Source organism: Roseococcus sp. SYP-B2431, from assembly GCF_004336745.1.
Taxonomy (GTDB): Bacteria; Pseudomonadota; Alphaproteobacteria; order Acetobacterales; family Acetobacteraceae; genus Roseococcus.
This window is the reverse complement of record NZ_SJXD01000011.1, coordinates 898,363-952,560: the sequence shown is the minus strand read 5'-3', so window position 1 is coordinate 952,560 and position 54,198 is coordinate 898,363. Positions and strand designations below refer to the sequence as shown.

Sequence of the window (54,198 nt, the reverse complement as noted above, 5' to 3'; positions counted from 1 at the left end):
GAGATAAACCCGCGCGATGAGACTGCCATTATGGGAGATGTTCGGGATAAGGCCCCTGGCGGCGCAAGCCAAGCAGCAGCCCTTGTGGGCGTCGCTCCACGCTCGTCATGGACAACTCATCGTCCTCCCAGTCGGTCTTCAGGGCCGACCTGGGCATGGCTCGTCGGCTTCGCCGTCATCGTCCTCGCCACGCTGATCGGCGGCCCCATGGCCATTGAGGAGGCGAAGAATCCCTGCATCGCGGTGGAACTCAGGGCCCTCCGCGTGACGGCGGCCCGAAACCATCCCGGCTCGATGGACGCGCCTTTGACGAGAGCCTTCGCTGAGGCTCTCTGGCGCGAACTCGCCACGGGCAGGGTGGCGACCGCCTTCGCCAAGTCCAAAGCCGAATTTTTGCCGTCCGGCCTGACCTGCGGTGGTCAGTACGTACTGAGCCTCTTCCGGCCGGGCACGCTGGACATCGTGCAGGGCATCGCACGGTCGCCGCGGACGGTGGCGAGAGAGTCAGCACCGCGACCGGCGCCATCTCCACCCTACCAGACGCCACCGGCAGCGCTGCCCGTGGCGCCGGTGGGCGCGTCACCAATGCCACCATCACTGCCCGGGCAGTCAGCGAGGGGGGATACGATGCCGTCTGACCGGCTGCCACAGGAGCGCAGTCAATCCGTGCTCGGAACGCTGGAACGGCTGCGCAAGGCTCAGGCTGAGCAGCAGGCACCGGCGGCCCGAAGCGGCTCATCACCGCAGAGCTCGGCGCCGATCGGCGTCATGAACCTGACCGCAGCCGAGCGCGCTCGCATCGCCGACAGGATCGGCGAATGCTGGGCCATGGATGCCGGAGCGCCCAACATCCAGAGCATCGTGGTTGAGCTTCGCGTGCAGCCGGATGCCGGCGGCGTGGTGCGCCAAGTGCTACCCAACGACTCGGTGCCCGACGATCCGAGGGCGCGGATGGTCTATGAGGCCGCCCGGCGCGCCCTTCTCGATCCGCGATGCAGCCCGCTACCCCTACCCCGCGAGAGGCTTGAGGCGCTACGGAGCACCGTCTTCCGCTTCAATCCACGAGAACTCGGCCTCCGATGACTGGTAATCAGTTCACATAGGAAAATGCGTTGCCCGTTGGGACGGGAAAGCGGTAGGAGGCGCCGTCGAGGTTCTAACCGAGGGAGGCAGAGATGCAGATTTCAATACACAGCACGCTGCCAAGCCAATGGTCCAGACCCGCAACTGGCCGAGGACGATACGGCGCATAGCCGCCGGCTATCGCCTGTGATCCCGGGCGTCCTCCTTCGCTGAAGGCTCCGCCTGCTTCCCAGAATATCTCGACCGAAGTCCCGTCGCGTCCGCGGCGGGCAGGACATTCCCATGGACCTTGATCGCATCGTGGCTGGCGCCTTGGCCGGCCATCGTTCCTCCCTCATCACGCTCGCGGTGCACCGTCTCGGCTGGTCCAGGCCCGACGTGGCCCTGATCGGTCGCGGCGATCCCGCCGCCATCGCACGACTGCAAGAGGAGGCCCGTCGCCTGGTCGCGCCCCGCTGCGCGCCGCCTGTCGAGCCCATCATCATCGGCGACCACAACGAACAGACCGTGGCGCAGCTTCGCCGTTGCCTGGACCATGACGACGCGGTGGCGGGTGCGATCTGCGCGGACGGCCATCTCGGCTACTCCCAGCCGGTCGGCGGCGTGGTGGCTTATCGCGAGCACATCAGCGTCTCCGGCGTCGGCTTCGACATCGCTTGCGGCAACCTCGCCGTCCGGACGGACATGCCCTTTCGCGAGGTGCAGCCGCGAATCGATGCCGTACTCGACGCTGTGAGCGCGCGCATCTCCTTCGGCGTGGGCCGCGTGAACGACGAGCCGGCGGAGCATCCACTCTTCGATGACCGCGACGCCTGGCTCGCCGCCGACGCCATGCCGATGTTCCCGGCCGCCCGGAAGCAGCTCGGCACGGTCGGCGCCGGGAACCATTACGTGGACCTGTTCCGCGAGGTGAAGGAGGGCGTGGACGAGGCCGACAGTCCGGTGTGGATCGGCATCCATTTCGGCTTGCGCGGCCTGGGTCATCGGCTGGCCACGCAATACCTCAAGCGTGGCGGGGGCCGCGACGGCATCGATGTGAAGCCGACGCTGCTGCACCAGGACGGCGACCTCGGCAGGGGCTACCTCGCCGCGATGGAGCTGGCCGGGCGCTATGCCTATGCAGGCCGTGAGTGGGTGGCGGCCACGGTGCTGGACATCCTCGGCGCCGGAGAGCTGGACCGCGTGCACAACCACCACAACTTCGCCTGGCGCGAGGAGGTGGCAGGCGCGCCGGCCTGGGTGGTGAGCAAGGGCTGCACCCCGGCCTTCCCGGGTCAGCGCGGTTTCGTCGGCGGCTCGATGGGCGACGACGCGGTGACCTTGGAGGGCGTCGAAGGGCCGGAGGCCGAGGCGCTGCTGTCCTCGACGGTCCGTGGCGCAGGCCGGGTGATGGGGCGACGGGCGGCGCTGCGCGAGTTCACGCGGGCGCAGATGGAGGAATGGCTGGGCGGCCTGGGTGTGCGGCTGTGTGGCGGCGATCTGGACGAGAGTCCGATGGCCTACCGCCGGCTGCCGGAGGTGCTGAAGCTGCACGCGGCGAGCATTCGTATCCTGCACCAGCTCAGGCCCTTCGGCGTCGTCATGGCGGGCTCAGAGGTCTTCGATCCGTTCAAAGACTGACGGCCGACTTATTGGGCGGCGGGATTTTGCGAAATGGGTCCGCATAGGGTCCGCACATCCGAAGAGTGAGAGTTCTGAGGTCTCGTTTGGTGATTCCGAAAACGCCGAATTGTTCAATGAAATCAAAATGGTGCCCAGGGGCGGAATCGAACCACCGACACTGCGATTTTCAGTCGCATGCTCTACCAACTGAGCTACCTGGGCGCCGTTGGGTGGGCGGGTGATAACGGAGTGGCGAGGGAGTGTCCAGCCACCCTCAGCGCCCTTCCTCCTGATCCTCCGGATCGACCGCCGGCACCGTGTAGGTCTCGCTGAGCCAGCGCCCCAGATCTACCTGGCGGCAGCGTTCCGAGCAGAAGGGATGGGCGGTTTTCCGACCCTTCTCGCGCGGCGCCGCGGGCTTGCCGCAGATCGGGCAGCGCGGTTCAGGCATCGGCGATCTCCTCCTGCGCCGCCGCCCGCAGCGCGATCGGCCGCCCCGCCCCCGCGGCGAACTCCGCCAGCGACTCGGGCATCGCCTCCAGGGCCGCGAGCACCGCCGGGGAAGCGCACAGGGCCAGGTGCCGCGCCGGCGCCAGCGCGGCCTCGCGCGCCGCCCGGCGCAGCAGTCTCAGCCCACGCGCCAGAGCGCGATCCTCCAGCACCTCGTGCAGGGGAGGGTGGATTCGCGCCCGCCGCAACTCGAACAGCCCGAGCGGCCCCATCCCGAGCAACTGCGTCAGCCCATCCGGCCCCAGCGCGGCCTTCAGCGCTGGCTCCAGTGCCGTCCGCTGCTTCACGGACAGCCCCGCGAGGTCCAGCAGGATCGGCCCCGCCAGGTCGCGCAGCCGGAGCTGCCGCACGAACTCCACGATGGCGATGCGGTTCACCTCGCGCGGATCGCCGCCGCCCGAATCGACGTCGACGGCCGTCAGCGCGGCGACGGGCGAGAAGATCAGCCGGCCGCCCCCCGGCAGCGCCCAGTCCGGCGCATGCAGGCGCTCGACCTCGTCCTCGATCGCGCCATCAAAGGCCTCGCCCTGGCGAATCCGGGAGGAGCCCGCCAGCGCCCGCCGCAGCCGCGCGACCTCGGCGGCGTCGTCGGCGATCACCACGGCCTGCGGATGCGCCAGCGCCCAGCGCAGCGCGGCATCCGGCCCCGCCTCGATGACGCTGTCCTGCGGCAGGCGCGCGGTCACGCGCTTGCCCTTGCCGCCCTGGGCGGCCCGGGTGACGCGCAGGGTGAGGGTAGTGCCCTCCGGCGGGATGCGGCGGCCCTCGGTGTCCCCTTCCGGGAGGAAGCCGGTCTCGCCGTCGGGCAGGGCCACGAAGGCGCCGGAAAGGGCCGGCATCGCCGCGACAATCCGTCCGCGCAGCACGTCGCCCACGCCGTCGGGCCGGCAGGGCCGCTCCAGCCGATAGCCGTCCAGCTCGCCGTCGCGCAGCAGTGCCACGCGCCGCTCGCCGGGCGAGCGCGAAAGCCGGATCTCGATCATGGCCTTAGCCACCCGCAGCCCCGCAGCAGCTGGGCCGTCTCGAAGAGCGGCAGGCCGACCACGTTGGAATGGCTCCCGGACAGGAAGCGCACGAACATCTCGGCCGAACCTTGCAGCGCATAGCCGCCCGCCTTGCCGCGCCATTCGCCGCCGGCGACATAGGCCGCGACCTGCTGGTCCGTCAGCCGCTGGAAGGCGAGCACCGTCGTCACCAGCCGCTTCGCCAGGCGCCCGTCCGGCCGGCGCAGCACGACGCCGGTATGCACCTGGTGCCGCCGGCCCGAGAGCAGATGGAGAAAGCGCGCGGCCTCGGCCTCGTCCGCCGGCTTGCCGAGGATACGGCGTCCCACGCCCACCACGGTGTCGGCCGCCAGCACCAGCCCCTCCGGACCGGCGGCGGCTTCGGCCTTGGCAGCGGCGAGGCGCGCGGCCAGCTGGCGCGGCAGCTCGTCGCGGCGGGGCGTCTCGTAGATGTCGGTGGGGGCCACGCGATCCGGCGTCACGCCGATACGGGCCAGCAATTCGATCCGGCGCGGACTTGCCGAGGCCAGGACCAGGGGCAGGCGCTCCCCGCCGCCGGGGGTCACTTGGATCGGCCCAATTACTTGAAGCGGAAGGTGATACGGCCCTTGGTCAGGTCGTAGGGCGTCATCTCGACGTTCACGCGGTCGCCGGCGAGCACCCGAATGCGGTTCTTGCGCATCTTCCCCGAGGTGTGGGCGAGGACCATGTGCTCGTTGTCGAGCTTCACGCGGAACATGGCATTGGGCAGGAGTTCAACGACCTGGCCGCTGAACTCGATCATATCCTCTTTCGACATTCTTATCCTTATCAGGGCTTAGAAGGCTTCGCGGCGTGCGGGATCGCGCCGCGGGCAGGCCCCGGCACGGGCGAGCGTGAAATGCGCCCTCCACCCCGCAAGGTCAAGTTTGCGCATCCGCTCGCGAATGGCAGGCGATGCCGGTCGATGCGGAAAGCGTGAGCCCCGTGCGAGTTCCGCTACGGTCGGAGCTGGCAGGATGGGCGAGAGTATTTACTTTTACGGTAGAAATTCGATTTAAGATCAATTATTCTGTATATATTTGCTGAATTGGAACGACATATTTCTACGCGATGCTGAATGTTGGATGTTTCAACTATGCAATTATTAAGATCGCAAAATACTTGAATGCATAATTTTCAATTGAAATAATTGCGAAAGGTTGGAGAGAAGAAAGAAGCCGAAATGTCGGGTCATGGATCTCGTCCGCCCCTTCGAAAAGAAGTGCGCGAGGGCTTTCAGCGGAGTGGCGCCAGGAAATTCCCGGTCGGCCGCTTCGGCCGCATGTTTCCCCTGGAGCTCGAAAAGCCGCCGCCGGCATCGGAGGATGCGCTCAAGAAGCTCGCCGATTCGATGATCGATCAGCGGCCTGCGGGCGAGAACAACAACAGGAACATTCCGGCCGGCTACACCTATCTCGGCCAGTTCATCGACCATGACATCACCTTGGACCTCACCTCGCTGACCGAGGCCGACCGCGATCCGGTCGGCGAACTCAATTTCCGCACGCCTCAGCTCGAGCTGGACAGCGTCTATGCGACCGGCCCGAACGGCGATGCCTCGCCCCATCTCTTCGAGAGGATGACGCCAGGCGCGCTGCTGATCGGCCGCACTGGGCCGGGAGGGCCGATCGGCGATCCCTCCGTGAAGGGAGGGCTGCCCTTCGACCTGCCGCGCAACACGCAGGGGCTCCCCCTCATCGGCGATGCGCGCAACGACGAAAACCTCCTGGTCTCGCAGACCCATCTGGCCTTCCTCAAGTTCCACAACGCCGTCCTGGCGCATGAGGGCAGGGGCGACTTCGACGAGACGCGCAGGCTGGTGCGCTGGCACTACCAATGGATCGTGCTGAACGACTTCCTCGACCGCATAATCGACTACAACGACGTCCACGACGTGCTGACGAACGGCCGCCGCTTCTACCTGCCGGAAACCCAGAGCGACTACGGCCAGGCCTATATTCCGGTCGAATTCTCCGGCGCCGCCTACCGGCTGGGCCATTCGATGGTGCGCTCCACCTACAACCACAACCGCGCCTTCAACGACGCCAACCCGCAGTTCAAGGCCGACTTCACGGCGCTCTTCCACTTCACCGGGAAGTCCGGCGGGATCATCGGGAACCTGCACGAGGGCCCGGCCATGACGCCGGAGGCGATGAAGGCCGTCGCCGACAAGCTGGGCCTCCTGCTGCCCTTCGTCTTCCCCGACCTGCCCGGCGACTGGATCATCGACTGGCATCGCTTCTACGAGCTCGGTGCGCCCAAGGCCGTGCCGCCTGGCGCCACGCCCCAGGACAACAAGTTCTTCCTCAACCATGCCCGCCTCTTCGATCCGTTCCTGGTCCGCGAGCTTCACGCCCTGCCGCGCGGCGGCGGCTCCCTGCCGCTGCGCAACCTCCAGCGCGGCTATCGCCTGGAATTGCCGAGCGGGCAGGCCGCGGCCCGCCACATGTCCGTCCGGGTCATGACCGAGGCGGAGATCACCAGCGGCCCGGACGGGGCGGCGCTGAAGGCGATCGGCCTGCACAAGGCCACGCCGCTCTGGTACTACATCCTCAAGGAGGCCCAGATTCACGGGAACGGCGGCAATCGCCTCGGGCCGGTGGGCAGCCGCATCCTGGCCGAGGTCTTCTTGGGCCTGCTGCAGACCGATCCGCAGTCCTTCTTCTCCAGCCCGGGCTGGAAGCCGAGCCTTCCCTCGGCATCCCCGGGCACCTTCACGATGCCGGACCTGCTGCGCTACGTAGCCTCGAAGGAGCCGGGCTTCCTGGACCCGATCAACGAGCCTGCGAACCACGGCTGAGGCAGGGCAAGGCCGCCCGCGCGTTCCTGTTGCCTTCCTGTGCCGCGCGGGGCTCATATGGGCGCGACAACAGCGCCGAAGGGCGCCAGGGAGGATAGGATGAGCCAGAACCTGGCCATGACCGTGAACGGCCGCAATGTCACCGTCACGGTGGACGATCCCGAGATGCCGCTGCTCTACGCGCTCCGCAACGAGCTCGGCCTGACGGGGCCGCATTTCGGCTGCGGCCTCGGCCAATGCGGCGCCTGCACCGTGCATCTCGACGGGGAGGCCGCGCGCAGCTGCGTGACGCCGGTCGCCTCCGCCGCCGGGAAGACGATCGTCACGCTGGAGGGTCTCGGCACGCCCGAGCGCCCCCACAAGCTTCAGCAGGCCTTCATCGCCGAGCAGGCCGTCCAGTGCGGCTACTGCGCCAACGGCATGATCATGCAGTCCGCCGCCTTCCTGGCGAGGACGCCGCGCCCCACGGAGGCGCAGGTCAAGGAGGAGCTGGTCAACAACATCTGCCGCTGCGGCACTCATCCGCGCGTCGTGGCCGCCGTGATGCGCGCCGCGGCGCAGGGCTGAGGGAGGGCAACGATGAACGCCATCAACATGAATCGCCGCTCCTGGCTCAAGGCCAGCGGCGCGCTGGTCGTCGGCTTCGCGGCCGGCGGCCTTCCCAATCCGGCCGCCGCCTGGACGGAAAAACCCGTCGCAGGCGACCAGGTCGCCGCCTTCCTGGCGATCGACCAGGAGGGCAAGGTCACCGTCTATATCGGCAAGGTCGATCTCGGGACCGGGGTTCGCACCGGCTTCATGCAGATCGCCGCCGAGGAGCTGGACGTCCCGCTCTCCCGCGTCCGCGTGATCGAGGGCGACACGGCGCTGACGCCGGACCAGGGCGCCACCTATGGCTCGCTCTCCATCCAGGTGGGGGGCGTGGCCCTGCGCGCCGCCGCGGCCACCGCCCGGCGCGAGCTGCTGTCGCGCGCGGCCGATCGCCTCGGCGTGCCCGTTGCCGGGGTGGGGGTCGAGGATGGCGTGGTGGTCGCGCCCACCGGCCGCGTCTCCTATGCCGAGCTGGTCCGCGCCGGCGGGCTGGAGCTGAAGGTGGATCCGGCCGCGCCGATCAAGCCGCCCAATGCGCGCCGCATCGTCGGCCGCGAGATCCCGCGCGTGGACATCCCCGACAAGGTCTTCGGCCATGCGGGCTACGTCCACGACTTGAAGGTCGAGGGCATGCTGCACGGCCGCCCGGTCCGCCCGCCGCGGATGGGCGCCGTGGCCGAGGCCGTGGACGAAGCCAGCGTCGCGCATATCCCCGGCATCGTCCGCGTGGTGCACCAGGGCGCCTTCGTGGGCGTGGTGGCGGAGAACGAGTGGTCCGCCATCAAGGCTGCGCGCGACCTCAAGGTGCGCTGGTCCGCCTGGGCCGGCCTGCCCGACCAGACGAAGATCTGGGAGCATGTCCGCGCCAGCCAGGTCGCCCAGGTGCAGGTGACGCAGGAGCGCGGCGACCCCGCTGCCACGATGACCGGCGCGGCCAGGCGCATGTCCGCGAGCTACGACTTCGCCATCCACACCCATGGCTCCATGGGCCCGTCCTGCGCCGTCGCGGAGTTCAAGGACGGCCGGCTGACGACCTGGTCCGCCAGCCAGGCCACGCACAACCTGCGCAAGCAGCTCGCGATGATGCTGGCCATGCCGGTGGAGCAGGTGCGCTGCATCTATCTCGAGGGGGCCGGTTGCTATGGCCGCAACGGCCACGAGGACGCCGCCGCCGATGCGGCGCTGCTCGCCAAGGCCGTCGGGCGGCCCGTCCGCGTGCAGTGGATGCGCGCGGACGAACATGGCTGGGATCCCAAGGGCCCGCCGCATCTCGTCGACCTGCGCGCGGGGCTCGATGCCGCCGGCAACATCGTCGGTTGGGAGAGCGAGGCCTTCATCCCCAAGGGGGCGGGCGGCAATGTGGACCTGACCGCCGCCGAGCTTTCCGGCCTGCCGCGTGAATCCCTCCAGAGCCCCGGCAACATCGTCCACAACCTGGCGCTGCCCTATGCGCTGCCGGCGGTGAAGACCACCTGCCATCGCCTGGAGACCACGCCCTTCCGCCCGAGCTGGATCCGCACGCCCGGGCGCATGCAGAACACCTTCGCCAATGAATCCTTCCTCGACGAATGCGCGGCCGAGGCGAAGGTCGATCCGATCGACTACCGCCTGCGGATGCTGCCGCCCGAGGAGACCCGCGGCCGCGAGGTGCTGGAGCGCGTGGCCCGGCTCGCCAATTGGCAGAAGCGCCCCAGCCCGCAACGCGAGCTAGCGGGCGAATGGGTCACCGGCCGCGGCGTCACCTACTGCAAGTACGAGCTGGTCCGCACCTATATCGCCGGCGTGGCCGAGGTCTCCGTGAATCGCGGCACGGGCGAGATCCGCGTCACGCGCTTCTTCTGCACGCATGACTGCGGCCAGATGATCAACCCCGGCGGGGTGCGGACGCAGGTGGAGGGGAACATCATCCACACCCTCAGCCGCACCCTCTTCGAGGAGCTGACCTACGACCGCGGCGCCGTCACCAGCCTCGACTGGGGCAGCTACCGCGTCATCGCCTTCCCGGAGGTGCCGCAGATCACCGTCGAGCTCATCGACCGCCCCGCCGAGGCGCCCTGGGGCGCGGGCGAGCCGGCGGCGGCGATCGTGCCCTCGGCCGTCTCCAATGCGGTCTTCGACGCGACGGGGGTGCGGATGCGCTCGGTGCCCTTCCTCCCCGCCAAATTCAAGGCGGCGGCGCAGAGCACCTGACCATCGCGCCCGGCCCATAGGCCCGCCGGGGCAACCCGAAGGGCCGCTGCGGCATTTTCCATCCGGCAGACCACACCGGATGGAGAATATCGCATGGCACGCAAGACGATCATGGCGCTCGGCGCCCTCTGCGCCCTCTCGGGCGCGGCGCTCGCGCAACAACCCGTCAGCTTCCGCTGGGCCTCGGGCTACGGCCAGGGCGTGCTGCAGGCGATGATCCGCTCGGCCGACGAATCCTATATCGCTTTCAACTGCTCCGTCGGCCAGTTCCAGCAGGGGCCGACCATCTCGGTCCAGGCGCATGGCCGCTCGCTGGACGGTCCCAAGACCCTGCAGCTGGTCGTGGACGGGCGGAGCTATTCCATGCCGCTGCTCAACGGCGTGGTGAACGGCAGCCAGCGGGGCTCGGGCGTGCACGAATCCGCTCGGGCCATCTCCGCCAGCGGCGCCCAGAGCTTCGTGGCCGAGGTTCCGGAGATCAACTGGCGGCAGGAATTCTCGCTGGGCAATGCGCGCAACGTCCTGCTCGAGCCCTCCGGCGGCACGATCGTCGAGCGCTGCGCGCCGGGCTGAGCAAGGCGGGGGGCGCGGCCCCCCGGGCCGCGGGACTACTTGAGGTGGGCGGCGATGTACTTGTTCATCTCGAACATGGTCACCTTGTCCTTGCCGAAGACCTTCTTGAGCTTGTCGTCGGCCAGGATCTCCCGCTTGTTCTCGGGGTTCTGAAGGTTGTTGGACTTGATGTAGGTCCACATCTTCGAGACCACCTCGCCGCGCGCGATCTTCTCGGAGCCCACGACGGCGCCGAGCTCGGCCGAGGGCGTCAGCGGCTGCTGCAAGGCGTTCGGCTTGCCCGACGGCGCGGCCTTGTCGGCCTTGCCGCCCTTGGCGGGCGCCGTCTTCTTGGCGGGGGCGGCGGCCTTCTTGGCCGGGGCCTCCTTGGCCTTCGGGGCCGGCTTCTTCTCTGGCGTCTTGCTGGGCATCGACTCGCTCCGGGTTGGTTGAGATGGCGCCGGGCCGGCGAGGCACCGAATCCCGAGAACCGCTAACGTCCCCGGAATGCCATTGTTTCACGTGCCGCGAGAAGAGGAATCTCCTCGATTCGCAACGGAAATGCTGGCCTGCCCGGCCGGGGCCGGCAATCGAATTCGCCGCGCGGCGCATTTCCGTCCAGGATCACCGGCGATGCTCCTCGCCCTCGCCGTGCTCGCCTCCCAGGTCGCGACCATCATCCGCGTGCTGCTCCGGCCGCATCGCGACCCGGCCTCGCGCATCTCCTGGATCGCCGTGATCCTGGCCGTTCCGGTCGTGGGCGTGCTCGGCTACATCCTGCTGGGAGAGACCAGCATCGGCCGCCGCCGCATCGCCCGCCTGCGCCGCGCGCTGGAGGCGCTGCCCCCGCCGGCCGAGACGCCCGCGCCCGAGATCCCCGCGCGCCACCAGCCGCTGTTCCGGGTGGGCCGCTCCATCAGCGGCTATCCGCCGATCGGCGGCAACACGGCCCGGCTGCTCGCGGATTCCGACGCCGCCATCCAGGCGCTGGTCGCGGACATCCACGCCGCGACGGAGCATGTCCACCTGCTCTTCTACATCTGGCTGCCGGACCGCAACGGCAGGCGCGTGGTCGAGGCGGTCTGCCGGGCGGCGCGGCGTGGTGTCGCCTGCCGCGTGCTGGTGGACGACATCGGCTCGAAGCACCTCGTGCGCAGCCCGCATTGGCTGGCGATGGCGGCAGCGGGCGCCGCGCTCTCGCGGGCGCTGCGCGTGGGCTTTCCGCTGCTGCGGCCGCTCAACGGCCGCATCGACCTGCGCGACCACCGCAAGCTGGCCGTGATCGACAACCGCATCGCCTGGTGCGGCAGCCAGAACTGCGCCGACCCGGAATTCCGGGTGAAGGCGCGATTCGCGCCCTGGGTGGACATGATGATGCGCTTCGAGGGGCCGGTCGCGCTGCAGAACCAGCACCTCTTCGCCAGCGACTGGGCCGCCTGGCGTGGCGAGCATCTGGGCGCGCTGCTGCTGGATCCGCCCGCCTTCGCCCCGGAGGGCTTCGCGGCGCAGGTGATCGCGAGCGGGCCCACGGTGCGGAACTCCGCGATGCCCGAGATTTTCCAGACGCTGATCTACGGCGCGCGGCGCGAGCTCACCGTCACCACGCCCTATTACGTGCCGAACGGCGCGCTGCATGCGGCGCTCTGCGCGGCGGGCTATCGCGGCGTGGCGGTGACGCTGGTGCTGCCCGCGCGCAACGACAACTGGGCGGTCGCGGCCGCGAGCCGGAGCTATTACGCCGACCTGCTGGAGGCCGGCGTGCGGCTGCTGGAATACCGGGACGGGCTGCTGCACGCGAAGACGCTGACCCTGGACGGCGAGGTGACGCTGATCGGCTCGGCCAATATGGACCGGCGCAGCTTCGACCTGAACTATGAGAACAACATCCTGTTCTGCGACGCCGCGACGACCGGCGAGGTGCGGGGGCGGCAGGAGAGCTACATCGCCGCGAGCCGGGCGGTGACGCCCGGCGAGGTGGCGGCCTGGCCGGCCTGGCGGCGGCTGTGGAACAACATGGTCGCGGTGCTCAGCCCGGTGCTTTAGGGAAAGCGAGAAGGACCGCGAAAGCCCGCGGAACCACGGCGTCCATCCTCCACTGGTCGGCGGGCGGCCGAACACCATGTAGAAACCAGGATCCACGGCATCGGGCCGCGCTCCGCCTGCGTCAGTGGACACCCGCTTCCGCGAGGATCTGCAGCGCAAGGGCGATCTGATGAGGGGGCATCATCAGGTCCGCCCGCCCGAGATCGACCGCGGCGCTGGGCATGTCGGGGAAGGCGGCCGAGCGCGGATGCTGGACCAGCGTCGCCCCGCCCGCGCGCCGGAGCGCCGCTATGCCGGCCGCACCATCCCACATCATCCCGCTCAGGATCACGCCGATGGCATGGCGCCCCAGGACGGAGGCCACGCTCGTCAGGAACAGGTCGACCGAGGGCCATCCGAGCCGGGGCTTGGGCCCGGGCACCACCTCCAGCCGGCCATCCATCTGCAGCACGAGGTTGGCGCCGGCCGGCGCGACGAGCACGGTCCCCGAGCGCGGCAGCTCGCCCGATACGACCCAGCGGCAAGGCAGTTGCGAGCGGAAGTTCAGGACCTCCGGGAGACGGCTGCGCAGATCGGCTCCGAGGTGATGCACGACCACGATCGGGATGGGAAAGTCGGCGGGCAATCCGGAAAGGACGTCCCTCAGCGGCGCCAGGCCGCCGGCGGAGGCCCCCAGCACGACCAGGCGGAACGGAACGAGAGCGGCGACTACGACAGGGTCTGCGAGGCCGCTCATCTGTACGGATACTAACATTGGACGGCGACGGGGCGCCATCCCGCTGCAATGCTGCCTTCGGGGGTAGCTCGATGACCGACGGCCATGGGGGCGCAGGCCCTCGCGAGAACGCTCTTCTGGCGGGGCTTCCGGCATCGGAGCGTCAGCTGATCCGGGAAGCGTTGGAGCGGGTTCCGCTGACCCTGAAACTTACGCTCGAGGGGCCGGACCTGCCTGCGTCCCACCTCTGGTTCCCGACGAGCGGCGTCGCCTCCATGGTGAACGACATGGAGGACGGATCCGTGGTCGAGGTGGCGACGATCGGAAGGGAGGGCATGGTCGGCCTGCCGATCGTCTTCGATGCGGAGCAGAACGCCCAGCGGGTCTTCGTCCAGGTGATGGGTGAGGCGGACCGGCTGTCAGCCCTGGACTTTCGCCGCCTTCGCGACCGCCTGCCGGCTCTGGAGCGACTCCTGGCGCGCTACTCCTTGTCGCTGATGAGCCAGATCGCCCAGGGGAGCGCCTGCAACCGGCTCCACCCCATCGAGGCGCGGTGCGCGCGCTGGCTCCTGCAGACCCATGACCGGGTCGACGGCGACAGCTTCCTGCTCACGCACGAGTTCCTGGCGCAGATGCTCGGCGTCACCCGTCCCAGCGTGACCATCGCCGCGGGAATCCTGCAAAGGGCGGGCCTGATCAGCTATGCCCGCGGCGTCGTCGACATTCTCGATCGGGAGAAGCTGGAGGCGGCGTCCTGCGAATGCTACGAAGTCATCAACCGTGAATTCCGCCGGCTGGTCGGCCCGCCGCGTTCGGGCTGAAGAAGCGGCCAGAATGCGATCGGCTCGCCGGATCAGGCAGCGGGAATGCTCGATGGCCTGCCGGGCTCCGGCGATGACGAGGTGATCGTAGGCGCGGTCGGTGTGCCTGATCGGCGGGGGGAATCGGCAAAGTCGGTCCATTCCCCGAAACTGGCGGCAATTGCCGGCGCTGTCGGTTCGCTGGCAGACGGAACCCACGGGATACCGATGAGGACCGGCATGCGGAGCGGACGGGCGAGGCCGATGGCTCGCTCATGCCAGTCTCCCGCGGCCGATCTTGCGTAGAGCCAAGCTCGATCTCTGGTAGAATTGGATCGCCAGCCTGATCTGATCGAGTCTCGCACTCTCGCGGGGCCCGGCCCGCGGAGTGATTGAATTGGCGCAGCATCGCAGCGCCTGTGTCTTCGAGGGCCCCTGATGCGATGCAATCGTGAGTTGCGAGACGCTTTCGACGCGGTGTCCCTATTTCTTACACCGGATCATTCTCTGGCATGTTTAGCGGCATGACAGTCGCATTCGGCCAGCCTGCGGGCCGGTAGGTTGATGCAGGCTCCGCGCGCGCCGAGAGCCGGCTCACCCCCGCACCTGCATCTCCGCCAGCCGCACCGCGACGCTCGCCGCATGCGCGCCCAGACCCTCCGCCTCCGCCAGCTTCACCGCCGCCGGGCCGATCGCCCGCAGCCCATGCGGCTCGGCCTGCACCCAGGTCGTGCGCTTGAGGAAGTCGTAGACGGAAAGCCCCGACGAGAACCGGCTGCTTCGCCCGGTCGGCAGCACGTGGTTCGGCCCGGCCACATAGTCGCCGATCGCCTCGGGCGTGTGCCGCCCCAGGAAGGCCGCGCCCGCATGCCGGATCCTGCCGAAGACCGCGCGCGGATCGTCCAGCATGATCTGCAGATGCTCGGGCGCGAGGCGGTTGGCCAGGGCGCAGGCCTCGTCCCAGTTCCGTACCAGGATCACCGCGCCGTGCCGCGCCCAGCTCTCGCCGGCGATGGCGCGGCGGGGCAGGGTGGCGAGCGCCGTCTCCACCGCGCGGATCACCGCATTCGCGAAATCCGCGTCGTCGGTGATGAGGATGGATTGCGCGGCCTCGTCATGCTCGGCCTGGGCCAGCAGGTCCATGGCGACATGGGCGGGGTCGTTGGTCGCGTCGGCCAGCACCAGCACCTCGGAAGGCCCGGCGATGCTGTCTATGCCGACGCGGCCGAAGACCTGGCGCTTGGCCTCGGCCACATAGGCGTTGCCGGGGCCGACGATGCGGTCCACCGGCGCGATGCTCTCCGTGCCCCAGGCCAGCGCGGCCACGGCCTGCGCCCCGCCGGCGCGCCAGATCTCGGCCACGCCCGATCGGCGGGCCGCGGCCAGCACCAGCGGGTTAAGCACGCCGCCCGGCGTGGGAACGACCATGGCCACGCGCTCCACGCCCGCCACGCGCGCGGGAATGGCGTTCATGAGCACGGAGGAGGGGTAGGCCGCCTTGCCGCCCGGCACGTAGAGGCCGACCGCGTCCAGCGCGTTCCAGCGCATCCCCAGCGCCACGCCGTCCGTGCCGGGAAGCTCGATGTCGGCGGGCAGCTGCGCGCGGTGGAAGGCCTCGATGCGCGTCGCGGCGGTGTCGAGCGCCGCCATCAGCGCCGGCTCGATGCCGGCCGCGGCGGCGTCGATCTCGTCCGGCGTCACGCGCAGCGCGGCGATGCCGGCCGGCGCCCAGCCGTCGAAGCGCGCGGTGAGGCGCAGCAGCGCCGGGTCGCCCCCGGCCTTCACCTCGGCGATGATGGCGGAGACGGCGCCGTCCACGCGCGCGGTGGTCTCGCGGGCGTCGTTCAGCAGGGCTTCAAAGCGCGCCTCGAAGCCGGCCTGGGCGGTGGAGAGGATCTCCATGGTCAGGCGGCGGCCAGCGCGGCGCGGAAGCGCGCGATCCAGGCCGCGATCTCCTCCGGCCGCGTCTTCAGCGCCGTGCGGTTCACGATGAGGCGCGAGGTGACCTTGGCGATCACCTCCGTCTCCACGAGGCCGTTGGCCTTCAGCGTGGAGCCCGTCTGCACCAGGTCTACGATGACGCGGGAGAGTCCGAGCGAGGGCGCCAGCTCCATCGCGCCGTTCAGGTGCACGATCTCGGCCTGCACGCCCCGCGCCGAGAAGTGGCGGCGCGCGATGTTGGGATACTTGGTCGCGACCGCGATGCGCGACCAACGCGAGGGATCGTCCTGCCCCGCCGTCGCCGCCTGCTCGGCCACCGAGACGCGGCAGCGGCCGATGCCGAGGTCGAGCGGCGCGTAGATCTGGTCGGTCTCGTATTCCATCAGCACGTCGGCGCCGCAGACGCCGATATGCGCCGCGCCATGCGCCACGAAGGCGGCCACGTCGAAGGGCCGCACGCGGATGACGTCGAGCGAGGGCTCGTTGGTCTCGAAGCGCAGCCGGCGGCTGTCCTCGTCCTCGAAGTCGGCCGCGGGCGTGATGCCGACGCGGGCGAGGACGGGCCTCAGCTCGGAGAGGATGCGGCCCTTGGGCAGGGCCATGACGAGGCCGGTGGTCGCATCGGCCTCGCTGAGGGGCAGGGGCAGGTCCATCAGCTGGCCAGCCTTTCGATCTTCGCCCCCACGGCGGCGAGCTTCTGCTCGACATGCTCGTAGCCGCGGTCGAGGTGGTAGACGCGGTTGACGATGGTCTCGCCCTCGGCGGCGAGGCCCGCGAGGATGAGGCTCACCGAGGCGCGCAGGTCGGTGGCCATCACGGGCGCGCCGGAGAGCCTCGGCACGCCGCGGACGATGGCTGACGTGCCGTGGAAGTTGATGCGGGCCCCCATGCGCATGAGCTCGGGCACGTGCATGAAGCGGTTCTCGAAGATGGTCTCGGTGATCATCGAGGCGCCCTCGGCGACGGTCATGAGGGCCATGAACTGAGCCTGCATGTCGGTCGCGAAGCCGGGGAAGGGCTCGGTCATCACGTCGGCGCCGCGCAGGCCGTTGAGGCGGCTGACGGTGAGGCCGGTGTTGGTCTCGGCCACGTCCACGCCGCTGTCGCGCAGCACGCGGGCGACGGCGCCCAGGTGCTCCAGCCGCGCGCCGGCCAGGTGCAGGGTCCCGCCGGTGATGGCGGCGGCGCAGGCATAGGTGCCGGCCTCGATGCGGTCGGGCACGATGGGGTGCGTCGCCGGATGCAGCGAGGCGCCGCCCTCGATGCGGAGCGTGCCGGTGCCGATGCCCTCGATCCGCGCGCCCATGCGCATGAGGCACATGGCGAGGTCGGTGATCTCGGGCTCCTGGGCGGCGTTGACCAGCTCGGTCTCGCCCTCGGCCAGGCAGGCGGCCATGAGCAGGTTCTCGGTCGCGCCGACGCTGACCTGCGGGAAGATGATCTTCGCCCCGCGCAGCTTGCCCTGGGGGGCGCGGGCCTCGATGTAGCCCGAGGTGATCTCGACCTCGGCGCCGAGCTGCTCCAGGCCCTTGAGGTGCAGGTCCACCGGGCGCGTGCCGATGGCGCAGCCGCCGGGCAGCGAGACGCGGGCCTGGCCGTAGCGGGCGAGCAGGGGGCCGAGGACGAGCACCGAGGCGCGCATCTTGCGGACGATGTCGTAGGGGGCTTCGAGGCTGGTCGCCGCGCCCGACAGCGTCAGGGTCCGGGCCGTCCTGTCATGCTCGACGGACAGCCCGTGCTGCACCAGCAGTTGGCGCATGGTGGCGATGTCGGCGAGGTCGGGCGCGTTGGTCAGGACCAGCGGCCCGTCGGCCAGCAGGGCGGCGGCCATCAGCGGCAGGGTGGCGTTCTTGGCGCCGGAGATGGGGACCGTGCCGTTGAGCGGCTGGCCGCCCCTGATCCGGATCCGGTCCATCAAAGCTTCGGCAGGGCGACGCCCCGCTGCCCCATGTATTTGCCCGCGCGGTCCGCGTAGCTGACTTCCGGCGCGCTCTCGCCCTTCAGGAAGAGAAACTGGCAGATCCCCTCATTGGCATAGACCTTGGCCGGCAGCGGCGTGGTGTTGCTGATCTCGATGGTCACCTGGCCCTCCCATTCGGGCTCCAGCGGGGTGACGTTCACGATGAGGCCGCAGCGCGCATAGGTGGACTTGCCGAGGCAGATCACCAGCACGTCGCGCGGGATCCTGAAGACCTCGACCGTATGGGTCAGCACGAAGGAATTGGGCGGGATGATGCAGACCGGCCCCTGGCGGGTGACGAACCCCGTCTCGGAGAAGGATTTCGGGTCGACGATGGCGTTGTCGACATTGGTGAAGACCTTGAAGACATCCGCCGAGCGCGCGTCGTAGCCGTAGGAGGACAGGCCGAAGGAGATCACCCCCTCGCGCTTCTGGGCCTCGACGAAGGGCGAGATCATGCCGTGCTCCGTCGCCATGCGGCGGATCCAATGGTCGGGCATGATGGGCATCAGGGGTCCTTCCGGCTCGCGGGGTCCTCGCGGTGGGCCGGTCTAGCCTCTTCGGCCGTGTCGCGTCCATCGGCCGGGCCGGGAAGCTGATCCGCGCGGGCTTCCTGACGGCCGCGCGCCTGCGCCTTGCGCCTGCGGAGATTGACCCGCAGGGCGGCGGCCAGCCGGGCCTCGCGGTCGTCGGTCACATCCATCCCCTCGCGGTTGCGCAGGGTCTTGTTAGGGCATGATCGCTGCCGGCGGAATCGCCGGAAGCGCGGATCATTCGCTCAAAGGCCCTGGCGCCGGACGGCACCGCCACAGCGGAGCTTTCGGAGCAAAGCCCCCCTCACATCCCTCAGTCGGCGTAGTCCGGCTGCGTCTTGTCCAGCACCCGCTTCAGCGCCGCGAAGTGATACTCCGGCCCGCTCATCGCCATGGTCGGATCCTTCCAGCCGGCCTGCTCGCGCATCTTCTCCAGCACCTCCTCCTTCACGAAGCGGCGGCGCTGGCCCGTCCACAGGGTGAACATCTGCGTGCGGCAGGCGCGCTCGAGGTAGTAGAGCCGGTGATAGGCCTGGGCGACGTTCTTGCCCGTCACCACCACGCCGTGATTGGCCAGCATCAGGATCGGCTTGCCGTCCATCAGCGCGGCCATGCGCTCGCCCTCCTCGTGCTCATGGGCGAAGCCGTTGTAGTCGTAGTCGTAGGCGATGCGCCCGTTGAACTGCAGCGCGCTCTGGCCCGTCATCTCGATGGTCATGTCCTCGAGCTGCGAGATGGCGGTGACATAGGGCATGTGGGTGTGCAGCACGCATTCGACGCCGGCGATCTCGTGGATCGGCGTGTGGATGCAGATGGCGCTGCGGTCCGCCGGGCCTTCGCCGTCCACCACCGTTCCGTCGTAGTCGATCTCGATGAGGTTGCTCGCCGTCACCTCCGCCCAGTGCAGGCCGTAGCGGTTGAGGTAGTAGCGCCGGGGCCGGCCCGGCACCGCGAGGGTGAAGTGGTTGTCGATCGCCTCGTGGAAGTCGTGCACCACGGCGATGCGATGCGCGGCCGCCATGTCGATGCGGGCCTGCCGGCGCTCGGCCTCCAGGAGGTCGGCGGGGGCGTGGGTGATCGTGTCCATGGGCAGCTCCATCTGGCGCGCGAGGTCCGGGGGCGCGGCTTCGGGCGGTGGGTGGCGCCCATCAACCCATGCGCGGGCCCGGAACGCAATCCGCAATCCCGCCCGATCGCCGCGATTCCCGGGCCAGTGGGGGGCGGCGGCCTTGCCCATCTATCCGCGCAGGGGCCAGCGCCCCAGCATGTCGTGCCGCCGCTGGCCCACATGGCTGTGGATGAAGGCGAATTCGCGGGCCTCCAGCGGGACGGGGCCGACCTCCAGCTCGCGCCCGAGGTCGCGGTCCCAGCTCATGGTGACATGCGGCGTGCCGAAGCCATGCGGCCGCGCATGGAGCCCGGAGGCGCCCACCGCCAGGCTGATCCGGCGCTGCAGGGCGGCGAAGGGCTCGCTGGCGCCGCGCCCCGCCAGGACAAGCGGCTTGGCGGGCCGGCGATTGCGGAAGCTGAGAACCCGGTCGAGCTCGAGGGTGAACGGCGCGGCGGCGACGCTCGCGGCGGCGCCCCGGGCGCGGTCGACCAGATCCGGCCGCGGCGGCTCGTCGCAGGAGGCGACCGGGAAGAGCGTGAGATGCAGCTGCTCCGGCGTGACCGGCGGCGACCGCAGGCCGAAGGTCCGTCGCAGGTCCGAGGTCATGGCCGCGATGGTGCCCCGTGCCGCCTCGTCCAGCCTGAGCGCGAAGAAGAGGTTGTGGCGGTGCGGGCGCGGCGGCTCGGGCGCGGCTTCGAGGCCGGCGAGCCAGAGTTGCCCGGGAATCCGCAGCTGCCGGCTGGACATGCTCGCTCGCCTCCACTCTTCTGGGGGAACCTTCATGACGAATGTTCATGATATGTTCTGGAGGGGGTATAAGCCGCGCCGGCCGCCGCTGTCCACCCGGCCCCCGGCCGAAGCGCCTTTCAGAAGGCGTAGCGCAGCAGCCTGCCAACCTTCCCTAGCCCCGGGAAGATCCGGACGGCCAGCGCCGCCCAGCGCGCCGGCGCGGACATCCGCGCGAGCTGCGCCGAATCCCAGGCGGCGGGATCATAGGCGCCCAGCTCCTCCGCCAGCCGCAGCCGCGGGATCGCCCGCTCGAGCTCGCGCGGCTCCTCCAGCGCCCAATGCAGCCGCGCCCCCGTTGGGCGGATCGCGGGGTGGTTCCGGATCGCCCAGAGGCCGATCCGGCTATAGGCGTCGAAGGCCAGCTCGCCGCCGGCCAGATGCGCCGTGAGCCGGTCGAGCAGCGGCACCACCTCCTCGGCCGCCACATAGGGCAGCAGCCCCTCGGCGAGGACGAGCGTCGGCCGGTCGGCGGGGATGCCGGCGATCCAGCCCGGATCGGTCACGGCGGCGCCGATCAGCGTGACGCCCTCTCGCGCGGGGTAGAGGCGGCGGCGCAGCGCGATCACCTCCGGATAGTCCAGGTCGAACCAGCGCACGCCCGCACCCGGATCGAGCCGGAACACCCGGCTGTCCAGCCCGCAGCCGAGATGCAGCACCGTCGCCTCGGGATGGCGCGCGAGGAAGCCGCGGGCCCAGCGGTCGAGCAGATGGCCGCGCAGCGCGAGGCCGACCATCAGGTCCCGGTCGACGTCCAGCCGCGCGAAGTCGTAGTCGATCCGGGCGACGGCCTCGGCCGCCCAATGGTCGTGCAGCAGCGAGTCGGGCAGCCGGCTCTCCTCGGCCCGGGCGGCCAGGGTGACGAGGAGGGTCTCCTTCTCGCCGGTCAGGGCGATGCGTTCGGTGTCCATGGTGCGGCCATATGGGGCGGGAGACCAATCCCGAAGGATTTTTCGGCGACTCTGTGGAAGCCGGTGTGCCTTCGTGCGCCAGGGCCCATGACCGGCCTGGAATCGGTGGCCCTGATGCTATATGACCATCTCCATGGTCATGGGGCGCCCGAGATGAATCCCGTCAGCCTAGCCGATGCCAAGACGCATCTGAGCGAGTTGGTCGACCGCGTCGAGGCGGGCGATTCCATCGACATCACCCGCCGCGGCAAGCCGGTCGCGCGGCTGACGGCCGCTGCGGCGGCGCGCAAGCCGGTCGATGCGGCGCGCCTGCGCGCGCTCACCGCCGTGATGCCCTTGCAGGCCCTGGAGGCCGCGGAGCTGGTGCGGTCCATGCGGGACGACGACCGCTACTGATGATTTATCTGGACACGTCGCTGATCGTCGCGGCGCTGTGCCCGGAGGCCGCGACGGCACGGGTGCAGCGGTGGCTGGCCGAGCAGGATCCGCGGGATCTCGCCATCAGCGAATGGACGATCACCGAGCTCTCCTCCGCCCTGGCGATCAAGTTGCGGACCGGACAGCTAACGCTGGAGCAGCGGGCGGCGGCGCTGGCCATGTTCCGGGAGCTGGTGGCGGAGAGCTTCACGATCCTGCCCGTGACGGGGCGGCATCTCCGGATGGCGGCGGGCTTCGTGGACCAGCATGCGCTGGGCCTGCGGGCGGGGGATGCGCTGCATCTGGCCGTCGCGGCCGAGCATGGGGCGGTGGTGTGGACGTTGGATCGGCGGTTGGTTGAGGTGGGACCGGTGTTGGGGGTGCCGACGCGACTGGCCTGATGATAGCATAATTGAGCACGTCGCCCGCGATGGTAACAAACTTAATGTTCGCCCGGATCTGATATTTGTTTTACTATTTCAATATTACATTTTCATTTTTTTGGATTCCTATAATCCGATATTGTCCGGAATGGGTGCTGAAAATATAGGATCATTCTTATTATCTATTGAATAAATGATAATATCTAACAATGCCTTTTTTCCAAAATATACATGGTCGAAGAATTCTGCCGTAAATTCAGCGATTTTTCCATCGCTTTCTTTAATGTGATCGTTATTCGGTATATAACCATCAACTATGTAGAATACCATGTAAAATATTGCATAAGATAATGTTCTTTCGGAGAAAGGTGATGTCTGTCCAACAAAACCTAACGTAAATGGACTTTCGGGATCTCTGTCAATGAGGCCGGGGAGCATAGCCATCTGTGAGGCACCCAAACTGGGATGGATGGCCATTCCCAAAATGCCCTCTTCTTGCTTAAGATATTCCGCAAATTTCCTATAGGAGGCGGTCCAATATCCTGCCTTAACTTGGAGTGAACTTTATCGCGAATTTTGCCCTTTGAAACATATTTATGCCAAAATAAATTCGAAGAATATTCATCAACTGTACGATCAAATTCGAGTAGCGCTTCATCATTTCTTGAAATTAATAAAGCTACATCTAGATTCTCGACAAGAACTCGCAGTAATTGCTTAGCCTGAACGTCAAGGCCGATAGTGACAAGTTGCCTGATGGACATTATCTGAGCAACTATGTTTCCGATTAGGCAGGAAAGTATTTTATGTCGAATAGTATTCTCGTCAGAATCTACTTTCAAAAGAAAAATTAATAAAACCGATAAATTTGCAAACCAAGCCCCGCATTGGTCAAATATAAGAAGCCAATTACTTAAAGTTGACTGAAGTCCTTCTTTATTATTATGTTCGCCAATTTCTAATAGGGCCGACATGTTGAGTCCAGGTGGTTTTTCGCCATCCTTTGCCCCAGCAAGCTTCCATGCTTCCTGAATGGTATGTTTCACATTTAGAGCCATCTCACTCATATTGTGAATGGTATCGGATTTTTACTCCCACTCAATCGTCCCCGGCGGCTTGCTCGTAATATCATAAGTCACCCGGTTCACCCCCCGAACCTCGTTCACGATCCTATTCGCCACCCGCCCCAGGAAGCCCATGTCGAACGGATAAAACTCCGCCGTCATCCCATCCGTGCTGGTGACGGCGCGCAGTGCGCAGGCCATGTCATAGGTCCGCCCATCCCCCATCACGCCCACGGTCCGCACCGGCAGCAGCACCGCAAACGCCTGCCAGATCGCGTCGTAGAGCCCGGCATTACGGATCTCCTCCAGGTAGACCGTGTCCACCTTCCGCAGCAGATCCGCCTTCTCCCGCGTCACCTCGCCGGGGATGCGGATCGCCAATCCAGGCCCGGGGAAGGGGTGCCGCCCCACGATCTCCTCGGGCATGCCGAGCTCGCGTCCCAGCACCCGCACCTCGTCCTTAAACAGCTCGCGCAGCGGCTCCACCAGCTTCATCCGCATGCCTTCCGGCAGCCCGCCCACATTGTGGTGGCTCTTGATCGTCACCGAAGGCCCGCCCGTCGCCGAGACGCTCTCGATCACGTCCGGATACAGCGTCCCCTGCGCCAGGAAGTCCGCCCCGCCGAGCTTGTTCTGCTCCTCCTCGAAGACCTCGATGAACAGCCGCCCGATGATCTTGCGCTTCTGCTCCGGATCCGTGACGCCCGAGAGCTGTCCCAGGAACAGGTCGCTCGCGTCGCGATGCACCAGGGTGATGTTGAAGCGGTCGCGGAAGGTCTTCACCACCTGCTCGCTCTCGCCGGCGCGCATCAGCCCGTGGTCCACGTAGATGCAGGTGAGCTGGTCGCCGACCGCCTCGTGCAGCAGCACCGCCGCCACCGAGGAATCCACGCCGCCCGAGAGCCCGCAGATCACGCGCCCCTGGCCGACCTGGGCGCGGATGCGGGCGATGGCCTCGGCGCGGAAGCCGGCCATGGTCCAGTCGCCCGTGCAGCCGCAGACGCCGTGGGTGAAGTTCTTCAGCAGCGCCGCGCCGTGCGGGGTGTGCACCACCTCGGGGTGGAACATGGTGCCGTAGTAGTGGCGGGATTCGTCGGCGATGAGCGCGAAGGGCGCGCCCTCGGATTCGGCCACGACCCGGAAGCCGGCCGGCAGCACGGTGATGCGGTCGCCATGCGACATCCACACCGTCTCCTTGTTGCCCTTGGCCCATAGCCCCTGGGTCAGCGCACACTCACCGGTGACGGTGACGACCGCGCGGCCGAACTCCGCGGCATGCCCGCCCTCGACCGTGCCGCCGAGCTGCGCGGCCAGGGTCTGCTGCCCGTAGCAGATGCCCAGGATGGGCAGTCCCATGTCGAAGACCTCGGCCGGCGCGCGGGGCGATTCGCCCTCGGTGACGGAGGCGGGGCCGCCGGAGAAGATGATGCCCCGGGGGGAGAAGGCCCGGATGCGCTCGGGGGCGGCGGCGTTGTAGGGCCAGACTTCGCAATAGACGCCGGTCTCGCGGAGGCGGCGCGCGATGAGCTGCGTCACCTGGCTGCCGAAATCGAGGATCAGGATTCGGTCGTGCTGGGTCATGCGCGCTTGAAAAGGCGAATCAGCGCCGGGTCAAGCGCGCGTTGCGCCATCCGACCTTGCGTCCAGCGCTCAGCGGGTGCCCGAGGCGTCGCTGCGCAGGCAGGCGTTCAGGGTCACGAAGGATTTCCGCCGCTCGCTGAGCCGGGCACAGCGCTGCCGGAGGCCGGCGGGCTTGGCGGACCAGAGCGAGGCGGCGATCGCCTTGGCCTGGGTCTCGGCCTCCAGGCATTCGGGGCGGGGCGGGGCCTCGCGGTCGCCGGCGCGGCGGGCGGCCTCGGTGCAGCTGAGGACCGGGTCGTAGGCCGGGATGGCATCGGCGGAGAGCGCGGGCCGCGGCAGCAGGGCGGCGGCGAAAAGGCCGGCGAGCAGGATACGGGCGGTCACTCCAGGGGCTCCTGTCTTCGGGTCTGACGGCGGGGTCCAAGATAGCTGATGCATTCCGGCGAACCAGCTCCGGCAGCGGCAAAGAAATCCCGGACGAGGTGAGCGGCCCATGAGCCTATCGCGGCAGCTTGGTGGTGGCCGTCGCGGTCAGCAGGGTGTGGATGGGGTCCCAGGCATAGGCGAGCTGGGTGGTCTTCTCCCGGGCGAAGAGCATCTCCTCGCGCGCCACCAGCCGGGCGCCGAGCCGCTCGTAGAACCAGCGGGAGGGGTTGTGCTCCAGCACCCAGGCGAAGGCCGATTGCGCGCCGAGCGAGGCGAGGTGCGAGGCCATGGCGCGCATCAGCCGCCGGCCGATGCCGCGCTCGTGGAAGTCGTCGAGCAGATAGAGCGTCTCCACCTCGCCCTCGGCGATGGAGGGACGGCGCGAGAGCCCGCCGGTGATGAAGCCCACCACGCCGCCGCCGGGGATCTCCAGGTTGTCGGCCACGGCCACGAAGGCCGCGTGGCCGCCGCGGCGCTCGGTCATGCCGCGCTCATAGCCCAGCGTCTCGCGCGCGGCGGAGAGCGAGCTCAGATAGTCGTCGGGCAGGACGCCGGCATAGGTGCTGCGCCAGCAGGCCACATGGACCCGGCCCAAGGCGGGGGCATCGCCCGATCTGGCGCGTCGGATGGTGACCATCGCACCCGGGCCTCAGGCCTGCCGTTCCAGGACGGCGCAGAAGAAGCCGTCCGTGCCATGGGCGGCGGGGGAGAGCAGCAGATGGGCGCCGTCCATGGGGGGCGGGTCGGCCAGGCCGGCCGCCGGCCACGCCGTGCCGAGCCGGATCGCCCGGAACTCCGGATGGGCCTCCAGGAACTGCTCAACCTGCAATTCGTCCTCCTCGGGCAGCAGCGAACACGTCGCGTAAACGAGCCTACCGCCAGGACGAACGAGATGGGAAGAAGTTACGAGAATTTCACTTTGCTTCTTCCGCAGTTCGGCGAGGTCCTCGGGCCCGGTGCGCGAGCGGGCATCGGGGTTGCGGCGCCAGGTGCCGGTGCCGGTGCAGGGGGCGTCCACCAGCACGCGGTCGAACTGGCCGGCGCGGCGCTTCACCCAGCGGTCGCCCGCCTCGAGCAGATGCGTCTCGGCATTGTGGACGCCGGCCCGGCGCAGGCGCTTGGTGGCGCCTTCCAGCCGCGGCGCCGAGACGTCGCAGGCGGTGACGCGGCCCTGGTTGTTCATGGTGGCCGCCATGGCCAGCGTCTTGCCCGCCGCCCCCGCGCAGTAGTCGGCCACCCGCATGCCCGGGGCGGCGCCGACGAGCGCGGCGATGAGCTGGCTGCCCTCGTCCTGCACCTCGATCAGGCCCGACTTGTAGGCCGCGGTCCCGGTGATGGGCGTGCGGCCCGCCAGCCGCAGGCCCCAGGGGGAGTGGGGCGTCGTCTCGGAGGCCAGGCCCTCGCTCCGCAGCTGGCGCTGCGCCTCCTCGCGCGTGCCCTTGAGGAGGTTCACGCGCAGGTCGAGCGGGGCATTGGCCTCCATCGCGGCCGCCTCGGCCTCCAGCCGGTCGCCGAAGCGCGCGGCGAGGCCGGGCAGGGCCCATCCGGGCAGGTTGAGCCGGGCGGAATCCGGCATCTCCTTGCCCATCAGCGGCTTGCCCACGAGCCGGTCGGCCACGCCCATCTCGCCCGCGTCCAGCGGGCCGGCAGAATAGCGGCCGGCGTCGAACAGCTTCTGCGCCTCGCCCGGCTTCCGCTTCTCGACGAGAAGGAGGTAGGCCAGCGCCAGCAGCCGCGGCGTCAGCCGCGCGCCGGTCTGCGCGACCCACCATTCCAGCCGCAGCCGCTGCCGCACGATGCCCCAGACGAGGTCCGACACCGCGCGCCGGTCGCTGCCGCCGATATAGCGGCGGGCGCGGAAGAACTCGGCGCCGATCGCGTCGGCGGGGCGGCGCGGCTGGTCGAAGACCGCATGCAGCAGGTCGATCGCGGCGGCGAGCCGCCCTTCGGGGGTCAATTCAGCAGCTCCGGGAGGCTTGTGAGATCGGGCAGGCTGGGCACGCCCAGATCCGCCAGCCCGTATTCGTCGGGCGCCGCCATGCGGTTCACCCGGACGCAGCGGAAGCCGGCGGCATGGGCGGCCTGGCTGTCCCAGGGATTGGCCGAGACGAACATCATCCGCCGCGCCGGCAGGCCCAGCCGCCGCTCGGCCAGGGCATAGACGCGGGCATCCGGCTTGAAGACGCCGACCGCCTCGACCGAGAGCAGCGCATCGATCTGGGTGGAGAGCCCGGCATTCCCGAAGGCATCGGCCAGCATCATCGGGGAGCCGTTGGAGAGGACCGCCGTCTGCACGCCCCTGGCGCGGACGGCGCGCAGCATCGCGGGCACCTCGGGATAGGGGGAGAGCAGTCGATAGGCGTCCAGCAGATCGGCGAAGAGGCCCTCGTCCGCGATGCCGTGGCGCGCGCAGACGAAGCGCAGCGCATCCGCCGTGCAGGTCCAGAAGTCGCGGTGCCTGGAGGGGCCGGTGAGGCTGCGCACCCAGGCGTATTCGAGCTGCTTCTGCCGCCATTCCCGCGAGACGGCCTCGGCGGCCTCGCCCAGCCGGGCGGCATGGCGCGCGACCGCGGAATGCACGTCGAGCAGCGTGCCATAGGCATCGAAGACCACCACCTCGACCTCGCGCCCCGGCTTTTGCCGCAGACGCCAGGGTTCAGAGGCTGTCTGGGAACTCATACGGGTCGGCTCAGCGGGTCTTTTCCGCGCCCGGTGCGTTGCCGGACTTGCCGATGCAACCGGCATCGGCGGCGCCCGGCGCCTTCCAGACACAAAAAATGCCTCGCTGAGCCTTTGCCGTAAGAGCTCCCAGACAGCCTCTCCAGGTCGTCAGCCATCGTGGCGGTAGTTCGGCGCCTCGCGCGTCACGGCGACGTCGTGCACATGGCTCTCGCGCAGGCCGGCCCCAGTAATGCGGCGGAAGCGGGCGTTCTTCTGCAGGTCCGTGATGGTGGCGCTGCCCGTGTAGCCCATGGCGGCTTTGAGCCCGCCCACCAGCTGGTGGATTACATTGCCCACCGGGCCCTTGTAGCCGACGCGGCCCTCCACGCCCTCGGGCACCAGCTTGAGCTGGTCGCGCACCTCGGCCTGGAAGTAGCGGTCGGCCGAGCCGCGCGCCATGGCGCCGAGCGAGCCCATGCCGCGATACGACTTGTAGGAGCGGCCCTGGTAGAGGAAGACCTCGCCCGGCGCCTCGTCGGTGCCGGCGAAGAGGCTGCCCATCATCACGCATTCGGCGCCGGCCGCGATGGCCTTGGCGATGTCGCCCGAGCTGCGGATGCCGCCATCGGCGATCGCCGGCACGCCGGCCTCGCGCGAGGCGGCGGCGCATTCCATCACCGCGGTCAGCTGCGGCACGCCCACGCCGGCCACGATGCGCGTGGTGCAGATGGAGCCCGGCCCGATGCCGATCTTCACCGCATCCGCACCCGCCTGGATCAGCGCCAGCGCGCCCTCGGGCGTCGCCACGTTGCCGGCGATGATCTGCACCGTGTTGGACAGCCGCTTGATGCGCTCGATCGCCGCCAGCACGCCGCCGGAATGGCCATGCGCGGTGTCGACCACGATCACGTCGGCCTCGGCCTCGACCAGCGCCTCGGCGCGCTTGAGCCCGTCCTCGCCGACGCCCGTGGCGCCCGCCGCGCGCAGCCGGCCCAGCGGGTCCTTCACGGCATGAGGATGCGCCTCGGACTTGTCCATGTCCTTGACAGTGATGAGACCGACGCAGCGGCCCTGCTCGTCCACCACCAGCAGCTTCTCCAGCCGGCGCTTGTGCAGCAGCGTGCGCGCCTGCTCGGCGGTGACGTTCTGCGGCGCGGTGACGAGGTTCTCGCGCGTCATGAGCTCGTAGACGCGCTGGTTCGGGTCGGTCGCGAAGCGCATGTCGCGGTTGGTGATGATGCCCACCAGCCGGCCCGAGCCGGGCTCCACCACGGGGAAGCCGCTGATGCGGTGGCGCGCCTTGAGCTCCAGGATCTCGGCCAGCGTCTGGTCCGGATTCACCATCACCGGATTGACCACCATGCCGCTCTCGAAGCGCTTCACCTGGCGGATCTGCTCGGCCTGCTCGGCGGCGGTCATGTTCTTGTGGACGACGCCGATGCCGCCCCGCTGGGCCATGGCGATGGCCATCGGCGCCTCGGTCACGGTGTCCATCGCGGCGGCGATGAGCGGGATGTGGAGCGAGATCTCGCGGGTGAGGCGCGAGCGCGTGTCCGTCTGGCCTGGCAGCACGGTCGAATAGGCCGGCAGCAGCAGGACATCGTCGAAGGCATAGGCCTCGGCGATGCGAATCGGTTCAGCGAAATCGAGGGCTGCCATGGGCGGGGACCTTTCGGGCGGTCAAACGACCTTGGCGTGCGTCCTTAACCTCGCAAGGGGATGCCGTCCAGCGAGGAGATGGTGAAGACGGCGCGTTCCTCCCCTGCGTCAGGCGCGCGACCCGTGCGGAAGCCCCATCAGGCAGGGCTTCTCACGGCCAGACAGGCAGGCCATCCAGCCCCGCGGTCTCCGGCAGGCCGCAGATCAGGTTCGCATTCTGCACGGCCTGGCCGGCCGCTCCCTTGCCGAGATTGTCGACCACGCCCATCGCGATCACCAGGTTGCGCTCCGGGTCGGCCGCATAGCTGACGAAGGCGAGGTTCGAGCCGGTGGCCCATTTGGTCTGCGGCGGCGTGTCGGTCACGCGGACGAAGGCCCGCCCGGCGTAGAAGTTCCGCGCCGCGTCCAGGCACTGGCCCGTGGTGACGCGGCCACGGCAGTAGATCGTGGCGAGCACGCCACGGGTCATCGGCACCAGGTGCGGCGTGAACACCAGCCCGGCCGCGCTGCCGCCGCTCAGCCGCTCGATGGTCCTGGCCATCTCGGGCATGTGGGTGTGCTGGAGCAGGCCGTAGGGCACCAGGTTCTCGTTGCTCTCGGCGTAGCCGAACCGGCTGTCGGCGCCGCCCCGGCCGGCGCCGGAGATGCCGGTCTTGGCGTCGATCACGATGTGGCCGGGCTCGATCAGCTGATGGACCAGCAGCGGCGCCAGCGCGGTCAGCGTCGCCGCGGGGAAGCAGCCTGGGTTGGCCACGCGGGTATGGCCCTCGATCTGCTCTGGCCAGACGTCGGCCAGGCCGTAGGCCCAACCCTCGACGTAGCGATGGTCGCCGCCGATATCGACGATCTTCACCTGCTGGGGGACGCGCGCCAGCGCCTCGGCCGAGGCGCCCGTGGGCAGCGACGCGAAGAGCACGTCGAGCTTCGGCAGGGTCGCAGGGTCCCACTTCTCGATCACCAGCCCGGCCAGCCTGGCCGGCACACCGGGGAAGCGGTCCCCCAACCGGCTGCCGGCGCTGCCCTCGCCTGCGGCGTAGACGAGTTCGAAGGACGGGTGGCCCGTGATCAGGCGCATCGCCTCGCCGCCGCCAAAACCGCTGATTCCGACAATGCCGACGCGAATGCTCATGGGGGTGTCCTGCGGCTGGAGTGAGGGCAAAGAAAAACCCCCGAAGCCAGGGGCTGCGGGGGTTCGGAGATGCGGGCTGATGCCGCCTCGGGGGTGGACCGCTAGGGGGCGGATCTCACCGGGGGAGGGGCTTGTCTGCACGCAGCCACGAAAGCCGCCGCTGAGAAGCAGCGACGGCGTCGGTTCGCGGTGCGGAGGCGAAGGTCACCCATCGGCCAAACGGTACTGGCCCGCCCGAAGGTCGTCAACGAGGTTTGCAGCTGTGCTCCACCACCCCGTTGGTGCCGGAACCTAGGGGCGGAAGCCCTGGGCCACCACGTAGAGCTCGCTGCTCTCCTTGCGGCTGGCGGGCGGCTTGGCGTGCTGCACCTTGGTGAAGTGCTGCCGCAGGCGCTCCAGCATCTCCTTCTCCGAGCCGCCCTGGAACACCTTGGCCACGAATCCGCCGCCCGGCGCCAGCACCTTCACCGCGAAGTCGAGCGCGAGCGCCGCGAGGTCCATGATGCGCAGATGGTCGGTCGGCCCGTGGCCCGTGGTGTTGGGCGCCATGTCGGAGAGCACGAGATCCGCAGGCCCCCCCAGCGCCGCGAGGACCGCGGCCTCCGTCGCGTCGTCCTGGAAGTCGCCCTGCAGGATGGTGGCGCCGGGCAGCCCGTCCATCGGCAGCAGGTCCAGCGCGACGACCTGGCCCCGCTCGTCCAGCGCCCGCAGCACGACCTGCGTCCAGCCGCCCGGCGCGGCGCCGAGGTCGACCACGCGCTGCCCGGGCTTGAGCAGCTTGAAGCGCTCGTTCAGCTCGGTGAGCTTGAAGGCGGCGCGGCTGCGATAGCCGGCCTGCTGCGCGGCCTTCACATAGGGATCGTTGAGCTGCCGCGAGAGCCAGCGCTGGCTCGCATTGCTGCGGCCGCGCGCGGTCTTGAGATTGGAATGGGTGCTGCGCGGCCCGCCGACGGGGCCGCCGCCGCCGGATCGGCTGGGTGATTTGGCCATGGGCGCCGGTTTACGCGCGCCAGGCGCCCCGGTCACCCCGCATCAGGCGCATGAGCATCCCCTCGCGCAGGCCGCGATCGGCCACCGTCAGCTCGCCCACCGGCCAGAGCTTGCGGATTGCCGCATAGACCGCGCAGCCCGGCAGCACGAAATCGGCCCGCTCCGGCCCGATGCAGGGATGCGCGGAAAGCCCGACGCGGCCCATGGCGAAGAGCTGCGTCATGGCGTCGTCGGCCGCCTCGGAGGCGAGGCGGGTGCCGTCCACCAGCTGCCGACGGTATTTGGGCAGGTCCATCACGACGCCAGCCAGGGTCGTGACCGTGCCGGAGGTGCCGATGAGGCGCACGCCGCCGCGTCGGATCTCCTGGCCGATGCAGTGCAGCCGGTCGAAGCTCATCAGGCGGGCGTGGATGTCGTCCACCACCTCGCGGAAGCCGTGCGCGGAGAAGCAGTCGCCACCCTCGCGCTCGGCCAGGGTCACGACGCCGCAGGGGATGGAGAGATAGCCAATCAGCTCGGGGCGGGGGCCATTCTGGGTGGAGGCGGCGCGGATCCAGGCGATCTCGGTGCTGCCGCCGCCGATGTCGAAGAGGATGGCGCGGCGGTCCCCGGGCTCGAGGAGGGGGGCGCAGCTCTCCATCGCGAGCTCGGCCTCCTCGCGCGGGGAGATGATGCGCGGACGCAGCCCCGTCTCCTGCGCGGCGCGGGCCAGGAAAATGGGTCCGTTGGCGGCGCGGCGGCAGGCCTCGGTGGCGACGGCGGCCAGCCGGCGGACCGGGCGGCGGTGCAGCCGCTCGGCGCAGGCGGAGAGGGCGGAGATGGTGCGGTCCATGGCCGCGTCGGAGAGCGCGCCCGAGCCGGCCAGGCCCTCGCCGAGACGGACGATTCGCGAAAAGCTGTCGACCACGCGGAAGCCCTGGCGGGTGGGCGCGCCGATCAGCAGGCGGCAGTTGTTGGTGCCGAGATCCAACGCGGCGAAGAGCGCCGGCGGAGAGCCCTGATGGCCGTGGGAGGAGTGCAGAGCGGTCATCGGGGGCTGACTCGTTCGTGGTGCGTGGCAGTCATGATCGTGATGCGGGGCTGTCATCGCAAGCCTTTTTGCGGCCTTGGCAGGCCGGAAGGTCGATGCTATTGCCCCGGCCAGCCGAGCGGCGACGCTTGGGGGATAGTTTAACGGTAGAACTTCCGACTCTGACTCGGACAGTCTTGGTTCGAATCCAGGTCCCCCAGCCAGCTCGTTAAAGCCTTCGTGATCGCGGCCCTTTCTACCGGGGCTGCCTCACGGGGCGGCCCTTGGGCCAGACGCTCCCATTCGACTCCCCATGCGTGCCACCGCGGCGCGGGCAGGACTCCGGCCGAATCGCGCTCCGGGGCCCGCGCCGGCCTTCAGGCCAGCCTGCGGTCCAGCCAGTCGCGGAACTTGTACCAGTTGCCCACCATGGGCAGGAACCAGGGATTGCCGGTGTAGAAGGGCTTGGTGGGGAAGTCCTGGCCGTCGAAGGAGATGACGCGGTTCGCCTGGCCGAGGATCTTCTTGCCGATCTCGGCGCCGAGGTAGGAGAGCATCGCCACGCCAGAGCCGTTGCAGCCCAGCGCGTAGTGCAGGCCCTTCTCCGTCTGGCCCATATGCGGCAGGTAGTCGAAGGCGAAGGCGACGTTGCCGGTCCAGGCATGCGTGACGCGGGTGCCCTTCAGCTGCGGCCAGCGCTCCAGCATCATCGCATGCAGCAGCGGCGCCGAGACCTCCGGCGAGACCTGGGTGAACTTCGCGCGCCCGCCGAAGAGCACGCGCGTGCCGTCCGGCGACAGGCGATAGTAGCAGAGGATGCGCTTGCTGTCGGCCAGCGTGCGCTTCTTGGGGATCAGGCTCGCGGCGAGCTCCGGGTCCAGCACCTCGGTCGCGATGATATGCGAGGCGATCGGCATCAGCCGGCGCTTCAGGTCGGGCGTGATGCCGCCGGTGTAGCCGTTGGTGGCGATCACCACCTCGCGCGCCTCGATCGGGCCGCGGCTGGTCTCGACGCGCCAGCCGTCGGCAAGCTTCGTCAGCTTTCCCGCGCGGGTGTGGCCAACCAGCACCGCGCCGTAGCGCCGCGCCGCCTCCATCAGGCCCCAGTGATAGAGCGCCGGATGGATCTTGCCGGTCCGGTTGATGACCATGCCGCCGTAATAGTAGTCGGTGGCCATCTCCTCGCGCTGCCGCTCGCGCGGAACCATGTGGGCGTCGGCCCGGGCCAGCTCGTTGAGCTGGCCCATCTTGCCTTGCATGCCCACGTAGTGCTTGGGGGTGAAGGCGCCGATGAAGCGGCCGGTGCGCTCGTAGAAGCAGTCGATCTTCTCCCGCGCCACGATGCTCTCGATATGGTCCAGCCCCTCGATGGCATCGCCGATCATGGCCTTCACCAACTCGTCCGCGGTCTCGCCGGAGCGGCCCTTGGAGCCCGACAGCCCCTTGCCGATCGCATTGCCGCCGGAGACGCCGCCGCCGTTGCGCGTGGACGCGCCGAAGCCGAGCTTCTCAGCCTCCAGCACCACGGCTGTCGCGCCGCCGCGGCCGAGCTCGATCGCGCAGTTCAGCCCCGTGAGGCCGCCGCCGATAATCACCACGTCGGCGCGGGCGGGAAGCTCCTCCTGCGGCGGCTCCTCCGCCGGCAGCGCGTCCCACCAGTAGGGCGTCGACTTGAAGTCGGGATGGAAGATCGTGTCCATGTTCGAAGGATTCCTCAGCGCGACAGCGTGGTGGCCAGCGCGCCCTTGCCGAAGAGGGTGGTGAGGCCGAGGCAGACCGCGACCAGCAGGATCTGCGTGACGGAGACGGCCGCGATGGTCGGGTCGATCTCCATCAGGATGTTGTCGAACATCTTCTTCGGCAGCGTCTTCTCCGCGCCGGAGAGGAACATCGCCACCACCAGCTCGTCGAAGGACGAGATGAAGGCGAGGAAGCCGGCCGAGATCATGCTCGGCCGGAGCTGCGGCAGGGTGATCCGCAAGATCGCCGTCGCCCAGGAGGCGCCGAGGCCGATCGCCGCCTGCTCCTGCGATTCATCGAAGCCGCGCAGGCCGGCGCCGACCAGGATCATCACGAAGGGGAGGGCGAGCACGGTGTGCGCGACGGCGATGCCATACCATTCGCCGATGAGCTGGAGCCGGGCGAAGATGCTGTAGAGGCCGATGGAAAGGATGATGGTCGGCACGATGATGGGCGCGGCCGCCAGCCGGTCCAGCAGCCAGATCCCCCGCCGGCGCGAACGCACCAGCAGGAAGGAGAGCGGCACGCCGAGGAGCATGGAGAGCGCGGTGCAGAGCGCCGCGATCTGGAAGCTCCGGATGGTGCTGTCGATCCAGTCCGGATCGCCAAAGTAGCGCTGGTACCACTGCCAGGAGAAGCCGGGCGGCGGGAATTGCAGGTATGAGGCCGAGGAGAAGGAGATCGGGAAGACCACCAGCAGCGGCAGCATCAGGAAGATGAAGACCAGCGTCGCGAAAGCCGCGAGCAGCCAGTTGCCGATCCCTCCGCGACGGTCAGGAGGCAAGGCGAGCCCCCTTCGTCAGCCGGTTGATGGCGGCGTAGATGGCCAGGGTCACCGCCAGCAGCACGACGGAAAGCGCGGCGGCGAAGGGCCAGTCCAGCAGTTCGCGCACCTGCTGCTCGATGAGCATGGCGATCATGATGACGCGGCCGCCGCCCAGCAGCGCCGGCGTGATGAAGAAGCCGAGCGAGAGCACGAAGACCAGCGCGCAGCCCGCCGCCACCCCCGGCAGCGAGAGCGGCAGGATCACGCGCCGGAAGATGGCCGAGCGCGGCGCGCCCAGCCCCTCGGCCGCGCGCGGCAGGTCGGGATCGATGCGCAGCAGCGCCGCGTAGATCGGGAGGACCATATAGGGCAGCAGCACATGCACCATGCCGATCAGCACGCCGCCGAGATTGTGCAGCAACGGCAGCGGAGATTCGATCAGCCCCCAGTCGCGCAGCATCCGGTTGATCACCCCGCTGCGGCCGAGCAGCACCATCCAGGCATAGGTGCGCACCAGCACGCTGGTCCAGAAGGGCAGCAGCAGCGCGAACATGCCGAGTGCGAGGCCGATTTTGCTCGCGCGGCTCAGCCAGAACGCCAGCGGATAGGCGATGACCAGGCAGATGACGGTGACGAAGCCGGCGATCTTCAGGCTGTCGAACAGGACGGCGAGGTAGAGGTCGTCGAGCACCGCGCGCTGAAGATGTTCCAGCGAGCCGTCTTCCACCGACATGGAGAGCAGCCGCAGCACCGGCCAGGCGAAGAGCACGCCGAGCAGCAGAAGGGCCGGCAGGCCCATCAGCAGCAGGGCACGCTCCCGCCTAGCCGCGGGGGACGACATGCACGTCCTCCGGCCGGAAGCCGATGGTGATGGTGGAGCCCTCGGCGGCGGGCGGCGGGTCGGAGGGGCGGAGCGGCAGGCGGGCCAGCATCTCCGGCGCGCCTTCGGGCTGGAGGCGGAGCTTCACCGAGAGGCCGAGGAAGACGCTTTCCAGCACCGTTGCGGTGGCGTGGCAGGCGGCGGCCCCGGCCTCGGCGCCCAGGCGCAGCGCCTCCGGCCGCAGCAGCAGGGTCACCGGGCCGGGCGCGGGCGCCTCGGGCAGCGTCATCGTGCCGAAGCCGGGGACGCTCACCCGGCCGCCTTGCGCCGTTGCCTCGATGAGGTTCGACTCCCCGATGAAGTTCGCCACGAAGCGCGTCACCGGGAAATCGTAGATCTCGCCCGGCGTGCCGAGCTGCTGGATGCGCCCCTGGTCCATGACCGCGATGCGGTCGGACATCACCAGCGCCTCTTCCTGGTCGTGGGTGATGAAGAGCGTGGTGAGCTTCAGCCGGCGCTGCAGGCGCCGCACCTCCAGCTGCAGGGATTCCCGCAGCTTGCGGTCCAGCGCGCCGAAGGGCTCGTCCAGCAGCAGCAGCGAGGGGTCGAAGATGATGGCCCGCGCGAGCGCCACGCGCTGCTGCTGCCCGCCCGAGAGCTGCCGCGGCAGCCGTTCCGCGTAGCCGCCGAGCTCCACCAGCGCGAGCGCCTCGGCCACGCGCCGCGCGATCGCGGCCTTGCCGGTGCCGCGCATCTCCAGCGGGAAGGCCAGGTTCTCCGCCACGGTCATGTGCGGGAAGAGCGCGTAGTTCTGGAAGACCATGCCGACATTGCGGTGGCGCGCCGGCGCCGTCGTCACGTCGCGGTCGCCCAGGCGCACGGTCCCGGCATCAGGCACCTCGAAGCCCGCTACCGCCTTCAGCAGCGTCGTCTTGCCCGAGCCGGAGGGGCCGAGGATGGTCAGGAACTCCCCCTCCTCGACGGCGAGGTCCACCCCGTTGAGCGCCGTGACCGCGCCGAACCGCTTGACGATGCCCTGGACGTCCAGCCTCACCCGGTCAGCGCCGCAGCATCCAGCGGTTCCAGCGCTCCTGCGCCATGGCCGCATTGGCCGTCCACCAGTCGACGTTCAGCCAGAACTGCTTTTCGAGGTTCTCCGGGGCCGTGCACATCAGCGGGTGCAGCTCCGCCGGCACATGGTCCATGGTGCGGCGGTTGAGGCCGGGATAGCCCATCTCGGTCGTATAGATGGCCTGCAGCTCCGGCCGGGTCATGACCGAGAGGAAGCGCTGGCCCCAATAGGCCTGCCGCGTCCCGCGCGGGATGGCGAAGGCGCCGCTCTTCAGGCTGCCGCCGGTGAAGTCCGTCGCCACCGGGGCGCCCCGGCGCGTGAGCTCATAGAACCGCCCGTTCCAACCGGAAGCCAGCACAACCTCGCGATCGACCAAGAGCTGCGCCGGCTGTGCGCCGGTGCTCCACCAGACGGTGATGTGAGGGCGGATCCGGTCGAGGCTGCGGAAGGCTCGATCCAGGTCGATCGGATAGATCTGGTCCATCGGAACGCCATCCGCGAGCAGCGCGAATTCGAGGTTGTCGGCCGGGTGGTTGCGCAGCGAGCGCGGGCCGGGGAAGCGCCGCACGTCCCAGAACTCGGCCCAGCCCTTGGGCTGGCTGCCGTCGCGGAAGACATCGGTCCGGTAGCCGAGCGCCGTCGAGTAGGCGGAAGCGGTGAGGATGTGCGAATCCCGGGCGATATCCGGGTAGTCCGAGCGGTCCACCACCGAGGCGTCGATCGGCTCCAGCAGGTTCATCTCCTTGGCGCGCACGGCGTCCTGCCCGCCGATCTCGGTGCAGGTCCATTCCGGATTGCCGCTCTCGACCATGGCGCGCAGCTTGCCGAAATCCACTGGCGAGGTGTCCACCACGCGGATGCCGTGCTCGCGCTCGAAGGCGGCGAAGTAGCTGCGGCGGAAGATGGAGTTCATCGCCCCGCCCGAGGCGTTCACGACGATGCGGTCCGGCTTGGGCGGCGTGGTCTGCGCGCCGACGATCGCGGGATGCGCGAGGCCGGCCAGCCCGCCGCCCGCGAGCAGGAGAGGGCGTCGTCCGAGGATACGGCTCATCTGGAAGCTCCGTCGTTCGGCGCCGGCGGCGCTGCCGCGGCATTAAATCGGCTCGGCATCGGCGGCGCAATCAAACTCGTCATGCCGCGCGGGCTTCTTGCGGCGGCGGGCCGCGCTGCTAGTCTCGCGCGAGGCGCCTCCGGTCGAGAGAGCGTATAAGGAAGTCGGGGAACGAGACCATGGAAGCTTCGCGACGCCGTCTTCTCGGCGCAGGGATCGGAAGCGCGCTCGCGGCCCCGGGCCTCGCCCTGGCGCAACCCGCCTGGCCGGCCGACCGGCCCATCCAGATCATCGTGCCCTTTCCGCCGGGCGGCGGGACCGACATCAACATCCGCGCGATGGCGCCGCATTTCCAGCGCCATCTGCCGGGCTCGCGCTTCGTGATCGTGAACCGCCCCGGCGCCGGCGCCGAGATCGGCTACACCGCCATGGCCCAGGCCGCGCCCGACGGCACCACCCTGGGCACGGTGATCACGCCGAGCCTGCAGACCATCACCATCGAGCGCCAGCCGCAGTACAGGCTGGAGGACTTCGCCTTCATCGGCACGGTCGTCGAGGATCCCGGCGGCTTCTTCGTCGCGCCCGGAAGCCGCTGGCGGACGGTCGCCGACCTGGTGACCTTCGCGAAGGCCCATCCGGGCCGCGTTGCCGTGGCCACGGCCGGCATCGGCTCGGACGACCACCTGCTGATGATCGGGCTGGAGCGCGCGGCCGGCGTCCAGCTCAACCACATTCCCTTCGCTGGCCAGGCGCCGGGCGTGACCGCGCTCATCGCCGGCCAGGTCGAGATCGCCTCGATGAACATGGGCGAGAGCGTGTCCCTGATGCGCGAAGGCCGCGTCCGTGCTTTGGCCACCGCCGGGCGGGAGCGCTTCCACATGGCGCCGGACGTGCCGACCTTCCGGGAATCGGGCTATCCGCTCGACACCGGCGTGGTGCGCAGCTTCGTCGTGCCGGCGGCCACGCCGCGCGCCATCCAGGACCGGCTGGCGGAGATGTTCGCCAGCACCATGCGCGACCCGCTCTGGATCGCGGAGGCGGAGCGGCTGTTCATCCCGCTGCGATACCGCAATCCGGACGAGACGCGGGAGATCGTGTTCCGAGAGCAGGAGGCGCTCAGAAACCTCTGGCGGGAAAGACCTTGGAAGGACGGATGAGAGGGCTTCGCCCCCTCATACTCCCCCAGCAGGGCTTTTTGCCCTGCACCCCAACACCATCAGGTCATCATGAAGCTCATCGACCTCTCCACGCCGATCAGGACCAACCACTTTCGCTGGGAAGTGGATCGCCGCTTCGCCAAGACGCATGACACCGGGGGCGGCCAGGCCACCTGGGCCGGCTGGAACGTCCACGCCTTCACCCATATGGACAGCCCCCGCCACGTCGACCCGGAGGGCTTCACCACCGATGCCATCACCCTCGACATGACCACCGGCCCGGGCGCCGTCGTCGATATCTCCGACGTGCCGGCCAACACGCCGATCTCCGCCGAGGCCATCTCCAAGGCCGGCCCCCATCTTCAGCCCGGCGACTTCGCGCTCATCCGCGCCCGCTGGGACGAGCGCGCCAGCATCGACACGCCCGATTTTTGGCTCCGGGCCCCCTGGATGACCGCCGAGGCCTCCATCTGGCTGCGGGAGAAAGGCATCAAGGCCATCGGCTTCGACTTCCCGCAGGACCATTGCATCCGCTTCTTCCTGACCGGCGAGAAGCGCCCGCCGCTGCCCGAGCACGTCACCCACCACCACCTGCTCGCGCGTGGGATCATCATGTTCGAATACCTCTGCAACATGGGCGCGCTGACGCAGCCGCGGAACACGGTGGTCGGCCTTCCGCTCAAGCTCCCGGACAGCGACGGCGCGCCCGCCCGCGTCATCGTGATGGAGGAGGCCGCATGAGGTTTTCCGGGCAGGCCGCCCTCGTCACCGGGGGTGGCGCCGGCATTGGTGCGGGCATCGCGGCACGGCTCGCGGCGGAAGGCGCGGCTGTGCTGGTCGCCGACCTCAACCTCGACGCCGCCACCAAGGTCGCGGCCGAGATCACGCAATCTGGCGGCAAGGCGCTCGCCTTTCGCATGGACGTGGCCTCGCCCGAGGACGCAGCTGCCGCCGTCGCTGCCGCCGAGCGTGAATTCGGCCGCCTGCGCATCGCCGTCTGCAACGCCGGCATTACCGACCGCATCCCCGTGCTGGAGATGTCGCTGGCGGCCTTCGAGCGCATCATCCGCACGAACCTCACCGGCTGCTTCGTCTCGGCCCAGGCCGCCGGCCGCGCCATGTCGCGGGGCGGGGAGGGGGAGCGGGGCGGCCGCATCGTCACCATCTCCTCCGTCTCCGGCCAGTTCGGCGGCACCGGCCGCGCGGCCTATGGCGCCAGCAAGGGCGGCATCGAGACGCTGACCAAGGTGCTGGCCGTCGAGCTCGCGCCCTTCGGCATCCGCGTGAACGGCGTGGCGCCCGGGCCCACGCAGATCGCCCGCACCGCGCACGGCCCGCGCCAGCGCGCCGCCTTCCTCGACCGCATGGCCGTGAAGCGCTACGGCACGCCGGCCGATATCGCCGGCGCGGTCGCCTTCCTCTGCGGCGAGGAATGCGATTTCATCGCCGGCCAGATCCTCAATGTGGATGGCGGCTTCGCGGCCGCCGGCGTGATGTACGATCCCGCCGAGGGCGCGTGATCAGTCGCGCAGCGCCTGCGCCCGCCGCCGCACCCAGCGGAGCGACGAGCCCCACATCCGACGCAGGACCCCCCGCCCGTCGGAGGTGAGTCGGGCCCTCGCGCGATGCATCCATTCCCGTGCCGCGTTCCAGGCCGGGATGGCGGCCAGCCTGCGGTGGCCCACCTCCAGCAGCCAGGCGACGCCGCCATAGGCGCGGGCGAACCACCGGACCTGCATCATCTTCGGCCTGGCGATGGCGAAGACGCGGGTGGAGAAGGCCGCCCCCACCACCTTCGTCCCCAGGATGAGCACGGCCGCCGCGACGTAGTGCCTGTGGGCCAGCAGCCAGAGCTCCGTCACCTTCAGCAGCGGGACCAGCGGCACGAAGGGGAGGACGAAGACCGCGATCACCCAGCCCGGGCTCAGCCGTTCCACCAGCCGCTCCAGCCAGGCGAAGAGCGGCACCCGCGCCATCACCCGCCCGAGCGCCGAAAGCCAGCGCCAGAGGGTGATTTCGAGCAGCGCCCAGAGGACGGCGAGCGCGATCACCGGGGGCGCGGAGATCCGCCGGCCCAGCCGGCGCAGCGTCAGGAGCGGTCGGGGCGACATCCCGACAGCCTATCACAGGTCAGGCAGGGTCGGCCCAGGCCGCGTCCTGCGGGAGCTGGGCGATCTGGGCGCGCTGGCGCGGCAGGGCCCCCGGATGCTGGCCCTGGAGCCAGGCGATCATTTTCTCGCGGATCTCGCAGCGCAGGTCGAAGGTGCGGCCCGCGGTGCCGGCGGAGGCCAGCATGCGGACCTCCATCACCTCCGGCTTGAAGTCGGTGACCTGCATGTTCACCACCTGCCGGTCCCAAAGGCGCGAGGCGCGCACCACCTCCTCGAAATGCGCCCGCATCTCGGCCACCGGGGCGGAATAGTCCACGTAGAGCATGACGGTGCCGATCAGCGAGGCGCTCTCGCGGGTCCAGTTCTGGAAGGGCTTCTCGATGAAGTAGCTGAGCGGCAGCACCATGCGCCGCCAGTCCCAGAGCCGCACCACCACATAGGTGGAGGTGATCTCCTCCACATTGCCCCATTCGCCCTCGACGATGACCGCGTCCTCCAGCCGGATCGGCTGCGTCACCGCGAGCTGCACGCCGGAGATGAGGTTCTTCAGCACCGGCTGCAGCGCGAGGCCGAGCACGATGCCCGCGGCGCCCGCCGAGGCGAGGAGCGAGACGCCGTATTGCCGCACCCCCGGGAAGGTCATCAGCACGGCCGAGGCGGTGAGGATGATGATCATCGTCGCCGCCACGCGCTGCAGGATGCGCGACTGCGTGGTGTGCTTCCGGGCGAGCAGGTTGTCCTCCGAATCCAGCTTGAAGCGCCGCAGGTAGACGGTGGTCCAGATGTGCAGCGCCGTCAGCGCCACCCAGCCCATCAGGCAGATGAAGCAGATGGCCAGGACGTGCCGCATCAGCCCGGCCTGCTGCCGGGTGAGAGGGGCCAGGCTGGCGCCGATGCTGAGGGCCAGCATGACGAAGCCGAGCCTCGCCGGCCCCTCCGTCCGCTGCACCAGGGAGCGCCAGAAGAGATCCCGCTGCTCCACGAACCGGCTGATGAGGCGGAAGATGATCCGGTGCGCCACCAGCGCCGGCAGCAGCGAGGCCGCGAGGACGATGAGGCTGATGACCCAGGCGGGCGCCCAGGTCGCCTTGGCAATGAGGTCGCGCGCGGCGTCGTCGATGTCTTCGAGCAATTGCACTCTCCAGTTCCGGGCTTCCGGAGGAGGCCAAGGTTCCGGCCGCGGAAATGGTGCGCCGCAGCGAGGGTCGATGGGGTAAACAGGCTCGGAACGGGCCGGTTTCAGCGGGGCCCGGCATTGGAGGCCACGACATGAGCACGACGACGATCGCGGTGAGCGACATTCTCGCGGAGATCGGCAGGGCCTTCCGCGCCCATGACGCCGCCGGCATTGCCGCGCTCTTCGCGCCGGACGGGGTGTTCATCAACGCCGTGGGCGACCTGAAGGGCGACACCTATACCGGGCCGGAGGAGGTGCGCGGCTATTTCGAGAAGGTCTTCGCCGAGACGCCGGACGCGGCCTGGACGCCCCGCGCCGCGCCGCTGATCCTCGGCGACGACCAGGCGGTCACGCAGTGGCACCGCACCGCCACGGGGCCCGACGGCAAGCTGCGCGAATGGTACGGCGTGGACCTCTACGCCTTTCGCGACGGCAAGGTCACGAAGAAGGACACCTATATCAAGAACGTGACGGCCTGAGCCGCCGATGGGCCGCGACGCCTTCCTTGCCGCGCTCGCGGCCGATGCCGGCCTCTGGCCGGATTTCGACGCGATCTGCGGCTTCGGCGGGCGCCTCCAGGGCACGCCGGGCTGCGACGCGGCCTTCGATTTCGTGGCGGGGCGGATGGGCGCGCTCGGCCCCGTCGGCGAGGCGCCGACGCGCTACCACGGCTGGTCGCTGGACCGCATCCGCGTGACCACGCCGGACGGGGCGGAGATCCCCGCGCTGCCCCTGCTCGGCTCCGTCTCCACGCCGGAGGGGGGAATCGAGCTCGACGTGCTCGACCTCGGCCGCGGCACCCCGGACGACATCGCCGCCGCAGGCGAGGCGGTGCGCGGCAAGGCCGTGCTGCTCGCCCATGAATATGCCTTCGCGGCCGGGACCATCCATCGCCGCGTGAAGCTCGGCGCGGCCGCCGCCGCGGGGGCCGCGGCCGTGGTGATGGTGCATCCCGCGGGGCCGGTCTCGGGCGGGGCGAATCTCTGCCCGGTGCCCGGCTTCGGCCTGGGCGCCGACGGCGCCCGCCGCCTGCGCGCGGCCGGGCGCGCGCGCTTCCTCATCCAGGGCCGTGAGGCGGTGGCGACGGCGCGCAACCTGATCCTGGCCCTGCGCGGGCGCGGGCCGGGCCATGTCGTGCTCTCCGCGCATCTGGACGGCCATCCGCCGGGCGAGAGCGCCATCGACAACGGCTCCGGCGTGGCGGGGGTGCTGGCCCTGGCGCGGGCCGCGAAGCCGCTCCTGGAGAAGGCCGGGCGCGGCCTGATGGTCTGCGTCTTCGGCGCGGAGGAATGGTCGCTCTCCGGCTCCCGCGCCTGGCTCGCCGCGCTGCCGCCCGCGGAGATCGCGGCCATGGCGGCCAATGTGAACCTCGACAGCATCGTCGGCAGCCCGAACCTGACGGCGCTGACCTCGGGCTATCCTGGCCTGGCGGCGGAGGTCGCGCGCTCGGGCGCGGAGGTCGCCCTGCGCGATCTCCTGTCGGTCAGTTCCGACCACGCGAATTTCGCGGCGCGCGGCGTGCCGGCGATGCGTGCCATCGCCGGCTTCGAGGAGCCGGAGAGCCGGGTCTCGCAGATCCTCACCGGCGCCGACACGCGGGCGCTGACGAGCGAGGACGAGCTGCGCGCGGCCACGGTCAAGGTCGGCGCGATCCTCTGGCATCTGCTGGCGCTGGAGGAGAAGGCGGTCGCCCGGATGCGCGAAAATGCGGCAGATGCGCAGGCAGCGGTCGGCGCACTGTCGCCTTTACCGGCGTGAGGCGCGGCCTTCCCGCAAGCCGAAGCGCGCATGCGCCTCAGCCCAGCGTGAAGGCCTCGTGGATGGCCGATTGCACCATCCCGCCCAGCACCGCGCCGCCCCCCGCGACATAGATCCAGTCGCCGATCGCCGTCGCGGCCACCGCGTGGCGCGGCGTCAGCATCGGCGCGTGCTTCTGCCAGCTGTCGGTCGCCGGATCGTAGCTCTCCATCTGGCCAAAGACCTTCGCGTCGCGCGGCACGCGGTTCTGCAGGATGCCGCCCTCGCCGCCCATGCAGAACAGGCGATCGCGATAGACCACCATGCCATGGCCAGAGCGCGAGGTCGGCAAGGGCGCGCGCAGCTCCCAGGTGTCGTCCTGCGGCAGGTACACGTGGTGCAGGTCGGTGTTGTACTGGAAGGTGTTGAAGCGCCCGCCGATGACATGGATGACGCCATTATGCGCCACGCAGCCCACATGGTCGCGCGCGGCGGGCAGGGGGCGGCGGCGCTCCCACTTGTCGGCCGCGGGATCGTAGACCTCGTGCCAGCCGATGCTGGCGCGCTCGTCGGCGGGGTCGGTCGCGCCGCCGATCAGGTGCACCTTGCCGCCGAGGACCACGGCGGCGGCGGCGGCGCGGGCGCGCGGCAGGCGGGCGATCTCGCTCCATCGGTCGGTCGCGACGTCGTAGACATAGGCCAGGTCGTCGCTGAGACGGTTCTGCTGGATGAAGCCGCCCAGCGCATAGACCTTCCCCGCATCGGCGACGACGGCGACATGGTTCGCCCCGCGCGGCAGCGGCGCCGCGTCATACCAGCGGTCCGGGCCCGGATCGTAGACGGTGTGGTAGGCTTGGTTGAACCGGCCCTCGCCATATCCGCCGACCACATGCATGCGGCCGGCCCAGGCGGTCGCCCAGGCCATCTCGCTGCGCGGGATGGGCATGTCGGCCCGCGCCACCCAGCGACCGGCCGGGCCGGCCGGGGCGGCGCTGTCGGTGACGCGCTGCGCCTCCTGCTGCGGCGTCAGGTGATGCGGCGCGCCGCCCTCGAAGACATTGGCATAGGGCTGCGGCGAGGGCGCCAGCGGCCGCAGCGCGGGCCCGTGGTGCGGGTGATGCGCGGCGCCCTGGCTCCGCGCGAGCGCCGGCGCGGCGAGCATGGCGGCGCTGGCGCCGAGGATGTGGCGTCTGTTCATTGGCGGACTCCCTGGAACGGTGCAGCAGCCTAGCGCCAAGACGGCCATCCCTCCATGGCCCTCGCGGCCACCGCCGCGGGTGACGAATTTGAGACTGGCGCCGACCTGCTCCTCGCATAGACTGCGCGTCAAAAGACGTACAGGGAGAAGAAGCGGGTGCAATTATCCGACCGGGTCACGGGCGGCGCGCTGGTGCTGCTCGGGGCCGCCGCCGCATGGGGCGGATCCAGGCTGCCGGCCGTGCCGGGGCAGGACGTGGGCCCCGCGGCCTTTCCGATGCTCATCGGCTTCGGCCTCATCGCCTGCGGCGTGCTGATCGTGCTCCGCGTCGGCCGCAGCTTCGAGGTCGAGGAGGCGCCCGAGGAGAACTCGGGTAGCATCATGGCGCGCCTCGGCCTGCGCGTGCTGACGCCGCCGGCGCTGCTGCTCTTCTACATGCTGGCGGTCGAGCGGCTGGGCTTCCTGCTCACCGCCGCGACCATGGTCTTCCTGGGCGCGCTGGCGCTGCGGGCGAGCCTCCGGCTGGCGGTCCCGCTGGCCGTCGTCGCGCCGCTTCTCGTGCACCTGGCCTTCTACAAGCTGCTGCGCGTCCCCCTGCCGGACGGGCTGCTGGGAGCGCCCTGGTAGATGGAGGCCGTCTTCGAAGGTTTCCGGCTCGTCGCCGCGCCCGACGTCCTGATCGCGATCGTCCTCTCGGCGATCTACGGCCTCGTCGTGGGCTCGCTGCCCGGGCTGTCCGCCACCATGGCGACGGCGCTGCTGGTGCCCGTCACCTTCTGGCTTTCGCCCATCGCGGCGATCGCCACGATCATCACCGCCTCGGCCATGGCGATCTTCTCCGGCGACATCCCGGGCGCGCTGCTGCGCATTCCGGGGACGCCGGCCAGCGCCGCCTATACGGACGAGGCCTATGCCTGCACCCGCAAGGGCCAGCCCGAGCTGGCGCTGGGCGCGGGGCTCTGGTTCAGCGCCATCGGCGGCATCGTGGGCACGCTCTCGCTCATGCTGCTGGCGCCGGCCCTGGCCGAGGTCGCGCTCTCCTTCTCGACCTACGAGTATTTCTGGCTCGCCCTGCTGGGGCTGATGTGCGCGACGCTTGTCGCGCGGTCCTCGCCGATCAAGGCCATCGCCTCGATGCTGCTCGGCCTGCTCATCTCCTGCATCGGGATGGAGAATCCGGCCGGCACGCCGCGCTTCACCTTCGGCGTGGCAAACCTGCTGGGCGGCATCGAGCCCATCCCCGCGCTGGTCGGCGTCTTCGCCGTCAGCGAGGTGATGCGCGCCATGGCCTCGGCCGAGCCACCCAGGCTGCCCTACCGGAAGTTCGGCTCCATCCTGGCGAACCAGTGGCAGCTCACGAAGAAGTACCAGTGGCCGATGTGGCGCGGGAACTTCGTCGGCATCGTCATCGGCGTGCTGCCGGGCGCCGGCGCCGACATGGCCGCCTGGGTCAGCTACGCCATGTCGAAGAAGTTCTCCAAGACGCCGGAGAAGTTCGGCACCGGCCATCCCGAGGGGCTGGTGGAGGCCGGCGCCTCGAACAACGCCTCGCTCGCCTCGGGCTGGGTGCCGAGCCTGCTCTTCGGCATTCCCGGCGACACCATCACCGCCATCGCCATCGGCGTGCTCTACATGAAGGGGCTGAATCCGGGCCCAACGCTCTTCACCGAGCGCGCGGGCAGCATGTACGCGCTCTACATCATCTTCATCCTGGCCAATCTCATCATGATCCCGCTGGGCATCGTGATGATCCGCCTCGCCTCGCGCGTGCTGCGGGCGCCCCGATCCGCCGTGATGCCGGTGATCCTGCTGCTCTGCGCGGTGGGCTCCTTCGCGACGGGGAACAACCTCTTCGCCGTGCTGCTCGTCGGCGCCTTCGGCTGCCTGGGCTACGTGATGGAGAAGAACGGCTATCCGGTGGCGGCGCTCGTGCTCGGCATCGTGATGGGCAGCATGGTGGAGCAGAGCTTCATCACGAGCCTCATCAAGTCGGACGGCGACGTGCTGCCCTTCTTCGAGCGGCCGGTGTCCTCGATCCTGGCCGCCCTCACGCTGGGGGCGCTGCTCTGGCCCGTGGCGGCCTGGCTCTGGACGCGGGCCTCGCCGCGGCGGGCTCGGGCGGCGGGTTGAGGGGGCCAGGGCATGAAGCCCCCGCATCCACAAAAGCCTGGACTGCGATCCGCGAAAACGGATCACATCTCACCACCATAAGAATCACAGGGAGAAAATCCATGAACGACACGTCCCGCCGCACGCTGCTCGGCGCCTCCACGGCACTGCTGGCCGCGCCCGCCTTCGGGCAGGCCCGCTGGCCCGTCCGCCCGGTGCAGCTGCTCTGTCCCTGGGCCGCCGGCGGCGGCACCGACGCGGTGGTGCGCATCATCGCCACCCTGCTCGAGAAAGAGCTCGGCCAGCCCTTCAACGTGGTGAACCGCACCGGCGGCTCGGGCGTGGTGGGCCATGCGGCGATCGCGAGCGCCCCGGCCGACGGCTACACGCTCGGCATCATCACCTCCGAGATCTGCATGCTGCACTGGCAAGGGCTGACCGAGGTCACCTACCGCAACTACACGCCGCTCGGCCTCATGAACAACGATCCGCCGGGCATCCAGGTCGCGAGCAACTCCCGCTACCAGGACGTGCGCGCGCTGGCCGACGCGGTAAAGGCGTCGCGGCCGGGCCAGATGAAGGCGAGCGGCACGGGGCAGGGCGGCATCTGGCACCTGGCCCTGGCCGGCTGGCTAATGGCGATCGGCCTGCCGGCGGCGCATGTGCGCTGGGTGCCCTCCAACGGCGCCGCGCCGGCCATGCAGGACCTGGTGGCGGGCGGGCTCGACTTCACGACCAACTCCGTGGTCGAGGCGCGCGCCATGCTCGACGCCAACCGCGCGCGCAGCCTGGCCGTGATGTCCAGCGAGCGGCTCGGCGCCTTCCCGAACATCCCCACGCTGAAGGAGGCCATGGGGATCGAATACGCCACGGGCGCCTGGCGCGGCATCGCGGGCCCGGCGAATCTGCCCGCCGAGGTCCGGACGGCGATGAATGCGGCACTCGACCGCGTGTTCAAGTCGCCGGAATATGTCGGCTTCATGAACAACCGCGGCTTCGGCCTGACCTATGCCGATGCGGAAGGCTTCGGCCGGCATCTGGCGGCGGCCGACGCGTCGCTCGGCGACGCGATGAAGGCGGCGGGCCTGGCCCGGACCTGACCCGGGGTCGCAGGCGACAGGGCAGGGGCGGCGCTTACCGTCCCTGCCCGATGGCGCTAAGAGGCCGGCCATGCCGGTCGAGATCGAACGCAAGTTCCTGGTGGTGGGCGAGGGCTGGCGCCAGGCCGCCCTCGGCCCGCCCATGCCGATCCGCCAGGGCTATGTGGTCGACGGCGCCGGGGCCGGGATGACGGTGCGGGTGCGCCGGTCCGGCGAGCGGGCCTGGCTCACCCTGAAGTCGCCGGGGCTGCTCTCCCGCGCCGAGTTCGAGTACCCCATCCCCGCCGCGGATGCCGAGGCGCTGCTCGCAGGGCATTGCGTCTCGCCGCCGCTGGCCAAGCACCGGACGCGCGTGCGTCATGGGGGGCTGGTCTGGGAGGTGGACGAGTTCGAGGGGCGCCTGGCCGGACTGGTCCTCGCCGAGGTGGAGCTGTCCGAGGCGGGGCAGGAGGTCGCGTTGCCGGAATGGGTGGGCGCCGAGGTCACGCAGGATGCGCGCTTTCAGAACGCGGCGCTGGCCCGGGCGGATTCGGTGCCGGTGCCGCAGGCGCGCTGACCGCCCGCGCACGCCGCTTCACCCGCCGCCTCGGCACGCGTAGCCTCGGTCCATGAGCAAAGCCTGGGACGTCATCGTGATCGGCCTGGGCGGCATGGGCAGCGCCGCGGCCTGGCAGCTGGCCCGCCGCGGCCAGCGCGTGCTCGGCCTCGAGCGCTTCGACATCCCGCACAACATGGGATCGTCGCATGGCGTCACGCGCATCATCCGGCTGCCCTATTACGAGGATCCCGCCTATGTGCCCCTGCTGCGCCGCGCCTATGAGCTCTGGCGCGAGGCGGAGCGGGCCACGGGCGAGCGCCTGCTGGTCCTGACGGGCTCCATCGATGCGGGCCCGGAGGATGGCGAGCTCTTCCAGGGCGCGCTGACCTCGGCGCGGATGCACGGCCTGCCGCACGAGGTGCTGACCGGTGAGGAGGTGAATGCGCGCTTCCCCGGCTACCGGCTGCCGCCGGCCACGCGCGCGGTCTTCCAACCCGAGGGCGGCTTCATCGCGAGCGAGCGCGCCATCGTCGCGCATTGCCGCGCGGCCCAGGAGGCGGGGGCCGATCTGCGCGCGCGGGAGCGGGTGCTGGGCTGGGAGGCCCGGCCGGGCGGCGAGGGCGTCACCGTCACCACGGACAAGGGGCGCTATCAGGCCGCGCGGCTGGTGCTGGCGGCCGGCGCCTGGATGGCCGACCTGGCGCCGGTGCTGGCCGGGCGCGCGGTGCCCGAGCGTCAGGTGCTCGCCTGGCTCCAGCCGACGCGGCCGGAGCTCTTCGCGCCGGGGCGCTTCCCCGTCTTCAACCTCGCGGTGGAGGAGGGGCGCTACTACGGCCTGCCGGTCTATGAGGTGCCCGGCTTCAAGTTCGGCCGCTACCACCACCGCGAGGAGACCGGCGCCGCCGAGACCATGCGCCGCGAGGTGGATGAGGAGGACGAGCGCCTCCTGCGCGCCTTCAGCGCACGCTACTTCCCGGAGGGCAACGGCGCGACCATGGCGCTGCGGTCCTGCATCTTCACCAATACGCCGGACGAGCACTTCATCCTGGACCGCCATCCCGGCCACCCGCAGGTGGTGCTGGCCTCGCCCTGCTCGGGGCACGGCTACAAGTTCTGCTCCGTGGTGGGCGAGATCCTGGCCGAGCTCGCGACGGGCGAGGGCAGCACGCGGCACGACATCGGCTTCCTGCGGCTGGACCGTCCCGGCGCGGCCCTTCGGTAGCGTGGCGCGCGGCGGCCCGGACCGCGGGCGCGGGTGCCTGCCATCGCGTTATGTATACACGTGAGCGCAAGATAGTGCTTGGAGATACCCTCTCAAATGCGGTAGGCCTTCGGAAAATCAGCCGCGGGGAGACATGTCATGGTCAACGAAGTCACCAAGCGGGGCCTGCTCGCCTCCGGCCTGGCGCTGGGTGCCGCCGGCGCCAGGGCCCAGGCCAGGCCCACCATCCGGATCGGCATCCTCAACGACCAGTCCAGCACCTATCGGGACAATGGCGGCCTCGGCTCGGTCGCCTGCGCCAGGCTGGCCGTCCAGGAGCTGGCCGGGCCGCTCGGCCTGAACGTGGACATCGTCTCCGCCGACCACCAGAACAAGCCGGATGTCGCGATGAGCATCGCCCGGCAGTGGCTGGACCAGGGGGTGGACGCGATCTGCGACCTGCAGAACTCCGCCGTCGCGCTCGCCATCAACAACCTGATGCGCGAGCGCGACAAGGTGATCCTCGCCTTCCACGTCGGCACCGCCGAGCTCACGGGCGGCGCCTGCACGCCCAATATCGTGCACTGGGCCTATGACTCGAACATGCTGGCCCGCGTCTGCACCACGGCCCTGGTGCGCGAGGGCGGCGACACCTGGTTCTTCATCCGCGCCGACTACAGCTTCGGCCGCGCATTGCAGGACGACGCGACCGCCTTCATCAACCATGCCGGCGGCCGGGTCCTGGGCAGCGTCGCCATGCCCTTCCCGAGCACGGATTTCGCCTCCGCGCTGCTCCAGGCGCAGTCCTCGCGGGCCAAGGTGATCGGCCTCGCCAATGGCGGCGACGACCTGGTGAACTCCGTGAAGCAGGCCGGCGAGTTCGGCATCACCCGGCGCGGCCAGCGCCTCGCGGCGATGCTGATCTTCATCAACAACGTGGCCGCGATGGGGGTGAACTCGGCCCAGGGGCTCGTCCTCACCGAGACCTTCTACTGGGATCTCAACGACCGCACGCGCGCCTTCACCCGGCGCGCCTTCGCCGCCGGCTTCGACCGGAGCAAGCGGCCCAACATGGGCCAGGCGGCGGCCTATGCGGGCACCCAGCACTATCTCAAGGCGGTGGCCTCGGTCGGCGCGGCGGAGGCCAAACGGAGCGGCTCGGCCGTGGTGGCCCGCATGAAGCAGATGCCGGTGGAGAGCGACGTCTACGACGGCGCGGCCTCGGTCCGCGCGGATGGCCGCGCCGTCACTCCCGCCTATCTCTTCGAGGTGAAGCGGCCGGAGGAAAGCCGCGGCGACTGGGACTTCTACAAGCTGCTCGCGACCGTGCCGGCCGAGCAGGCCTGGCGCTCCCTCGCGGAGAGCGGGTGCAGCCTGGTCCGCTAGCCGCGGATCAGCCTTTCGGGTCGATCGCCTCGGCGACCGCCTCCTTCTTCTCCCGCGGCAGCAGCTTCATCATCAGGATGAAGGCCGAGAGGAGGCAGCAGGTCGCGTTGGTCGCGATCAGCGGCCATTGCCCGAGCAGAACGCCATAGGCGAGCCAGAGCGCGAAGCCCGTCACGGTCAGCACATAGGTGCCGGCGGAGATGCTCGTGGTGTCGCGCGTGCGGATGATCTTCCAGGCCTGGGGCGTGAAGCTCGCGATCGAGGCCGTGGTGGCGGCGGCGCCGATCAGCGTGGCGGCATCGAACGTCATGCGCGCAAGCCGGAGAGCGCATCGCGATCCGGCGGCGGGAGATGTGCCGGCCGGGGCCGGACCTCCGTCCAGACCGGCGCGCCGGTGCGGAGGTCGCGCTTGGGGATGGGTCGTGCCATGCGTCCCAGCAACGTCCCTCGCGGCGACAAGTTACGAAACCGCGCCGATCGCCGCCGCGTTCTGCGCTCCAGATGACAGCACGCCCCGCCCTGCCGTGACCGACGCCGAGATCGCCGGGCTGCGCTATGTCTCGGACCAGGATCCCGGCATCCGCCGACTGGGGACGGCGCCGGATTTCCGTTATGTCGGGCCTGACGGGAAGCCCGTCCGCGACGAGGCCACCCTCGAGCGTATCCGCAAGCTGGCCGTTCCCCCCGCCTATGCCGAGGTCTGGATCTGCGCCGACCCGCGCGGCCATATCCAGGCCGTGGGGCGCGACCTGCGCGGGCGGAAGCAGTACCGATACCACCCCCGCTGGCGCGAGGTCCGCGACGGCAACAAGTTCCAGCATCTGGTCAGCTTCGCCCGGGGCCTGCCGAAGCTGCGCGCGCGCGTGGAGGCCGATATCTCCCGGCCCGGCCTGCCGCGCGAGAAGGTGCTGGCCACGGTGGTCTGGCTGCTGGAGGCCACGCTGGCCCGCGTCGGCAACGAGGAATATGCCCGCATCAACAAGAGCTTCGGCCTGACCACGCTCCGCAATCGCCATGTGAGCGTGAAGGGCGCCGAGATGCGCTTCCAGTTTCGCGGCAAGGCGGGCAAGGACTGGCGCCTGCGCATCCAGGATCGCCGCATCGCCCGCATCCTGCGGACCTGCCAGGATCTTCCGGGCCAGGCCCTCTTCCAATACCGCGACGAGGAGGGCGAGCTGCAATCCATCGGCTCGGCCGATGTGAACGCCTATCTGCGCGAGATCACCGGCGAGGAGATCACCGCCAAGGACTTCCGGACCTGGGCCGGCACCGTGCTCTGCGCGCTGGAGCTGGCGGGCATGCCGCCCGCGACCGGGGCCGGCATGGTCAAGGCGCAGCTCCGCGAAGCGATCCAGCGCACCGCCGCGCGGCTCGGCAACACGCCCACGATCTGCCGGAAATGCTACGTCCACCCGGCGGTCTTCGACCGCCATGCGGCGGGCGCGCTGGAGCTTCGCCTGCGCAAGCCCAGCGGCAAGGGCCCGGCGCTGCGCCTCGAGGAGGCGGCCGTGCTGTCCTTCCTGCGGAAGCAGGCCGCGGCGGCGGCGGCCGTCGCGGTCGCCTGATCAGGGGACCGGATCGGGAGAAGCGGGCGAAGGCGGACGCATCGGGATCTAGGCGGTGGTCGGTGTCCCCGGCGTCGCGATCAGCACGAAGAGCCGGTGCGTCGCGATGTCCACCTTGCGGCGGGTCTCGTCGCGCCAGACGCGTAGCGCCGTCGCCTCGTCGTGATAGGGGCCATGGAGCTCTTCCGTGCCGGCCTCCAGCACCTCGAAGGTGAAGTCCGTGAAGATACCGCCCCAGACGACCCAGATCTTGCGTTCCGACATCCATCACCTCTTCGCTGCGCTCCTATCTCACGGGAGGCGGCCGCAATCTAGGGCATGGGCTTTCAATCGGGGTGCCCTGAATCGGGGTGTCCTGAATCGGTCGCGGGCGCTTCGCGCGAGCTGGCTCTGTCTGCCGGTCCGGCCGCGGAACGGCTATAGAAGAACACGGCCGACCGCCGCGCCCGGTCGGCCCGGCCAAAGGGAGTTCCTGGAGCATGACCGAGACACTCAGCTATCCGGCTGAACTCACCGTCCGCGCCGAGGGCGTCACCATCGCCTTCCCCGATTTCCCCGAGGTGACCGCCTGGGGCGTGGACGAGGGGGAGGCGCTGTCGAAGGGCGCCGAGGTGCTGCGGTCCGCGCTCTGGGACGCGCTGAACGACGGCATGATCCTGCCGGTCCCGAGCGAGCCCGGCGAACGCCCGGTGGTTTCCGTGGTGATCTGAACGGGCGGAGAGCCCGGCGAGGGGATGACCGCGGGGCCGTCCCGCGTCTAGGCTCGCGATCATCCGGAAGGCCGTCCATGATGCGCATTCTCCCCGCCGCCCTGCTGGCCCTGGGCCTGCTCGCCCTTCCGGCCGCGGCCCAGACGATCCGGATCGGCATCGCCTCCGATCCCGACGTGCTGGACCCGACCCTCTCGCGCTCGGTCGCCGCGCGGCAGGTCTTCATGGCCCTCTGCGACAAGCTCATCGAGGTGGACGAGCGGGGCGGCCTCGTGCCGCAGCTCGCGA

58 protein-coding genes and 2 tRNA genes (1 of these 60 only partly in view) are annotated in these 54,198 nt (G+C 69.7%); 25 read left to right on the top strand and 35 right to left on the bottom strand.

What is annotated here, in order from left to right:
• The first annotated feature begins 207 nt into the window (after positions 1–207).
• Both EJV46_RS05845 and EJV46_RS05840 read left to right on the top strand, forming a co-directional pair.
• Complete coding sequence (locus EJV46_RS05845) at positions 208–1,083, top strand: hypothetical protein (RefSeq protein WP_131547628.1); 876 nt, start codon at positions 208–210, stop codon at positions 1,081–1,083.
• 282 nt (positions 1,084–1,365) lie between these two features.
• A complete protein-coding gene (locus EJV46_RS05840) occupies positions 1,366–2,703 on the top strand; it encodes an RtcB family protein (RefSeq protein WP_131547627.1) in 1,338 nt (445 codons plus the stop codon).
• Between the two features lie 128 nt (positions 2,704–2,831).
• Here EJV46_RS05840 and EJV46_RS05835 read toward each other — a convergent pair.
• The 5 genes from EJV46_RS05835 to infA all read right to left on the bottom strand — a co-directional run bounded on the left by EJV46_RS05835 (position 2,832) and on the right by infA (position 4,998).
• Positions 2,832–2,907: transfer RNA gene (locus tag EJV46_RS05835), tRNA-Phe, on the bottom strand.
• A 52-nt stretch (positions 2,908–2,959) separates the two neighbouring features.
• The gene (locus EJV46_RS05830; protein WP_131547626.1) at positions 2,960–3,136 is read right to left on the bottom strand and encodes a DNA gyrase inhibitor YacG; all 177 of its coding nucleotides are present in this window, start codon (positions 3,134–3,136) and stop codon (positions 2,960–2,962) included.
• Entirely contained in the window at positions 3,129–4,178 is a 1,050-nt protein-coding gene (locus tag EJV46_RS23460) for a ribonuclease E/G (RefSeq protein WP_131547625.1), read from the bottom strand. The genes EJV46_RS05830 and EJV46_RS23460 overlap by 8 nt, the downstream gene beginning before the upstream one ends.
• Complete coding sequence (locus tag EJV46_RS05820; RefSeq protein ID WP_131547624.1) at positions 4,175–4,765, bottom strand: nucleoside triphosphate pyrophosphatase; 591 nt, start codon at positions 4,763–4,765, stop codon at positions 4,175–4,177. Before EJV46_RS05820 ends, EJV46_RS23460 begins: the two co-directional genes overlap by 4 nt.
• Before the next feature lie 14 nt (positions 4,766–4,779).
• Positions 4,780–4,998, bottom strand: a complete 219-nt coding sequence (infA, locus tag EJV46_RS05815) for a translation initiation factor IF-1 (protein WP_007003972.1) — start codon at positions 4,996–4,998, stop codon at positions 4,780–4,782.
• 444 nt (positions 4,999–5,442) lie between these two features.
• On the opposite strand from infA, the gene EJV46_RS05810 reads away from it, so the two are divergent.
• The 4 genes from EJV46_RS05810 (at position 5,443) to EJV46_RS05795 (ending at position 10,374) form a co-directional block, all read left to right on the top strand.
• A complete protein-coding gene (locus tag EJV46_RS05810; RefSeq protein WP_165585358.1) occupies positions 5,443–7,020 on the top strand; it encodes a heme peroxidase family protein in 1,578 nt (525 codons plus the stop codon).
• A gap of 99 nt (positions 7,021–7,119) precedes the next feature.
• Positions 7,120–7,587 (top strand): (2Fe-2S)-binding protein, encoded by a 468-nt coding sequence (locus EJV46_RS05805; protein ID WP_131547622.1) that lies wholly within the window; start codon positions 7,120–7,122, stop codon positions 7,585–7,587.
• Between the two features lie 12 nt (positions 7,588–7,599).
• Entirely contained in the window at positions 7,600–9,801 is a 2,202-nt protein-coding gene (locus EJV46_RS05800) for a xanthine dehydrogenase family protein molybdopterin-binding subunit (RefSeq protein ID WP_131547621.1), read from the top strand.
• Between the two features lie 93 nt (positions 9,802–9,894).
• Entirely contained in the window at positions 9,895–10,374 is a 480-nt protein-coding gene (locus EJV46_RS05795; protein WP_131547620.1) for a hypothetical protein, read from the top strand.
• 35 nt (positions 10,375–10,409) lie between these two features.
• Here the strand turns inward: EJV46_RS05795 and EJV46_RS05790 are convergent, their stop codons facing one another.
• Entirely contained in the window at positions 10,410–10,784 is a 375-nt protein-coding gene (locus EJV46_RS05790; protein ID WP_131547619.1) for an SWIB/MDM2 domain-containing protein, read from the bottom strand.
• A 202-nt stretch (positions 10,785–10,986) separates the two neighbouring features.
• Between EJV46_RS05790 and cls the strand changes: the two genes are divergently transcribed.
• Positions 10,987–12,396, top strand: coding sequence for a cardiolipin synthase (gene cls / locus EJV46_RS05785; RefSeq protein ID WP_131547618.1), 1,410 nt, complete (start codon positions 10,987–10,989; stop codon positions 12,394–12,396).
• 121 nt (positions 12,397–12,517) lie between these two features.
• On the opposite strand, the gene EJV46_RS05780 is transcribed toward cls, so the two are convergent.
• Positions 12,518–13,132: a chemotaxis protein CheB gene (locus EJV46_RS05780; RefSeq protein ID WP_165585357.1), complete on the bottom strand. Its 615-nt coding sequence runs from the start codon at positions 13,130–13,132 to the stop codon at positions 12,518–12,520.
• Positions 13,133–13,203: 71 nt separating this feature from the next.
• On the opposite strand from EJV46_RS05780, the gene EJV46_RS05775 reads away from it, so the two are divergent.
• Positions 13,204–13,932, top strand: coding sequence for a Crp/Fnr family transcriptional regulator (locus EJV46_RS05775; RefSeq protein WP_131547616.1), 729 nt, complete (start codon positions 13,204–13,206; stop codon positions 13,930–13,932).
• A gap of 573 nt (positions 13,933–14,505) precedes the next feature.
• On the opposite strand, the gene hisD is transcribed toward EJV46_RS05775, so the two are convergent.
• The 8 genes from hisD to EJV46_RS05735 form a co-directional block, all read right to left on the bottom strand.
• On the bottom strand, positions 14,506–15,813 hold the full coding sequence (gene hisD, locus EJV46_RS05770; protein WP_131547615.1) for a histidinol dehydrogenase: 1,308 nt from the start codon (positions 15,811–15,813) through the stop codon (positions 14,506–14,508).
• A 2-nt stretch (positions 15,814–15,815) separates the two neighbouring features.
• Positions 15,816–16,505 carry an ATP phosphoribosyltransferase gene (gene hisG, locus EJV46_RS05765; RefSeq protein ID WP_131547614.1) on the bottom strand — a complete coding sequence of 230 codons (690 nt, stop codon included), beginning with the start codon at positions 16,503–16,505 and terminating at the stop codon, positions 15,816–15,818.
• The gene (murA, locus tag EJV46_RS05760; protein ID WP_131547613.1) at positions 16,505–17,767 is read right to left on the bottom strand and encodes a UDP-N-acetylglucosamine 1-carboxyvinyltransferase; all 1,263 of its coding nucleotides are present in this window, start codon (positions 17,765–17,767) and stop codon (positions 16,505–16,507) included. The genes hisG and murA overlap by 1 nt, the downstream gene beginning before the upstream one ends.
• Complete coding sequence (gene dcd / locus EJV46_RS05755; RefSeq protein ID WP_131547612.1) at positions 17,767–18,321, bottom strand: dCTP deaminase; 555 nt, start codon at positions 18,319–18,321, stop codon at positions 17,767–17,769. The genes murA and dcd overlap by 1 nt, the downstream gene beginning before the upstream one ends.
• Positions 18,321–18,509, bottom strand: a complete 189-nt coding sequence (locus tag EJV46_RS05750; RefSeq protein ID WP_165585272.1) for a hypothetical protein — start codon at positions 18,507–18,509, stop codon at positions 18,321–18,323. The genes dcd and EJV46_RS05750 overlap by 1 nt, the downstream gene beginning before the upstream one ends.
• A gap of 149 nt (positions 18,510–18,658) precedes the next feature.
• The gene (locus EJV46_RS05745; RefSeq protein ID WP_165585356.1) at positions 18,659–19,432 is read right to left on the bottom strand and encodes a class II aldolase/adducin family protein; all 774 of its coding nucleotides are present in this window, start codon (positions 19,430–19,432) and stop codon (positions 18,659–18,661) included.
• Positions 19,433–19,582: 150 nt separating this feature from the next.
• Positions 19,583–20,203: a 2'-5' RNA ligase family protein gene (locus EJV46_RS05740; protein ID WP_165585355.1), complete on the bottom strand. Its 621-nt coding sequence runs from the start codon at positions 20,201–20,203 to the stop codon at positions 19,583–19,585.
• A 119-nt stretch (positions 20,204–20,322) separates the two neighbouring features.
• Positions 20,323–21,153, bottom strand: coding sequence for a class I SAM-dependent methyltransferase (locus EJV46_RS05735; RefSeq protein WP_131547608.1), 831 nt, complete (start codon positions 21,151–21,153; stop codon positions 20,323–20,325).
• Between the two features lie 114 nt (positions 21,154–21,267).
• Between EJV46_RS05735 and EJV46_RS05730 the strand changes: the two genes are divergently transcribed.
• Complete coding sequence (locus EJV46_RS05730; protein ID WP_240782415.1) at positions 21,268–21,549, top strand: type II toxin-antitoxin system prevent-host-death family antitoxin; 282 nt, start codon at positions 21,268–21,270, stop codon at positions 21,547–21,549.
• Positions 21,546–21,971 carry a type II toxin-antitoxin system VapC family toxin gene (locus tag EJV46_RS05725; protein ID WP_206020741.1) on the top strand — a complete coding sequence of 142 codons (426 nt, stop codon included), beginning with the start codon at positions 21,546–21,548 and terminating at the stop codon, positions 21,969–21,971. The genes EJV46_RS05730 and EJV46_RS05725 overlap by 4 nt, the downstream gene beginning before the upstream one ends.
• A 371-nt stretch (positions 21,972–22,342) precedes the next feature.
• Here the strand turns inward: EJV46_RS05725 and EJV46_RS05720 are convergent, their stop codons facing one another.
• From EJV46_RS05720 to EJV46_RS05675, 10 genes are all read right to left on the bottom strand, one after another.
• The gene (locus tag EJV46_RS05720) at positions 22,343–22,999 is read right to left on the bottom strand and encodes a hypothetical protein (RefSeq protein ID WP_165585354.1); all 657 of its coding nucleotides are present in this window, start codon (positions 22,997–22,999) and stop codon (positions 22,343–22,345) included.
• Between the two features lie 42 nt (positions 23,000–23,041).
• Positions 23,042–24,598, bottom strand: a complete 1,557-nt coding sequence (gene guaA, locus EJV46_RS05715; protein ID WP_131547605.1) for a glutamine-hydrolyzing GMP synthase — start codon at positions 24,596–24,598, stop codon at positions 23,042–23,044.
• A gap of 69 nt (positions 24,599–24,667) precedes the next feature.
• Complete coding sequence (locus EJV46_RS05710) at positions 24,668–24,982, bottom strand: hypothetical protein (protein ID WP_131547604.1); 315 nt, start codon at positions 24,980–24,982, stop codon at positions 24,668–24,670.
• 115 nt (positions 24,983–25,097) lie between these two features.
• The gene (locus tag EJV46_RS05705) at positions 25,098–25,661 is read right to left on the bottom strand and encodes a GNAT family N-acetyltransferase (RefSeq protein WP_131547603.1); all 564 of its coding nucleotides are present in this window, start codon (positions 25,659–25,661) and stop codon (positions 25,098–25,100) included.
• A 12-nt stretch (positions 25,662–25,673) separates the two neighbouring features.
• Positions 25,674–26,981 carry an RsmB/NOP family class I SAM-dependent RNA methyltransferase gene (locus EJV46_RS05700; protein ID WP_131547602.1) on the bottom strand — a complete coding sequence of 436 codons (1,308 nt, stop codon included), beginning with the start codon at positions 26,979–26,981 and terminating at the stop codon, positions 25,674–25,676.
• Complete coding sequence (locus EJV46_RS05695) at positions 26,978–27,703, bottom strand: haloacid dehalogenase type II (RefSeq protein ID WP_131547601.1); 726 nt, start codon at positions 27,701–27,703, stop codon at positions 26,978–26,980. The genes EJV46_RS05700 and EJV46_RS05695 overlap by 4 nt, the downstream gene beginning before the upstream one ends.
• Before the next feature lie 150 nt (positions 27,704–27,853).
• Positions 27,854–29,344, bottom strand: coding sequence for an IMP dehydrogenase (gene guaB, locus EJV46_RS05690; RefSeq protein ID WP_131547600.1), 1,491 nt, complete (start codon positions 29,342–29,344; stop codon positions 27,854–27,856).
• A gap of 151 nt (positions 29,345–29,495) precedes the next feature.
• A complete protein-coding gene (gene argC, locus EJV46_RS05685) occupies positions 29,496–30,473 on the bottom strand; it encodes an N-acetyl-gamma-glutamyl-phosphate reductase (protein ID WP_131547599.1) in 978 nt (325 codons plus the stop codon).
• Between the two features lie 291 nt (positions 30,474–30,764).
• Positions 30,765–31,463 (bottom strand): RlmE family RNA methyltransferase, encoded by a 699-nt coding sequence (locus tag EJV46_RS05680; protein WP_131547598.1) that lies wholly within the window; start codon positions 31,461–31,463, stop codon positions 30,765–30,767.
• 10 nt (positions 31,464–31,473) lie between these two features.
• Entirely contained in the window at positions 31,474–32,493 is a 1,020-nt protein-coding gene (locus EJV46_RS05675) for a Ppx/GppA phosphatase family protein (protein ID WP_131547597.1), read from the bottom strand.
• Between the two features lie 129 nt (positions 32,494–32,622).
• Between EJV46_RS05675 and EJV46_RS05670 the strand changes: the two genes are divergently transcribed.
• Positions 32,623–32,696: transfer RNA gene (locus tag EJV46_RS05670), tRNA-Gln, on the top strand.
• Between the two features lie 153 nt (positions 32,697–32,849).
• Here EJV46_RS05670 and EJV46_RS05665 read toward each other — a convergent pair.
• From EJV46_RS05665 to EJV46_RS05645, 5 genes are read right to left on the bottom strand one after another with little or no spacing between them, the layout of a single operon-like run.
• Positions 32,850–34,172 carry an FAD-binding oxidoreductase gene (locus EJV46_RS05665; protein WP_131547596.1) on the bottom strand — a complete coding sequence of 441 codons (1,323 nt, stop codon included), beginning with the start codon at positions 34,170–34,172 and terminating at the stop codon, positions 32,850–32,852.
• Between the two features lie 14 nt (positions 34,173–34,186).
• On the bottom strand, positions 34,187–34,996 hold the full coding sequence (locus EJV46_RS05660; protein ID WP_240782414.1) for an ABC transporter permease: 810 nt from the start codon (positions 34,994–34,996) through the stop codon (positions 34,187–34,189).
• A complete protein-coding gene (locus EJV46_RS05655) occupies positions 34,986–35,819 on the bottom strand; it encodes an ABC transporter permease (RefSeq protein ID WP_131547595.1) in 834 nt (277 codons plus the stop codon). The genes EJV46_RS05660 and EJV46_RS05655 overlap by 11 nt, the downstream gene beginning before the upstream one ends.
• Complete coding sequence (locus tag EJV46_RS05650) at positions 35,800–36,852, bottom strand: ABC transporter ATP-binding protein (protein ID WP_131547594.1); 1,053 nt, start codon at positions 36,850–36,852, stop codon at positions 35,800–35,802. The genes EJV46_RS05655 and EJV46_RS05650 overlap by 20 nt, the downstream gene beginning before the upstream one ends.
• Positions 36,853–36,856: 4 nt before the next feature.
• Entirely contained in the window at positions 36,857–37,921 is a 1,065-nt protein-coding gene (locus EJV46_RS05645) for an ABC transporter substrate-binding protein (protein WP_131547593.1), read from the bottom strand.
• Between the two features lie 179 nt (positions 37,922–38,100).
• On the opposite strand from EJV46_RS05645, the gene EJV46_RS05640 reads away from it, so the two are divergent.
• From EJV46_RS05640 to EJV46_RS05630, 3 genes are all read left to right on the top strand, one after another.
• Entirely contained in the window at positions 38,101–39,078 is a 978-nt protein-coding gene (locus EJV46_RS05640; protein ID WP_131547592.1) for a tripartite tricarboxylate transporter substrate binding protein, read from the top strand.
• Positions 39,079–39,147: 69 nt separating this feature from the next.
• On the top strand, positions 39,148–39,819 hold the full coding sequence (locus EJV46_RS05635; RefSeq protein ID WP_131547591.1) for a cyclase family protein: 672 nt from the start codon (positions 39,148–39,150) through the stop codon (positions 39,817–39,819).
• On the top strand, positions 39,816–40,598 hold the full coding sequence (locus EJV46_RS05630; RefSeq protein ID WP_131547590.1) for an SDR family NAD(P)-dependent oxidoreductase: 783 nt from the start codon (positions 39,816–39,818) through the stop codon (positions 40,596–40,598). The genes EJV46_RS05635 and EJV46_RS05630 overlap by 4 nt, the downstream gene beginning before the upstream one ends.
• Here the strand turns inward: EJV46_RS05630 and EJV46_RS05625 are convergent, their stop codons facing one another.
• The gene (locus EJV46_RS05625; RefSeq protein ID WP_131547589.1) at positions 40,599–41,189 is read right to left on the bottom strand and encodes a hypothetical protein; all 591 of its coding nucleotides are present in this window, start codon (positions 41,187–41,189) and stop codon (positions 40,599–40,601) included.
• Between the two features lie 19 nt (positions 41,190–41,208).
• Positions 41,209–42,327 (bottom strand): mechanosensitive ion channel family protein, encoded by a 1,119-nt coding sequence (locus tag EJV46_RS05620; protein WP_240782413.1) that lies wholly within the window; start codon positions 42,325–42,327, stop codon positions 41,209–41,211.
• A gap of 131 nt (positions 42,328–42,458) precedes the next feature.
• Between EJV46_RS05620 and EJV46_RS05615 the strand changes: the two genes are divergently transcribed.
• Together EJV46_RS05615 and EJV46_RS05610 are read left to right on the top strand one after the other, a co-directional pair.
• A complete protein-coding gene (locus tag EJV46_RS05615; protein ID WP_165585352.1) occupies positions 42,459–42,845 on the top strand; it encodes a nuclear transport factor 2 family protein in 387 nt (128 codons plus the stop codon).
• A gap of 7 nt (positions 42,846–42,852) precedes the next feature.
• Positions 42,853–44,124 carry a M28 family metallopeptidase gene (locus EJV46_RS05610; protein WP_131547587.1) on the top strand — a complete coding sequence of 424 codons (1,272 nt, stop codon included), beginning with the start codon at positions 42,853–42,855 and terminating at the stop codon, positions 44,122–44,124.
• A gap of 37 nt (positions 44,125–44,161) precedes the next feature.
• Here the strand turns inward: EJV46_RS05610 and EJV46_RS05605 are convergent, their stop codons facing one another.
• Complete coding sequence (locus EJV46_RS05605) at positions 44,162–45,301, bottom strand: kelch repeat-containing protein (RefSeq protein ID WP_131547586.1); 1,140 nt, start codon at positions 45,299–45,301, stop codon at positions 44,162–44,164.
• A gap of 156 nt (positions 45,302–45,457) precedes the next feature.
• Between EJV46_RS05605 and EJV46_RS05600 the strand changes: the two genes are divergently transcribed.
• From EJV46_RS05600 to EJV46_RS05575, 6 genes are all read left to right on the top strand, one after another.
• Positions 45,458–45,928, top strand: coding sequence for a tripartite tricarboxylate transporter TctB family protein (locus EJV46_RS05600; protein ID WP_131547585.1), 471 nt, complete (start codon positions 45,458–45,460; stop codon positions 45,926–45,928).
• Positions 45,929–47,431 carry a tripartite tricarboxylate transporter permease gene (locus EJV46_RS05595; protein WP_131547584.1) on the top strand — a complete coding sequence of 501 codons (1,503 nt, stop codon included), beginning with the start codon at positions 45,929–45,931 and terminating at the stop codon, positions 47,429–47,431.
• Between the two features lie 101 nt (positions 47,432–47,532).
• Entirely contained in the window at positions 47,533–48,510 is a 978-nt protein-coding gene (locus EJV46_RS05590; RefSeq protein ID WP_131547583.1) for a tripartite tricarboxylate transporter substrate binding protein, read from the top strand.
• 70 nt (positions 48,511–48,580) lie between these two features.
• Positions 48,581–49,066: a CYTH domain-containing protein gene (locus tag EJV46_RS05585; protein ID WP_131547582.1), complete on the top strand. Its 486-nt coding sequence runs from the start codon at positions 48,581–48,583 to the stop codon at positions 49,064–49,066.
• A 52-nt stretch (positions 49,067–49,118) separates the two neighbouring features.
• A complete protein-coding gene (gene solA / locus EJV46_RS05580; protein ID WP_131547581.1) occupies positions 49,119–50,270 on the top strand; it encodes an N-methyl-L-tryptophan oxidase in 1,152 nt (383 codons plus the stop codon).
• A gap of 138 nt (positions 50,271–50,408) precedes the next feature.
• Entirely contained in the window at positions 50,409–51,635 is a 1,227-nt protein-coding gene (locus tag EJV46_RS05575; protein WP_131547580.1) for an ABC transporter substrate-binding protein, read from the top strand.
• Between the two features lie 7 nt (positions 51,636–51,642).
• Here EJV46_RS05575 and EJV46_RS05570 read toward each other — a convergent pair whose 3' ends face one another.
• Positions 51,643–51,945 (bottom strand): SemiSWEET family sugar transporter, encoded by a 303-nt coding sequence (locus tag EJV46_RS05570; RefSeq protein ID WP_131547579.1) that lies wholly within the window; start codon positions 51,943–51,945, stop codon positions 51,643–51,645.
• 214 nt (positions 51,946–52,159) lie between these two features.
• Between EJV46_RS05570 and EJV46_RS05565 the strand changes: the two genes are divergently transcribed.
• The gene (locus tag EJV46_RS05565; RefSeq protein ID WP_240782412.1) at positions 52,160–53,200 is read left to right on the top strand and encodes a DNA topoisomerase IB; all 1,041 of its coding nucleotides are present in this window, start codon (positions 52,160–52,162) and stop codon (positions 53,198–53,200) included.
• 48 nt (positions 53,201–53,248) lie between these two features.
• Here the strand turns inward: EJV46_RS05565 and EJV46_RS05560 are convergent, their stop codons facing one another.
• Positions 53,249–53,464, bottom strand: coding sequence for a hypothetical protein (locus EJV46_RS05560; protein ID WP_131547577.1), 216 nt, complete (start codon positions 53,462–53,464; stop codon positions 53,249–53,251).
• 215 nt (positions 53,465–53,679) lie between these two features.
• On the opposite strand from EJV46_RS05560, the gene EJV46_RS05555 reads away from it, so the two are divergent.
• Together EJV46_RS05555 and EJV46_RS05550 are read left to right on the top strand one after the other, a co-directional pair.
• The gene (locus EJV46_RS05555) at positions 53,680–53,910 is read left to right on the top strand and encodes a type II toxin-antitoxin system HicB family antitoxin (protein WP_131547576.1); all 231 of its coding nucleotides are present in this window, start codon (positions 53,680–53,682) and stop codon (positions 53,908–53,910) included.
• Between the two features lie 77 nt (positions 53,911–53,987).
• Positions 53,988–54,198: the start of an ABC transporter substrate-binding protein gene (locus tag EJV46_RS05550; protein ID WP_240782411.1), read on the top strand. 1,292 nt of this gene lie beyond the right edge of the window; only the first 211 of its 1,503 coding nucleotides appear in the window; it begins with the start codon at positions 53,988–53,990; its stop codon lies beyond the right edge, outside the window.

Coding starts and splice junctions, on each gene's coding strand:
- EJV46_RS05800 (WP_131547621.1), top strand. CDS start 7,600: ATGAACGCCATCAACATGAATCGCCGCTCCTGGCTCAAGGCCAGCGGC.
- hisG (WP_131547614.1), bottom strand. CDS start 16,505: ATGGACCTGCCCCTGCCCCTCAGCGAGGCCGATGCGACCACCGGCCTC.
- EJV46_RS05790 (WP_131547619.1), bottom strand. CDS start 10,784: ATGCCCAGCAAGACGCCAGAGAAGAAGCCGGCCCCGAAGGCCAAGGAG.
- EJV46_RS05645 (WP_131547593.1), bottom strand. CDS start 37,921: ATGAGCCGTATCCTCGGACGACGCCCTCTCCTGCTCGCGGGCGGCGGG.
- solA (WP_131547581.1), top strand. CDS start 49,119: ATGAGCAAAGCCTGGGACGTCATCGTGATCGGCCTGGGCGGCATGGGC.
- EJV46_RS05830 (WP_131547626.1), bottom strand. CDS start 3,136: ATGCCTGAACCGCGCTGCCCGATCTGCGGCAAGCCCGCGGCGCCGCGC.
- EJV46_RS05635 (WP_131547591.1), top strand. CDS start 39,148: ATGAAGCTCATCGACCTCTCCACGCCGATCAGGACCAACCACTTTCGC.
- EJV46_RS05615 (WP_165585352.1), top strand. CDS start 42,459: ATGAGCACGACGACGATCGCGGTGAGCGACATTCTCGCGGAGATCGGC.
- EJV46_RS23460 (WP_131547625.1), bottom strand. CDS start 4,178: ATGATCGAGATCCGGCTTTCGCGCTCGCCCGGCGAGCGGCGCGTGGCA.
- EJV46_RS05570 (WP_131547579.1), bottom strand. CDS start 51,945: ATGACGTTCGATGCCGCCACGCTGATCGGCGCCGCCGCCACCACGGCC.
- EJV46_RS05595 (WP_131547584.1), top strand. CDS start 45,929: ATGGAGGCCGTCTTCGAAGGTTTCCGGCTCGTCGCCGCGCCCGACGTC.
- cls (WP_131547618.1), top strand. CDS start 10,987: ATGCTCCTCGCCCTCGCCGTGCTCGCCTCCCAGGTCGCGACCATCATC.
- guaA (WP_131547605.1), bottom strand. CDS start 24,598: ATGACCCAGCACGACCGAATCCTGATCCTCGATTTCGGCAGCCAGGTG.
- EJV46_RS05780 (WP_165585357.1), bottom strand. CDS start 13,132: ATGAGCGGCCTCGCAGACCCTGTCGTAGTCGCCGCTCTCGTTCCGTTC.
- EJV46_RS05640 (WP_131547592.1), top strand. CDS start 38,101: ATGGAAGCTTCGCGACGCCGTCTTCTCGGCGCAGGGATCGGAAGCGCG.
- EJV46_RS05675 (WP_131547597.1), bottom strand. CDS start 32,493: ATGACCGCTCTGCACTCCTCCCACGGCCATCAGGGCTCTCCGCCGGCG.
- EJV46_RS05695 (WP_131547601.1), bottom strand. CDS start 27,703: ATGAGTTCCCAGACAGCCTCTGAACCCTGGCGTCTGCGGCAAAAGCCG.
- EJV46_RS05775 (WP_131547616.1), top strand. CDS start 13,204: ATGACCGACGGCCATGGGGGCGCAGGCCCTCGCGAGAACGCTCTTCTG.
- EJV46_RS05845 (WP_131547628.1), top strand. CDS start 208: ATGGCCATTGAGGAGGCGAAGAATCCCTGCATCGCGGTGGAACTCAGG.
- EJV46_RS05655 (WP_131547595.1), bottom strand. CDS start 35,819: ATGTCGTCCCCCGCGGCTAGGCGGGAGCGTGCCCTGCTGCTGATGGGC.
- EJV46_RS05730 (WP_240782415.1), top strand. CDS start 21,268: ATGCTATATGACCATCTCCATGGTCATGGGGCGCCCGAGATGAATCCC.
- EJV46_RS05590 (WP_131547583.1), top strand. CDS start 47,533: ATGAACGACACGTCCCGCCGCACGCTGCTCGGCGCCTCCACGGCACTG.
- hisD (WP_131547615.1), bottom strand. CDS start 15,813: ATGGAGATCCTCTCCACCGCCCAGGCCGGCTTCGAGGCGCGCTTTGAA.
- EJV46_RS05795 (WP_131547620.1), top strand. CDS start 9,895: ATGGCACGCAAGACGATCATGGCGCTCGGCGCCCTCTGCGCCCTCTCG.
- argC (WP_131547599.1), bottom strand. CDS start 30,473: ATGAGCATTCGCGTCGGCATTGTCGGAATCAGCGGTTTTGGCGGCGGC.
- dcd (WP_131547612.1), bottom strand. CDS start 18,321: ATGCCCATCATGCCCGACCATTGGATCCGCCGCATGGCGACGGAGCAC.
- EJV46_RS05680 (WP_131547598.1), bottom strand. CDS start 31,463: ATGGCCAAATCACCCAGCCGATCCGGCGGCGGCGGCCCCGTCGGCGGG.
- EJV46_RS05605 (WP_131547586.1), bottom strand. CDS start 45,301: ATGAACAGACGCCACATCCTCGGCGCCAGCGCCGCCATGCTCGCCGCG.
- EJV46_RS05705 (WP_131547603.1), bottom strand. CDS start 25,661: ATGGTCACCATCCGACGCGCCAGATCGGGCGATGCCCCCGCCTTGGGC.
- EJV46_RS05735 (WP_131547608.1), bottom strand. CDS start 21,153: ATGGACACCGAACGCATCGCCCTGACCGGCGAGAAGGAGACCCTCCTC.
- EJV46_RS05840 (WP_131547627.1), top strand. CDS start 1,366: ATGGACCTTGATCGCATCGTGGCTGGCGCCTTGGCCGGCCATCGTTCC.
- EJV46_RS05745 (WP_165585356.1), bottom strand. CDS start 19,432: ATGGACACGATCACCCACGCCCCCGCCGACCTCCTGGAGGCCGAGCGC.
- EJV46_RS05805 (WP_131547622.1), top strand. CDS start 7,120: ATGAGCCAGAACCTGGCCATGACCGTGAACGGCCGCAATGTCACCGTC.
- EJV46_RS05560 (WP_131547577.1), bottom strand. CDS start 53,464: ATGTCGGAACGCAAGATCTGGGTCGTCTGGGGCGGTATCTTCACGGAC.
- EJV46_RS05740 (WP_165585355.1), bottom strand. CDS start 20,203: ATGTCCAGCCGGCAGCTGCGGATTCCCGGGCAACTCTGGCTCGCCGGC.
- EJV46_RS05630 (WP_131547590.1), top strand. CDS start 39,816: ATGAGGTTTTCCGGGCAGGCCGCCCTCGTCACCGGGGGTGGCGCCGGC.
- guaB (WP_131547600.1), bottom strand. CDS start 29,344: ATGGCAGCCCTCGATTTCGCTGAACCGATTCGCATCGCCGAGGCCTAT.
- EJV46_RS05610 (WP_131547587.1), top strand. CDS start 42,853: ATGGGCCGCGACGCCTTCCTTGCCGCGCTCGCGGCCGATGCCGGCCTC.
- EJV46_RS05585 (WP_131547582.1), top strand. CDS start 48,581: ATGCCGGTCGAGATCGAACGCAAGTTCCTGGTGGTGGGCGAGGGCTGG.
- EJV46_RS05665 (WP_131547596.1), bottom strand. CDS start 34,172: ATGGACACGATCTTCCATCCCGACTTCAAGTCGACGCCCTACTGGTGG.
- infA (WP_007003972.1), bottom strand. CDS start 4,998: ATGTCGAAAGAGGATATGATCGAGTTCAGCGGCCAGGTCGTTGAACTC.
- murA (WP_131547613.1), bottom strand. CDS start 17,767: ATGGACCGGATCCGGATCAGGGGCGGCCAGCCGCTCAACGGCACGGTC.
- EJV46_RS05555 (WP_131547576.1), top strand. CDS start 53,680: ATGACCGAGACACTCAGCTATCCGGCTGAACTCACCGTCCGCGCCGAG.
- EJV46_RS05625 (WP_131547589.1), bottom strand. CDS start 41,189: ATGTCGCCCCGACCGCTCCTGACGCTGCGCCGGCTGGGCCGGCGGATC.
- EJV46_RS05575 (WP_131547580.1), top strand. CDS start 50,409: ATGGTCAACGAAGTCACCAAGCGGGGCCTGCTCGCCTCCGGCCTGGCG.